Below are 56,643 nucleotides of genomic sequence, written 5' to 3' on the forward strand. Positions count from 1 at the left end.
GGGGGGGGGGCCCCCCCCGCCGGCCGCGCCGCCGCCCCCCCCCCCCCCCCCCCCCCGCCCCCCCCCGGGGCCCCCCCCCCCCCCCCCACTACCGGTAGGCGGCCTTACTTCTTCAGGCTGTCGCGGATCTCGCGCAGCAGCACCACGTCCTCGGCCGGTGCGGCCGGGGCGGCTTCCTTCTTGCGCGACAGGCGGTTGATCACCTTGATCACCAGGAAAATGGCGAACGCCACGATCACGAACTGGATCAGGGTGTTGATGAAATCACCGTAGCCAATCACCACGGCCGGAATCTCCTTGCCGTCCGGCCCGATGCGGGCCGGCGCCAGCGTCCACGCCAGCTGCGAGAAATCCACCTTGCCGATCAGCATGCCCAGCGGCGGCATGATGATCTTCTCGACCAGCGCCGTCACGATCTTGCCGAAGGCCGCGCCGATCACCACGCCGACGGCGAGGTCGATGACGTTGCCGCGCATCGCGAATTCCTTGAACTCGGTGAGCATTCCCATTGTTGTTTTTCTCCGGTGGGGGAAGTGGACAGCGCGCAGGGTAGCGCAGGTGATGTCAGCCGGCGATCACGCCGTGGCGCTCGGCCACGTTTTCCAGGCGCGCGCTGAAGCGGTCGCCCGGCTTCAGTGCGGCCACGCCCGACGGCGTACCCATGAACACCAGGTCGCCAGCACGCAGCTGCCACAGCTTGGACAGTTCGTGCAGGATCTCCGGCACGTTCCAGATCATCTGGTCGAGCAGCGCCTGCTGGCGTACTTCGCCGTTGACCTCCAGCGACAGGTTCAGCGCGGCCAGGTCGCCCACTTCCTCGGCGTGGACGATTTCGCTGATCGGCGCGGAAGCATCGAAGCCCTTGGCCGCATCCCACGGGTGGCCCTTGTCCTTGGCCGCGGCCTGCAGGTCGCGGCGCGTCAGGTCCAGTCCCACGGCATAGCCGTAGACCAGTGCCTCGGCATCGGCCAGGGCCAGCTCGCCAACGGGCGCATCGCGGCCGATCGCCACCACCAGCTCCACTTCGTGGTGCAGGTTGGCGGTTGCCGGTGGGTAGGGGATGGCATCGTCGTGGCCGACCACGATCGCATCGGCCGGCTTGCTGAAGAACATCGGGCGGCCGCGATCATCGGCCGCCGGCACCGCTGCGCCCATTTCGCGGGCATGGTCGGCGAAGTTGCGGCCGACGCAGTAGATGCGGTGCACAGGGAAACTGCCACCACCGGCTACCGGCACACGCGGCACGGCTACGGCAGGGATCACATCGGAGACATCGGACATGCGGGCATCCAGGAAGGGCGTGACCGCAGTCTAAAACGCATGGCGCCCGCCGTCAGCGGGCGCGGAGGGCGTGGATCAACGCGAGGCCGGCAGCACCGGCTTGCGCACCACGCGGTACTCGCCTTCGACCACGGTCGGGTCGACCGGACGGGCAACGCCCGGCTTGCGCGAAGCCAGCAGCTTCCACGCCAGGCCGACCAGAATCATCGCCGCACCAACAAACACGCCGATGAACACCATCGCGGCCAGGATCGCCAGGCCAAGCAGGCCCACGGCAATGCGCACCAGCGGGTGGCGCGGCTTGCGCGGCGCGAACAGGGTGCGGAACTGGTTGACGGCGGATGCACGATTGAACATGGCGGCTCGATAGGCTGGGATCAGCGAAAACAGAGTATCGGGACGCGCCACTGTCATTGAGTGAAAAACTCGTTAAATATAGCCTGTGCTTATTACGGATCAATGACTTGTGTTCATGTCGCAGCCAGTCACCTGAGTGGGCGTGCGACAATGCGGGTTTACTGTCCGAGCCTTCGCCATGACTGCCGCTGCTGCCCTGATCGCCCTTGATGCCATTACCGATGGCGCGTTTGCCGAGGTCGAAGCGGTGGTTGATGGCGATGCCGAGTCGCTGGTGCTGTACCGCGACGGCGCGCAGGTGCGCGCTTTCCTGAACATCTGCCCGCACGCCGGCCGTCGCCTGGACTGGGCCCCGGGCCAGTTCCTGAAGAGCCGCGAAGGCCACCTGGTGTGCGCCGCGCATGGCGCCTCGTTCGCCCTGGACAGCGGCGACTGCATCGCCGGCCCCTGCAAGGGCGACCGCCTGCGCGCGGTGCCGGTGGACGTGCGCGACGGGCAGGTCTACCTGGCCTGAGGCCGGAAGCAATCGAGCATGGCTCGACTCTACAAAAGCCGTGTCGACCAAGGTCGACACCTACCAAAGCATTGCAGGACCCACCCCGCCATCCCACGAAATGCACGCTTTTGCCGTTGCTTCGGCCTCTGCGGGTGCAGGGCGCAGCCCTGCCAACAACCCAACCCTCAGAACATCAGGTTGATCATCAGCACCACCACGCAGGTGTAGATCAGCGACAGCGGGCCGCCGACCCGCCACATCTCGCGCGGGGTGTAGTTGGCCGGGCCGGTGATCATCGATATCACCGGGTTGGAGGCCGTCATCAGATTGTTGGACGCCGACAGCGCGACGATCAGCGCGAACGCGGTCGGATTGCCGCCCGCCGCCAGTGCCAGGTTCACCGCGATCGGCACCATCACGATGGTCGCGCCCACATGGCTGATCACCAGCGAGAACGCCGTGGTCAGCAGTGCCAGCGCCACCTCCAGCACCCACACCGGGATGCCGGTGGGCAGCTTGTCGATGGTATGGCCGGCCACCCATGCCGCCGCGCCACTGGAATCCATCGCCCAGCCGAGCGGAATCAGCCCGGCCATCATGAATACCGTTTTCCAGTTGATCGAGGCGTAGGCCTCGTCCATGCGCAGCACGCCGGTCAGCAGCATGCCGGCCACGCCGGTCATCAGCGTCAGCGCCACCGGCAGCTTGCTGGTCAGCGCGATCAGGATGGTCAAGGCGAAGATCGCCATGGCGATCTTGAACTTGTGCGGGCGCTGCTCGCCGGTCGGGTAGTCGGTCACCACCACGAAGTCCCGGCTGCGGGCGGCCTGCGCCAGGTCGGTCCAGATGCTGTGGAAGACCAGCATGTCGCCGGCGCGCAGCTGCACGTCGCGCACGTCCTCGCGGATCACCTGCTTGTCGCGGTTGATGGCCAGCAGACTGATGCCGCGCTCCTTGCGCAGGCGCAGGTCAGCCGCGCTCTTGCCGATCACGTTCGAGGTCGGCGGCACCACCGCTTCGGAAATACCGGCACGGCTCGGGTTGAACAGGTCGCCCAGGTGCTTCAGCCGCGAAGACATGCGCAGGAACTGGTTCTGCGCGAAATCGTTGATCTGCTCGCGCGGGCCCATCGCGCCGAGGACGCTGCCGACCCAGATGCGCATCTCCGCCGGTGGCGCCAGGCGGGTGTCATTGCCGGTTTTCAGGGCCAGCAGCAGCGGGGCATCGTGCAGGTTCTCGGCCTCGCCCAGGGTCATGCCCACCAGCGGGCTTTCGGCACTGACCACCAGCTCGAACACATCGCCTTCGATGCCATAGGTCTTGGCGAAGTAGCTCTCGGTGCGCGCGGGCGTGACCCCGTCGTTGACCAGGTTCTCTTCCTCGATCAGCTTGCGGTCGCCGTAGTAGCGGAAGTACAGCAGCGAGGCGACCAACAGTGCCACACCGATCGGCAGCGGCGCGAACATGCGCAGCGGCTCGATGGTGGCGAGGCCCGAGGGCAGGTTGTTGTTGGCCGAGGCCAGCAGATCGTTCAGCAGGATCAGCGGCGAATTGCCGACCATGGTCAGCGCGCCGCCCATCACGATCGCCGCCGAGATCGGCAGCAGCAGGCGCTGCAGGGTCAGCCCGGTGCGCGCTGCCAGTCGCGAGGCGACGGGCAGGTACAACGCCATCACCGACGGGTTCTGCATGAAAGAGGAATTCAGGCCGGCAATGGCCGTGGTCATCATCAGCAGCCGCTGCTCGACGCCATGACCGCGCCGCAGCAGCCACGCGGCCAGCCGGTTCAGCGCCCCGGTGCGGTCCAGGCCCGCACCGAGGATGGTGGTGGCGATGATGCTCATCACCGCGTTACCGGAGAAGCCGCCGAAGATTTCCTCCGGCGCGATCAGCCCGGTGACACCGAGCACCACCAGCACCACCAGCGCGACCACGTCGGCGCGGATGCGCTCGAACAGGAACATCGCCATCGTGAAGCCGACCAGCCCGAGCACGAGCTTCATGTCGTTGGTCAGCGTCAGCGCGGTATCCATGTGGGGCGCGGTGTCCTCAGGCGATCGTCAGGTGCGGTCGTACAGCAGGTCCCAGACGCCGTGGCCGAGCTTCTGGCCGCGGGTCTCGAAGTGCGTCTGCGGGCGCCAGTCCGGGCGCGGCACGCTGCCACGCGGGCCGGCGCGGTTGACCAGGCCGGCGGTGGCATCAAGCACGTCCCACATCTGCTCGGCGTAGTCTTCCCAGTCGGTGGCGCAGTGCAGGCGGCCGCCCGGGCGCAGCTTTCGCACCAGCAGCTCGGCAAATGCAGGCTGCAGCAGGCGGCGCTTGTTGTGGCGCTTCTTGTGCCACGGGTCCGGGAAGTAGATGCGCACTTCATCCAGCGCGCCATCGGCGATCTCGTTCTGCAGCACTTCCACCGCATCGTGGTGGTACAGGCGCACATGGTCGGCGTTGTCGTCGGCCAGCGCGTTCAGCAGGCGACCCACGCCGGGCGCGTGCACTTCGATGCCGATGTAATCACGCGACGGATCATGCTGGGCGGCGAAGCGCAGCGCGGCACCGTTGCCGAAGCCGATTTCCAGCACCTTGTGCGCTGGGCGCCCGAAAGTGGCGTCCAGGTCACGCGGTTGGCCGTTGTAGTCGATGCCGAAGCGCGGCCAGCGTTCGTCGAACGCGCGCTGCTGGGCAGGGGTGAAACGGCCCTGGCGCAACACGAAGCTGCGCACCTCGCGGCGGCCCTCGCTCACGGTGAAGGGCTTGGGCGGAGCCTTGGAACCGGCGCTGTCGAAAGGATTGGTCATCAGCCGATCAGCCCATCCACCGGGGAGGAGGCGCTGGCGTAGCGCTTGCGCGGGATGCGCCCGGCCAGGAACGCCTCGCGGCCGGCCTCGACCGCCTTGCGCATGGCACTGGCCATCAGCACCGGGCTGCGTGCACCGGCAATGGCGGTGTTCATCAGTACGCCGTCGCAGCCCAGCTCCATCGCGATTGCCGCGTCCGACGCGGTGCCCACGCCGGCGTCGACGATGATCGGCACCTTGGCGTCTTCGATGATCTGCAGCAGGTTGTACTTGTTCTGGATGCCCAGGCCCGAACCGATCGGTGCGGCCAGCGGCATCACCGCAGCGCAGCCGATCTCTTCCAGGCGCTTGGCCAGGATCGGATCGTCGGAGGTATAGACCATCACCTCGAAGCCGTCCTTGACCAGCTGTTCGGCGGCCTTGAGGGTCTGCACCACGTCCGGGTACAGCGACTTCTGGTCGCCCAGCACTTCCAGCTTGGTCAGGTTGTGGCCGTCCAGCAGCTCACGTGCCAGCCGGCAGGTACGCACCGCGTCTTCGGCGGTGTAGCAGCCGGCGGTGTTGGGCAGGATGGTGTAGCGCTCCGGCGGCAGCACGTCCAGCAGGTTCGGCTCGCCCGGGTTCTGCCCGATGTTGGTGCGGCGGATGGCCACGGTGACGATCTGGGCGCCTGCAGCCTCGGTGGCCAGGCGGGTTTCTTCCAGATCCTTGAACTTGCCGGTGCCGGTGAGCAGCCGCGAGCCATAGGTCTTGCCGGCGATCACCAGCGAATCGGGGGAGACATGAACGTTCATGGCGCGATTATCGCTTATCCGCCTGAAGATGGGATCACGCAATGGCGTGCAGGCCGTGGATTGGTAGGGTAGTGGGGGGGGGGGGGGGGGCGCCGGGCGGGGGGCGGGGGGGGGGGGGGGGGGCGCGGCCGGGGCCGCGGGGGCCCCCCGCCCCCCCCCCCCCGCGCCCCCCCCCGGCCCCCCCCCGCCCCCCCCCCCCCCCCCCCACTACCCGGGATGGCCTCAGCCCCCGCCCAGCGCGTGCACGATCTCGACAATGTCGCCTTCGGCCAGGACGTGCTCGCCATGGCGGCTGCGGCTGACGATCTCGCCGTTGACCTCCACCGCCACCCGGCGCTGCAGCAGCTGCTCGGCCTCGAGCAGGTCGTGGAGGGTCGCCGAGGCGGGCAGGGTGCGGGGTTCGCCGTTGAGCTGGATGTTCATCCCTGCATTGTCGCTGATAGCCCGTCGGGATCGGAATGTTTGCAATTTGAACCGGGCGCCAGCTCCAGCACAGCGGGTTCCGGCGTGATCAGGCGACAATCCATGCGGCGGCGCAGCGTGAGCAAACGGCGGCGCGGTGAAACCATTGACCGTGCGCCGGCGTACGTGCGCCGGATTCCAACCTATTTACCCCACAGGAGTTCCTAGATGCAGCTCAGCAAACACCCGATCCGCTCCCTGATGGCGGCTGCGATCGCACTCGCCGCGCTGCCGGCCATGGCAGGCGAAAGTCCGTATTCCAAGGCGGTGTTCTTCGGCGACAGCCTCACCGACGCCGGCTATTTCCGCCCGCTGCTGCCTGAGGCCACCCAGGGGCTCTCCGGCCAGTTCACCACCAACCCGGGCTGGGTGTGGTCGCAGCAGGTCGCCAACTACTACGGCCTCAACAAGGACCCCAACGGCAACGGCCAGAACGGCGACAACTACGCTGTCGGCGGTGCCCGCGTGTCGGTCGAAGGCGGTGGTGCCCTTGGCGCAATCCCGTCGTTGAAGTCGCAGGCGGCCCGTTACCTGGCCGCAAACGGCGGCAAGGCTGATCGTAATGCCCTGTATACCGTCTGGGGCGGCGCCAACGACCTGTTCGCCGCGGCCGGTGCTGCCGGCGCGGGTGCGTCGCCGGCCCAGGTGCAGGGCATCATCGGCGCGGCGGTCACCGACCAGATCGCGCTGGTCGGCGCCCTGAAGCAGGCCGGTGCCCAGTACGTGCTGGTGCCGAACCTGCCGGACGTGGGCATCACCCCGCAGTTCCGCGGCCCCAACGCGGCAGCCGCCACCGCCATGTCGGTGGGCTACAACAAGGCACTGTACGGCGGCCTGAAGCAGGCGGGCATCGAGTTCATTCCGCTCGATACCTTCAGCATCCTGCGTGAAGTGACCGCCAACCCGGGCATGTACGGCTTCACCAACGTCACCGGCACCGCCTGCAAGATCAACCCGGCCAACACCACGGGCAGCATCATCGGCTGCAACCCGACGACCTACGTCAGCCCCGATGCGTACCAGACCTATCTGTTCGCCGATGGCGTGCATCCCACCGTGACCGGTCACCAGCTGCTGGGCCAGTACGCCGTCTCGGTGCTGGAGGCTCCGCGCCTGCAGCAGGTGCTGAGCCACTCGGCACAGACGGTCGGCCGTTCGCGTGCCGACCAGGTCAGCAACCACCTGGGCGCCCGTCCGGCCGATGGCCTGTCGTGGTGGGGTGGCGTGCGCGGTGACATGCAGCGCTATGACCACGCCGACCTGTATGACGGCGTGGCGCCGGCCGGCCTGTTCGGTGTCGACTGGGCACGTGACGGCGTGGTGGTCGGCGGCTTCGCCGGCTTCGGCCGCATGAGTGCCGACTTCGGCAACAGCCGTGGCGACTTCACCCAGAAGGACACCACCGCCGGCCTGTTCGCTGCCTGGTATGGCGACCGCGTCTGGGTCAACGGCCAGGTCAGCTACACCTGGTTGTCGTATGACGTGAACCGCAAGGTCCAGCTGGGCCCGGCCACCCGCGAACACGGTGGCTCGCCGGACGGCAGCAACCTGACCGCTGCACTGAATGCCGGTTACGAGTTCGGCACCGAGGGTGGCTTCCGTCACGGCCCGATCGCTGCGGTGATCTGGCAGAAGGTGAAGATCGACGGTTACAGCGAAAGCGCCACCGCCGGCACCATGGCTACCGCGCTGGGCTACGACCGCCAGGACGTCGATTCGACCGTCGGCCGCGTCGGCTGGCAGGCCCGCTTCGATGGCGGCACCGTCAAGCCGTACGTGCAGGTGACCTACGACCACGAATTCGAGGACACCAAGCAGGCCAGCGCGTGGCTGCAGACCCTGCCGGAACTGGGCAGCTACCGTGTGCCGGGCCTGGACTTCGACAAGAACTACGCCACTGCCGTACTGGGTGCGCGCATGGACCTGTTCGGCCTGCAGGGCAACGTTGGCCTGAGCACCACGGCCGCGCAGAAGCGTGCCCGTGACGCGACGATCTTCGCCACCGTGGGTGGCAGCTTCTGATGAATGCAACATCCCGGGCACCGCAAGGTGCCTGGGATGCCTGCACGGCAGCGCCGGGTCATGCCTGGCGGGTGCGGCGGCCACCATTGCGCAACACCGGCCGCTCCGCATAGACTTTCATCCGCAATGCGGGCGTAGCTCAATGGTAGAGCTGTAGCTTCCCAAGCTACTGACGTGGGTTCGATTCCCATCGCCCGCTCCATGTCTCCCAAGGCTTTTCGCCATTTCTGGCACTCCGCAATATCCAGACCGCTCCGCAATTCTGCTGAGCTAGTCGCTTCTTGAGTCCATCCAGGCCTGCAATCGGCTTGCGTCTTTCTCGTCAGCTGCTAACCACGTCCATAGGTCAGCGCTTGACGCTGTCCCTGAGCCTTCCCGGTATGTTTCTACTGCGGTTCCGCTGACTACCCATTCCCCTTCAAGGTGTAGCTCGGCGATTGCAGCAGATATTTTTGGACGTTCGTGGACATCAACCACAAGGGCCAAGCCAAGCAGTTTGACTGGATCGCTTGAGTACGCGCGCTTCATATGGGAATCCTCACTTGGTGAGTGGTTAGATTCACTTCGCGCGCATCATGGGTCAATAAAATCAAGGCGTTACGCTTTAGTTGCCACACACTTTTCCCAAGGCCCTATCGAGTGGGCGTCGCTTTCGAGCCTCTCTTTTTCCGCACGTAGATCTCGGTCGTTGTGACCGAGGAATGCCCCAGCTGGGCCTGCGCTTCGCGAATGTCCCGTGCACACCGGCGAGCTGGCATTCGCGTCCTGGGCAAAGCCCCTTCGCATTGTAGGCGTGACGACTGCTCCGTTCGGAGCGGCCGAGGGTGCCTATATGCAGGTCCCGGCTGGTAGGCGCTACGCGGTGATCTCGTCTCGTTCGTGTCAGCGGATTGAGCGTGGCGTGGGCTTTCGCCTGACCGGGCCGCAGGGGGATGCGACCGGTGGGGGGAGTTCCGGGCGCTTCTACTATGCCGGCGCTGCCGACAATGCGACACAGTTCAGTGCATCCGGCCACTTCGTGTTGATCGACGTGACTGGGCATTGAGCGGCCGCGCCACGGCGAATGAACGAAGGCGGCCTAGAAAGGCCGCTCATTTATTCAGATCGTCGCAGGCACTTCAGTCTTCGTTTGTAGGGCGACCAACAGGCTTAGGTCCACCGACGCTGACGCTACCAGTGCGGCCGCCGCTGCCGTAGCTGCCGCCGCCTACGTCGGCGCCGCCACCATTGCCTACGCCCTGACCCGCTCCATAGCCAGCACCTGAGCCGATGCCGCCACCATTTCCACCTGACGTCGGAGGAGTGGTACTGGTCTGGGTTTCATGTTTGACTCCTATGTATCCGTCTCCGCCCAGGGTAACTTGATATCCAACACAAGCACTTCCGTTGCACATTGTTATGATGTCTCCGGGGGCAATTGCGAGATTTTCCAAGACAACAAGTCTGTTGAAGCTCGCTATTGCGAGAGTAAGTTCATTTGAAGTCTGAGGGTCGATTCTAGGATAGCCAAGCATGCAGTTGTTGCAAGGATAGGTTCCGATGCTTCTCGTTCCTTGAACTTGTGCATGCACATAAACCGTTACTGCTAGCAAAAAGACCAGCAGGATTGCTGCTGTATGCCTTATCTTCATTTCCTGCTCCTCTGTGCCAGCGTAGCGGCCACTTGATTGGCCTTCCTTAGATCAGACGGAGACATGGACTGCGCCATGATGTCCAATATTTGGTCGTTTCCACCAATGGGGGTCAGCTGCCCTGCAGCTTTTCTGTAGGCGTAGGCAAGGACTGGGTCCTTCGGCGTAATGATTCCGCGCTCATACGCAGTTCCTAGAGTGAAGAGCCCATCCGGATTGCCGGTGTCAGCAACACTTTTGATGTACCGATATGAGTCTTCATTGAACTGCTTAACTTTTTTGGCCGATACTGTTTGTTCTTGCTGATCACCAACGATGACGTCCTGATAGTTGTAATAGGCTAGCCGCGCGTAGGTGTCGCCCCCTTCCGCCGCCTCCTTGAGCCACCGGGACGTTTCCTTTAGTGCGTCGCCTGGAATGCCCTCACACTGCTTGAGCTTCTCTTCAGTGGAAGCAAGAGAGCGCAATTGCTGATCTGCCAAGAATTGTTCTTGTGTCTTTCCGCTGGCTTTGAGGATGTCTGGAGAGACTTGGCTATCAGAGTAGTCAATGGGCCTCTCTGGTTGCATTGCAACGCGGCATTCGTTGAGTACCAAGAACAGCTGTCGTTTTGCTTCCAGATCTCCAGCTTCTGCTCTATTGCGAAGGGACGGATACAGGTCTTGCACGGGAACATCTGGTAAGCGCTGTGCAGATTGGAGGTCGGCATCGACTGCTGTCGATTTTGGAGTGAGACTTCGAATCTCTGCCGATGTCGCGGGTGCTTCATTCGCCGATGCATCGCTAACTTGCTGAACATCATTATTTTTATTGGAGCATGAGGTGACCATGCCGGCGATGAGTGCGAACTTTGACAGGCGTACGCACTGGTAGATAAAGCTGTACTTTGGGGAGGGATGTGGCATCGGGTTCTCCATACGCGCCAGTGGGTAGATGGGCAAGCATGCCGTCCCGACCATCGCAGCACTCAATCAGTTCCCGCAATAGGTAGACATCCAGCTCGCTTGTAGGGAATTATCCACAGTCGCCAAGTCTTGCTTCGCCGCGCGGCACAGAGTCGACTATGACTCGACTCTGCCCGAACGATTCAGGCAGGTCGCTGCCGCGTTCGCAGGATCTGCGACGGTCGGTCGTATCCTTCCGGCCATGCTTCCCTCGCACGGCTACCAAGGCTTCCGCGCAGCACCGCCACCCTCTGGCTAGGTTCAGATGGGAGACGGCTGGGTGCTGTGGTGGAGTGGACGACAGATTGCCCAGGTCACGCCGGCCAAGGACCGTGGGGGGCGTGTGCACCTCGACGCCTGGAAGATGTGGCAGAGCAAGGGCGAGCGCGCCGCCAGCATCGGCCAGGGCAAGCGCTACGCCGAACGATGGTGTGCGGCCAGGCTTTACCACGAGTTGCGCATGCGTGCGGCCGTGGTCCGGTTGCTGGCAAGCACGGCGAGCGAGCCGCTAGAACCGCTGCCCGGCTTGCCGCCAACCCGCGAGCAGCAGCAACAGGCCCGGCGCTTGGCCGAGGCTGGGGCGAAGGAGATCGAGCGAATCAAGGAAGCGTTGGAACCGCGCAAGCCGCCGGCAGAGACGAAGCCCCGCCCGAGGGACGCCCGCAAGGCGTGGGTGAGGGCAGGGCTGCAAGAGATAAGCAGGGGTGTTTGATGCCGCCAGTCTGCTCCGCAATCAAAGAAAACCCCGTGTTTCCATCGGGATAAAGTCCTCTATCAAGGAGTCGATTGCGGAGCGAAAAGTGAACATAAAGCATTGAATCTATGGCATTCCTACGGAGCTTCCCAAGCTACTGACGTGGGTTCGATTCCCATCGCCCGCTCCATGTCTCCAGGGTATTCACCCCAGGCAGACGCGGCGCAATCGTTGAACCACACCCCAGTCCAGCGTGTGGCAACGGCGCCGGAACCTCATTCTTCAATGCGTCGGGCTGTGGCTCTTCCGAACCACAGCCCGGGTGGCTTATGCGCCCGCTTGCGCAGCCGCGTCCTTGGCCGCGGCAGTGACGGAACTTCCGAAACCGGTATAGGTCGATCCGTTGCAGTGCAGGTATGCGCGGAAGACGACGCCATTCAACTCGGCGTTGTCAAAATAGCAGTGCGTACCGGTCTTGGAAGATTTCTTCACAAGCCGCATTGCCATTGCGTTTGAATCATCGACGCTGGAGCCAAGACCGGCAACGCTCCAGGACTGGCCCGGGCGGTTGCAGGTGTAGGGATACTTATAGCCATGCGCCGACCCATAGTAGTAGTCGACATTGCACCAGGCCTGCGTCGCCGCCAGGTTGATGGCCAGCTCAAGCACGTTCTGTCCCGCAGTGGTGGTCGTCATGCCATAGGCGGAAAGCGGTGTGGAACTGCACTGCGCCTTGATACCGACACCCGGTGCCGGGATGCTGACATAGGGATCGCGTGCGAAGACACTGCAGACGGGTCCTTCCTCGGCGACGGCAAGGAAGCCATTGGCGTTGGCCGTCGCAGCATCGATATTGCTGCCAACGCCAGCGACCGTTCCATTCGTGCCGCAGCGCCGGATCACCACCCCTCCGCCGTTCGGCAGCATGTCCATGCCGGGGTCGCAGATGCCAGGCCCGATCGAAGCCCCCGCGGCTCTGGTGTAGTCACCTTCCGCGTTTGCGGCCATCGGGGCCTGGGTGGAAAGCAGTGCCAGCATCAGCGGAAAAGAAATCGCAGCCATTCAAAACCTCGAATCCATGAGTGAGCAGTGACGCTAGCAGAGGCGCCATTCTGGAAAACTGGAATTCGACCAATCCGCCACTGCTGCAAGCCAGTGATCCGATTCAGAATGCCCACGCCTATGGAAATGTGCGGTAGTTCGCGCTGCGTCTCCGGCTGCGCGGCTGCCGCGGCGGGCTCCTGCAACCTCCGCTGTCCGCCGGGTCCGCCGGGCCGCAGGGTTCAGTTGGTGCTGGGCTTGGGGATGCTAAAAGATCGTTAACCCTTGCCTCCCATCGTCCGCTGCCCGGAGCGCGAATGATCCCCGCACTTTTGCCCCTCAGGCGTTGCTTTGATTTTTCAGGGCGATCCAACCGGAAAGAGTTCTGGTCGTACTCCCTGTCTGCTGCCCTTGTGGTGGCAGTGGGCTACACCTTGATGGACGGCGGATACTGGCTGACGGGCACCGTGCTGCTCGACGGGGAGGCCTTCGAGCCGTTCCGGACGCTGGGGTGGGTCATGACGGTCTGCGCGATCATCGTCCTCCTTCCGCCCATGCTGGCCCTGGCCGTTCGACGACTGCACGACATCGACGAGTCTGGCTGGTACGTCGTGATCGCCTTCATCCCGTTGGGCGTATTCGTCCTCTTCCCGGTCATGCTCCTGCCGGGCAACGAGGAAAAGAATCGATTCGGCGGTGTTTCCGGCCTGCCGGGCGCCTGACTCAACGCCGGGCGAAGTCCACCAGGTCGGAAGGGTAGTGCGGGCAGGTGCGCAGCGTGGCGTCGTCACCGCCATACAGCACCACCAGTGCAGCCACTTCAAATGCCCAGTAGCCCCACGCGTTCGGCCCGATCAGGCGCCGGGTCCGCTTCTGAGCCTTTGGCGGCAGCAGGAAGAAGTCGCGGTACTGCACCTGCAGGTAGCCGGCCAGCAGTGAAGGGTCGAAGGCTTCACCGCCGCGCAGCGGCGCGAACAGCTCGGCGAACGGTCGCGGATGAAAGACCTCATCACTGGCTTCCACCAGGCCCAGCGCCGGCGCGCTGAGGTAGTCCAGCACGCGGTCGGTGTCGAAACAGAGCACCTTCTCCACCAGCGCCGGCAGGCGTTCCTGCGCATCCAGCAGCACGCCCAGTGACAACAGCTGCAGTGCGTATTCGTAGTGCTGCGTTGTACGCGATTGCAACGACGCAGCCAGCGCGATGTCGTGGCCTTGCTGCTGCAGGCTGTCCCGGGCAAGGGCCAGCAAACGCGCATGCTCGAGCCAGAGATCTGCTACGTCGGCATGCATCTGCTGCAACTCCGCGGGGGCGAAACCGCGGTCGATGCCTTTCAGCAGCAGGTTGCTGCCGGTCTGTGCAAACGTCTCCCAGCCGTAGGCATGCTCCAGGGCCGCATGTCCCTGCAGCGTTTCCTCCGCGGATTCACCGCCATTGCGCGCATGGCGTGCAAGCAAGGCCATGCCTGCGTTCCAGTCCGCCTGCCAATCCGGCAGGCGAAGCGTGCGGCGCGGCAGGCCCGGGGCCTTGGCCAGTGCTCTCCATCGCGGCAGCATGTCCTGCAGCAGATTCCGGCGATTCACGGCAGTCATCGATTCCATCATCAGCGAGAGTCTAGCGGCAGCGAGAGTCTAGCGGCATTGCCGGTTCGAACCCCATTGCCTGGCACAGCGTTGAGGGTTTGAATGGTGCGCAGTCGCCGCCACCATGCCCGCATGACCGTTGATCGAATCGCCCTCCGCCGTTTCACCCAGTGGCTGCCGTTCCTGATATGGGTAGCGATCTGCGTGGTGTGGTGGTCGCCTTGGGGTGTGGTCATTGGCCTGGCCGCGTGCCTTGCCCTGGGCGGCGTGCTGCAGCACTTCGATCTGGTCGGCGATGCCGTAGGTGGCGCACTGCTGCGCTCGCGGGCGACGCTGCCCTTCGCCACCCGGCCGCCCACGCATGATGTGCTGTTGGATTGGGGCGAGCTGGGCATGGGCGGGCCGGCCTACGGCACCCTGATGCTGCGCGATGGCGCCATTGTCGAGGGCGTATCCACCGCAGGCAGCCACGATGCCAGCGGCGAGTGGCTGGCGCTGGCGGGCAGCGGGCTGCGTGTGGCCAGTGGCTACAGTGATCGCAGCGAAGCGGTGATCGTCTACGACGAAGCGGACAAGAGGGTGATGCACCTGCTGGCGATTGTTCCCAGCCTGTTCTGGCAGGAACTGCACGAGCGCCGGCAGCTTGGCGGGGATGCCGAAGCCGCGATGTGGTTGCGGGATGTTCCCAGTCGATCGACCACGCTGCGCCCCTGCCGGGGTTTATGGCTGGAACAGGAGCATCCGGCGCTGGCCGCCGGGTTGCCGCAGGTGTTGCGGCATGTCCTGCCTGACGCCCGGGTGCTGCAGGCCATCCCGCTGCTTCCCGACGACCTGCGCCTGACTGCGCATCCGACCTTGTTCGCGCGCATCTGCCCGTACGCGCTCTGTCTTGATGGCGAGCCCAGTGACCGTCACGCCTGCGATCTGGAGACGGTCATTGCCAGCCCGTCCGGTCGATGCGTGGTGGTGGCGGGCAGCGTGCTTGATGGGGATCTGCGTCCCATCGAGGGCGTATGGCTCGTCCACTGGCAGGGGCGTTGGCAGGCCATTGGCCGCCGTGCGGTGGGCGGCAGCGGCAAGACCCGGAGTGGGGCCTGGATCGATGTGATCGCGGTCGGCGATGACGGAACGCTTCGCTGTGAAGCCTATGAGGAACACTGGACGTTCGAGGCGATCACACGCATCCCCACGCCACATACGGCATTGGCGCTGCCTGTGGAATGGCGGGAAACCGCATTGGCCGTGCGTGTCCGCGATGGGTGCTTCTCGCTGCGCCTGCCTCGCGCGGATCAGCGGCCCTCAGTCACAGGTTAGACTGCGTCGGATCAAACAGGGAGGTTCCGGCATGCGTCGGCGATGCATGCCGGGAAAGCGCTGAAAAAGCTGAAGAAATGGGCTGCGGGCAGTACCGGGTGCGGATGACCGGACTTCCGTATGGCTCATGCGCCTGCCGCCTGCGCCTGTTGCGCATACTCCTCGGTAAACAGCCCTGACAACGCCCGGCGCTGTTCTGCATCGATGGCGCGCGAGGCGTTGGTTGTGTAGTCGAAATGCACCATCACGCAGCGCCCGCTGGCCACCAGGGCCTCGAACTGGAACGCCTGCTGCACGATCGACAGCGAGGAGCGACCGATGTTTTCGATGCGGGTCTCGATGCGCACTTCGTGTCCCGGCTGTATCTGCTGCAGGAAGTCGATCTCGTAGCGGCGCAGGATCAGCGTCAGGTCGCGCATGCTGGCCTCGCGACTGAAATGGCGGAAGATCTCCTGGCGACCTTCCTCGAACCAGACGGGCAGGGCGGTGTTGGTGACGTGGCCGAGTACATCCACTTCGGAGAAACGCGGAAGGATCGTCAACGGCATGAAGTCTCCGGGGTGTAGTGAGTGGAGTCTCCGGCGACGGTGCTGCCACCGCCGGAGACAGTACGGTGACTACCGGCGGTCAGTCTGAGTAGAAGCCGTTGCCGAGGGGGCCGGGCAGGCCGGGTTCCGGCCAGGGCATCAGTGACGTGCAGGCGTCATACAGCGTGCAGAAGTCCTGCCGCAGTTGCGCAGGCACCCAGCTGCCATAGGAAACGTCGGTCGAGTCGCCCTGGCAGGCGTAGGAAACATCGATCCAGCGGGTATTGGCGTGTGAGGCAACGCCCTGGTGCTGGGTCTTGCCCGTGCAGTAGCGCAGGCCCTGGCCGATCAGGGTGTTGTTGGCATCGAAGTAGAGCCGGGAGACTGCATGGGTTGGCGCAGCCTGTACGTGTGCGGCGCTCCCCATCAGGCCAAACAGCAACAACAGCGGAATTCCCATTCGCATCTGTGGTTCTCCTTGGATTGTGTAAGCCGGCCGTGTCCTGTCCTGTAGCCGGCAACAGCCATCTTCGCACAGCCCCGGCAGGCACGCAGGTGCAGCGGCCTGCAGGGCATCATCCGCCCGCCACACGCCCGCGCTATGCTGCGCGCCTGCCGTCCGATCCTGCCGCGATGAAGCTCGCCATCCTGTCCCGCAACAGCTCCCTGTACTCCACCCGCCGGCTGGTCGAGGCGGCCCGCGCGCGCGGCCACACCGTTCGCATCCTCGACCCGCTGCGCTGCTACATGCGCATCGCCGCCGATGGTTTTTCGATGCACTACAAGGGCCGGCCGATGACCGGCGTGGACATGGTGATCCCGCGCATCGGCGCCTCGATCACCCGCTATGGCACCGCCGTGCTGCGCCAGTTCGAGCTGATGGGCGCGCGCACTCCCAACCCGTCCGATGCGATCCTGCGTTCGCGCGACAAGCTGCGCGCGCACCAGTTGCTGGCAGCCAAGGGCATCGACATGCCGGTCACCGTGTTCGGCGACAACCCCGATGACACCGTCGACCTGCTGTCCATGCTGGGCCCGCCCCCGCACGTGGTGAAGCTCAACGAGGGCACCCAGGGACGGGGCGTGATCCTCACCGAGAAGGCCAGCGCCTCGCGCGGCATTGTCGAGGCCCTGCGGGGACTGTACGCCAACTTCCTGATGCAGGAGTTCATCGGCGAAGCCAAGGGCGCCGACCTGCGTTGCTTCGTAGTCGGTGACCAGGTGGTGGCGTCGATGCAGCGCCAGGCGCCGGAAGGTGACTTCCGCTCCAACCTGCATGCAGGCGGCACCGCGGTGGCGGCCAAGGCCAGCCGCGCCGAACAGCAGGTGGCGGTGCGTTCGGCCAGGGCGCTGGGCTTGTCGGTCTGCGGCGTGGACCTGATCCGCTCCGCGCGTGGCCCGTTGGTGCTTGAGGTCAACTCCACGCCAGGGCTGGAGGGCATCGAAGCCGCCTGCGAGGTGGATGTGGCCACGCGCATCATCGAGCACGTCGAGAAGATAAAAAAGCCATGATTAATCAATTACTTGAAATTCTCATGGGCAAATGAGGCCGGCTTTAACACGCCTTTAATCGGCGCCGGCGTAGCCTTTAGCGAACCGCAGCTCTGCCTCTCAGCAGGATCGGTATCGGGATACGACTTCAGACCCAGGCGGGGCACCGCCTGGGTCTTTTTTATGCAGCCGGAAGTCCCTTGTGGAGGCAGCGTGACGGCCGTAGAGTGGCGCCCATCGTTCCTGGATGGATCCGGAGGCTGGCGATGTACCGCATCACGATGATCGCGTTGTTGCTGGGGCTGTCTGGCGCTGTCTCCGCCAAGCCGGAGAAGACCGCCATACAGATGGACGGGCAGGCACCGGTGGCCGAGCAGGTCCGGCGGGTTGAGAAGGCCCTCGATGACGGCGAGTACAGCGAGATTTCAGCTGATGACCGCGCCCAGGTGCAGCAGGCACTGGCGCGCATCACCCAGCGCATGGGCGACCACCGCACGCTTCAGGAGCTCCCGCCGCAGGTCCAGGCGGAGGTCTTCAACGACCAGGAGCGGATCAACACCGTGCTTGTCCGCGCCCACGAGGACAGCCGCCAGATCTGCCAGCACACCCGCACCACCGGCAGCAACATGCCTAAAAGCCGCTGCCTGACCGTGGCCGAGCGCCGCCGGATCGAAGAAAAGGGCAAGGCCCTGCTCAACGACCAGCGCACCTTCAACAACTTAAACCCCGCCACCAACCACTAGGCCGTCCGATGCCCCTGCGCATGGCACTTGCTGGCGTGAAGGTGGTGCGAATACAGTCAACACTCAACTCAAACAAGGATTCGTTTGTCATGAAGTCCCTCCTGATGTCGGCGGTCCTGATCTCGGGCCTGACCCTGGCCACCGCCGCCTCTGCATCGAACCAGTCCGGTGAGGTCTTTATCCCCGGCAAGCCGCTGCAGCAGCAGATCGAGCGCATCGAAATCGAACTCAACGATGGCGAGACCTACAGCGAACTGAAGCAGGCCGACCGCAGCCGCGTACGCGAGGCGCTGGTGCGCATGCGTACGGCTGTCGAGCAGCATCCTGACCGCGATTCCATGCCTGAACAGGTACGAACCGATGTCTTCAACGACCAGCAGATCGTGAACACGGTTTTGACACAGGCACGTGAAGATAGTCGTCTAATATGCCAACGTGAAAAGGCCACGGGTTCGAACCGGTCCACGACGCAGTGCACTACCGTTGCCGAGCGCGCCCGGCGGAAGGACAAGGCACAGCGTGATATGGGCCAGGCCCAGCGCATCGGCAAATTCGTAAATTAGAGGTGACAGTGAGAATCCTGGTAATCGAAGACAACAGTGACATTGCGGCCAACCTGGGCGACTACCTGGAGGACCGGGGCCACACCGTGGACTTCGCGGCTGACGGGGTTACCGGTCTGCACCTGGCCGTGGTGCACGAGTTCGACGCGATCGTGCTGGATCTCAATCTGCCAGGCATGGACGGCATCGAGGTCTGCCGCAAGTTGCGCAATGAAGCGCGCAAGCAGACCCCGGTACTGATGCTCACCGCCCGCGATTCGCTGGACAACAAGCTGGCCGGCTTCGATTCCGGCGCGGACGACTACCTGATCAAGCCGTTCGCGCTGCAGGAAGTGGAAGTACGTCTGAACGCCCTGTCGCGACGCGGCAAGGGCGTGCAGACCCGCGTGCTGGAAACCGGCGATCTGGAATACAACCTGGATACGCTGGAAGTGCGACGCCAGGGCAAGCTGCTGCAGCTCAACCCGACCGCACTGAAGATCCTGCAGGCGCTGATGGAAGCGGCCCCGGCCGTGGTGACCCGCCAGGAGCTGGAAACCCGTGTGTGGGGTGAAGAACTGCCCGATTCGGATTCCCTGCGCGTGCACATCCATGGCCTGCGTGCGGTGGTCGACAAGCCGTTTGAAGTGCCGCTGATCCAGACCCGCCATGGCATCGGATACCGCATCGCCACCCCGGAAGCCTGATTCGGTGGCAACCAAGGGGGAGCGCCGGCGCACGCCTTATCGGCGGCGCCTGCGCAGCCGCATCATCGTTTCGTTCGTGTTGTTGGGCTTCTGCCTGACGACACTGTTCGCGTTCGCCACCAACTGGGCCCGCCTGCGCGTGGAAAACCAGCTGGTGGAAGAGCTGATGAACCGCAATATCGACGAGTATGCGCGCCGCTATTACGAGCACCCCGGGCATAACCCGGACGCACCGGTGCTGCAGATCAAGGCCTATGCCTATTCGAAGGACAAGTTCGACCGGGTGCGCGAAGAGCGCGCGCAGTGGGCGGGCTTCTCCGATGGTATCCACAGCGTCAGCGGCGATGAGCACGGCGAGCCGTATTCCTACAAGCTGGCCGTGCGCAAGACGCCCGACGCCTGGTTCTTCCTCGCCTATGACATGACCGACAGCGTGCGCGGCGGCAAGCAGCTCAACCGCGCGCTGGTGCTGTCGGTGCTGGTGTTCAGCGTGCTGTCGCTGGTGCTTGGCTGGTGGTCGGCCTCGAAGGTGATGAAGCCGGTGTCGGATCTGGCCGCGCGGCTGCGTGCCTATCGCGGCGGCACCAGTGATCCCGAGCCGTTGGCACCACGCTTCCCCGACGACGAAGTGGGGCAGCTGGCCCAGGCGCTGGACGACTATTCCTCGCGGCTGACCGAAGTGGTGCAGCGCGACCGTGAATTCAATGCAGACGTCAGCCATGAGCTGCGCACGCCGCTGGCGGTGATCCGTGGCGCCACCGAGCTGCTGCTGACCCGGCCCGGCCTGGACGAGAAGGTGCTGCAGCGCCTGCAGCGCATCCAGCGCGCCGAACAGCAGTGCAGCGATCTGATCGGCGCGCTGCTGTTGCTGTCGCGCAACGAGCGCGGGCAGGGCACCAGCAACGTCGCCCGCGTGGCCGAGCAGCTGCTGGACGCACACCGTGCGCAGCTGGGTGGCAAGCCGCTGGAGCTGCTGCTGGAAGGTGAGCGCAATCTGGTGATCGACGCGCCCGAGGCGGCGTTGTCGGTGGCACTGGGCAACCTGATCGGCAACGCCGTGAAGTACTCGCAGGACGGCGAGGTGCGCGTGTTCGTCGGCACCAACTCGGTGTCGGTAACCGACAGTGGCCCGGGCCTGAGCGAGGAAGACGCGGCCAAGCTGTTCCAGCGTGGCTACCGCGGCACGCATGCCGGCCACTCGCAGGGCGGCGGCATCGGCCTGTCGATCGTCAGCCGCCTGTGCGACCTGTACGGCTGGCAGGTAAGCGTGCGCCCCGGCGGCCAGCGTGGCGTGATCGCCACCCTGACGTTCTCGCCGAAGCCGTTGTAAGGGCCCCTGCTTTGGTGGGTGCCGACCTTGGTCGGCACGAACCCCGCCGACCTTGCATCGCGCCCTGTGTCGCTTGTGCCACCACCGTGATCGCTGCCGCGCCCCGCGCGTGTAGATCCACGCCATGCGTGGATACGCTTCGGTAGTGCCGGCCGCTGGCCGGCAACCAGGCCTCACCCCCCGGCCAACCCCAGATACCGCGCATGCAGCTGTTCCACCTGCACCTGCAGGTCCTCCGGCTGCCCATCATTGACCACCACGTCATCGGCCAGCGCCAACCGCTGTGCGCGGCTGGCCTGCGCAGCAATCATCTGGTCGGCCAGCGCCGCGTCGATGCCATCGCGCTGCATCAGCCGGGCGTGCTGCACAGCTTCGGGCGCATCCACCAGCAACACCCGGTCCAGCCACGGGTAGGCTTTCCGCCCACCCACCTCGGTCAGCAGCGGAATCGCGGCAATCGCATAGGGGCTCTCAGCCTGCTCGCACTGCTGTTGCATCAGCAGGCGGATGGCCGGGTGGGTGATGGCTTCCAGCGCCGTCCGCTCGACCGGGTCGGCAAACACGTGGGCGCGCAGGCGCCCCCGGTCCAGGCTGCCATCGGCCAGCAGCATGTCGGCGCCGAAGCGCTCGGCGATACGGGCCAGCGCCGGGCTGCCGGCAGCCACCACTGCGCGTGCGGCCAGATCGGCGTCGGCCACCGCGATCCCCAGCGCCTCGAAGCGCCGGGTCACCTCACTCTTGCCCGAGGCGATGCCGCCGGTCAGGCCAACCACATAGCGGCTCATGGGGACTCCCCTCAACGCAGCCCGCTCATCACCAGGTACTGCTCCACCAGCGGCGCACCCCACATGAAGTACAGCCAGCCGGCGATGGCCAGGTACGGCCCGAACGGGATGGGCGTGGCGCGGTCACGGCCCCGGCTGTACAGCCAGATCGAGCCGATGATGGCGCCCAGCACCGACGACAGCAGGATGATCGGCAGGATGCCCTTCAGTCCGCACCAGGCGCCCAGGGCCGCCAGCAGCTTGAAGTCGCCGTGGCCCATGCCTTCCTTGCCGGTCAGCTGCTTGAACAGCCACCAGACCGTCCACAGCGACAAATAACCCACCGCCGCGCCCACCAGGGCGGGCTTGGCTGGCATGTACAGGTTGTCGATGCTGCCTATCAGGCCCAGCCACATCAGCGGCAGGGTCAACTGGTCGGGCAGCAGCTGCGTTCGCAGGTCGATACCGGACAGGGCGATCAGGAAGCAGGTCAGCACGATGGCACCGAAGCCCTGCCAGCCGAAGCCGAACTGCCAGACGCAGGCCAGCACCAGTACCGAGGTCAGGGCCTCCACCAGCGGGTACTGCAGCGAGATCGGCGCCTTGCAATGGCGGCACTTGCCACCCTGGATGATCCAGCTGAACAGCGGGATGTTCTCGTACCAGCTCAGCTTGTGCTTGCAGTGCGGGCAGTGCGACGGCTCCACCACGATCCCCGGTGGGGGGGGCTCATAGAAGTCCGGTTCCTCCAGGACTTCGCGCGCATCGCGCTTCCACTGCCACTCCAGCCGCTTGGGCAGCCGCAGGATGACCACGTTCAGGAAACTGCCCAGCAGCAGTCCCAGGGCGGCCGCGGCGGGGTAGCCGAGGCCGGGGTGCTGGTCGAGAAATGCCATTGATACCTTTAGCCGACGACGGCGCCGAGTTTGAAGATGGGCAGGTACATCGCGATGACCAAGCCACCGACAATGGTACCAATGAACACCATGATCATCGGTTCCAGCAGGCTGCTCAAGGCATCCACGGCATTGTTCACTTCCTGCTCGTAGTATTCAGCCACCTTGAACAGCATGGCGTCCAGGGCGCCCGCTTCTTCGCCGATGCCGGTCATCTGGATGACCATGTGCGGGAACAGGTTCAGCTGCTTCATGGCCATATTGACCGGATAGCCGACCGAGACGTCGTCGCGCATGCGCAAGACGCCTTCTTCGTAGACCTTGTTACCGGTTGCGCCGGCCACGATGCCCAGCGCCTCCACTAGCGGTACGCCGGCCTTGAAGGTCACCGCCGTAGTGCGGGCGAAACGGGCGATCGAGCTGTTGTGCATGATCTGGCCGATCACCGGCACCTTCAGGATGGCTCGATCCAGACCATGCTGCATCTTTGGGGATCGCTTGTAGGCCATGATCGTTCCAACGACTGCAGCGACGATCACAATCACGATGGGCAGCCACCAGCTAACCATGAATCGAGACAGTCCCACGACCATCTTTGTGAAGGCCGGGAGGTCCGCACCGAAGCTGGTGAAGACTTCTTCGAATTGAGGGACGACCCATACGAGCAGGATGGTACTGACCAGGAAGGCCACTACCAGCACCATGGCTGGGTAGAACAGGGCCTTCTTGATCTTGCCCTTCAGCGCTTCGATGTTCTCCTTATAGGAGGCGATGGTGTCCAGCACCGTTTCCAGCACACCGGCGCTTTCACCTGCGCGAACCAGGTTGCGGTAGAGCTCGTCGAACTGGACAGGGTGACGGCTGATCGCCTCGTTCAGCGAAGAGCCGCCCTCGATGTCAGCCCGGATCCCATCCACCATTTTCTTCATGCGCGGGTTCTTGTGCCCGCTGGCAATGATCTCCAGTGCCGAAACGATCGGCACGCCGGATTTCATCATCGTGGCCATCTGCCGGCTGAAGAAAGCGATGTCCTTGGCATTGACCGCCTTGCCGGCTGCGCCGAACAGCGGCTTCGGCTTCGGCTTGACCTGGCCGGGATTGATCCCCTGCTTGCGCAGTTCGGCGCGCACCAGATTGGCGTTCTTCGCCAACTGCTCGCCTTTCATCTTGATTCCCCGCTTGTCGGTCCCCTCCCAGACAAACGGCTGCAGCTCCATGGTGCTACGCGCCACGGGCTCTTTCTTGATCGCACTGCGACTGACAGACATGTTGGCTCCCCAAGGCCCGCCATCCCCAGGCGGGCATCCTGACCGGCGATGGTAGCGGGTTCAGGGGCGTCCGGGGAGTCTGCTGGCGTGACGCCGCGCAGGGTTTTCGACCTGACGAGACGAAAGGTGACGTACCGCGTCACATTGCCGCGTCCATCGCAGATTGGGCTTAGGGGGGTTCCCATCCGCGAAATTGCTGCCATCATTGGCGCGGGGAAATCGGGGAGACGCTGCCATGGCAGTTTGGCACGTAACCTGCGTTGATCCACCCGCGGGGACGGGCAGCCTGCTCATCCGGTTATCCGACCGGCCGGCCGCCACCCCCGACATCAACCACCACTTATCTTGGGGATGTACCACCATGAAGAACCAGAAGGGCTTCACCCTGATCGAACTGATGATCGTCGTCGCGATCATCGCCATCCTGGCCGCCATCGCGCTGCCGGCGTACTCCGATTACACCAAGAAGTCGAAGGTCTCGGAAGTAGTGCTGGCCGCTTCGGCCCTGCGCACTGCCGTTGCTGAATACGCGTCATCGAACAACTCGCTGCCGGGCAGTGGTTGGAGTGGCTTCGAGGCCCAGTCGTCGAAGTACGTGAGCAGCGTCGGCTGGAACGGTTCGGTCATCACCGCAACCGCGCAGGGCATTGGTGCCGGCGTCGATACCTCGACCATCACCCTGACCGCCTCGCTGAACTCGACCAATGGCACCGTGGGCTGGACCTGCGGCGGTTCGATCCCGGCTAAGTACCGTCCGGGTAGCTGCCAGTAACTGTCGTCTGCTGGCTTTTGCCAGCACAGTACACAGTATTGTAGCGGTCCAGAAGCAGCCCCGCATAAGCGGGGTTTGCTTTTCATGGGGAATATTGGGGACGCGTTGTGGGGATGTCGACACTGCGCAGGCTTGCGCCATGGTGCTTTGCGCTGGCGCTTGTTATCTATCTGCGGCCATATACGGGAATACGCCATGATGCCACCTTGTATCTGGCGCAGGCATTGCGTCTGCTCGACCCGGATATCTTCAATCGTGACTTGTTCTTCGTTGCCGGCAGCCAGGCCGACTTCACCCTGTTCCCGCAGTTGCTGGCGTCCTTGCTACGTCACTTCCAACCTGGCGACCTTTTTCTCGTCCTGAGCTTGCTCGGACGCATCACATTCTACGGCGCCAGCTGGTATCTGATTCGCGCGCTGTTCCCCCCAGCTTGGCGCTGGCCGTCATTGTTGGCACTCATCGTGATGCCGACACGCTACGGCGCCTACAGCATTTTTGCGTATGCAGAGCCCTTCCTTACGTCGCGTCCCTATGCAGAGGCGATAGCGCTTCTCGGACTGGGGCTGCTGGTGCGGCGCAAGCACATGGCTGGCATCTTGGCGCTCGGCGCAGCCGGCATTCTTCATCCGCTGCAGGGGTTTGCCGCAGTGCTGCTGGCATGGTGCTGGCTGGTCCTGCACGACCGCCGCTGGCTTTGGTCGCTGTTGGCACTGGTTCCCGTCATTGCCCTTGCGGCATTTCGTGTCGGACCCTTTGCAGGCTTGGTGACAGCGATTGACTATGACTGGTGGGAACTCATCTACATGTCTAGTGGCCAGATCTATCTGGGGACATGGGAACCCAGGGACTGGTGCATTGTCCTAGCTGATTTCTACTTCCTCTACCTGCTAAGCCGACGTGCGCAAGCCGATAGCCTGCTCGCGCAGTTCTGTGCCGCTGCTTTGGCCGCGTTTGCTATCGGCATGACGTTCAGCGCTGTGCTTGCAGATTTGCTGCAGCTAGTATTGCCCGTTGGCCTGCAATCTTGGCGGGTGCTGTGGCTTGTGCATTGGCTCGCAATGGCAGGTATTCCCTATCTAGTCTGGGAGCAGTGGCAACGTACACCTCGTGAATGGGTGCCCGTGGCGCTTTTGGTGGCTATTGCGCTGACGGGCGCAAGCATCTCGCGTATTACGCTTCCCTGGGCTGTGCTCGGTCTAATCCCACTTCACATTCTGTGGCCGCGTGTGACACTCAAAGTGAGTGCGCCAACTAAGGCGATCGTATTGGTAGGCTTAGTTGCGGTCGTTGTCGCGGCCACATTCCGCTATCAGATGCGTGCTTGGCTGGTGTTCGAGGTATTTGGTGGTGATTTTGAGCGGGTTCGCCAAGACGTCGTGATCTTAGGCTACCCCTTGTTTGCCGGGGTGCTGAGTTTCGGTCTGGTCTGGCTTTATGGGCGTGGCCCTCGATGGGGAGCATTGCTCGGAGCGTTGAGTATTGTTGGACTGGTGGGCTCGCTCTTGCTCTGGGACTCCAGAAGTCCGTGGACGCGGGTAATGGAGGGATCCCACGGCGCCAACGTGTTTGGTGTCGCATTGCCGCGCGATGCAAGCGTGTACTGGTATGCAACCGAACCTTCACCTCTAGGGCCGTGGCTGGTGCTCAATCGCGCCAATTACTTCAGCATCTTCCAGCTGTCAGGGCAGATGTTCAATCGCGGCACCTCTATGCAGGGCATCCAGCGTCAGCTCCAAGTTGGGCCGGTCAACAGCCAAGGCGAGATCTGTGACATGGTCAACGCCGTCAACAAGGATCCTCATGCCTGTTGGATCGGAAAGCCTGGCCTGCAATACATGTGCTCGCCCTACAGGGACGTGCCAGCGCCGGACTATTTCGTCCTGCCGTTCCGGCAGCAGGAGCATGTACTGGGGCGCTGGACGCCGCGGCATCCAGACAGCGGGACGCCGTTGGGGACGTTCTATCTCTACCGATGCAGTGACTGGGCCGGGCAAGGAGTTCCAGAAAGTGAGAATCGCCTTCTCGCTCCGGAGGGTTTGAATGAAGCCTGAGCGTGCTGCTCGCGCGTTGCTGCTGCACATGCAAGCGCGCTTCGCAATTGTGGCGGAAGGCACACGCTACCTGATGGCATCGGCCGTTGCGTTGTGCGTGGACCTCGGCACTTTTGCATTGTTCTCGTGGTGGTGGGGCGGTTGGTACTACGCCGCTGCAGGCGGCTTTCTCGCAGGAAGTGTGGTCGCCTATTTGATCAGCGTTCGCTGGGTGTTCGCTCGGCGCGTGGTCAGCTCCGCTTCGGCGGAACTGGCCATTTTCGTGCTGATCGGTTGCTTCGGTCTGTTGGTCGTTCAAGGCGTCATGTGGGTAGGCATTGAGTGGCTTGGCATGCCGGGGAGCATTGCCAGGCTCGTTGCGGTCGGGTTCTCGTTCACGTCGAACTTCGCATTGCGCAAGTTGATTCTTTTCCGGTCGCGGGTGCGCGAACGGGCCATCGGGGAGGTGGCATGAGCAAGCATGTAGTAATCATCGGCGCGGGTCCGGCGGGTTTGACTGCTGCGTTGGAACTAGTGGGTCAGCCGGGGATACAGGTCACCGTGCTGGAGGCGGACGACTGCGTGGGGGGTATCTCGCGCACGGTCAACCACAATGGAAACCGCATCGATATTGGTGGGCACCGGTTCTTTTCGAAGTCGGACTGGGTGATGCAGTGGTGGGCGAACCTGATGCCCATCGAACACACAGGCGATGTGCCGTTGAATCTTCGCTACCAGGGGCAAGAGCGTGAGGGCTTGCCGACGGGGGCGCCCGTGGCAGAGAGCTCACAGTCGACTGCGATGCTGGTGCGCAATCGCCTGTCGCGCATCTATTTCAATCGGCGCTTTTTCTCTTACCCGTTGAAGTTGAATGCGGACAGTTTCCGAAACCTCGGGGTGGGCAAGTCCGTATTGTTCGGTTTCAGCTACCTGCGCTCGCAGGTCACCAAGATTGAGCCGGAATTGAGCCTGGAGGACTTCCTCGTGAACCGCTTCGGGCAGCGTCTTTATCGACAGTTCTTCAAGGAGTACACCGAGAAGGTATGGGGTGTGCCCTGTAACCAGATCAGTGCCGAATGGGGTGCGCAACGCATCAAGAGCCTGTCGATCACCAAGGCGGTGTTGCATGCTGCGCGAAGCGCGCTGGGCTTGAACGGAAAGGCTGAACAGACTTCGTTGATCGAGAATTTCTTGTATCCGAAGCATGGTCCCGGTGAGATGTGGGAAACGGCTGCCGCGCAGTTCGTCGCGCGTGGTGGCACGTTGTTGATGAAGCATCGCGCTGTTGGCCTGGAAGTGGGCGAAGGTCTGGTGCACAGCGTCACCGTACAGTCCGGGACTGGCGAAGCCTTCAAGTTGGAGTGCTCGCACGTTGTCTCGACCATGCCCGTGCGTGAGCTGGTGTCCGCCTCGCGGAAAAGCTGGCCCGAGGATGTGGCTGCGATCGCCGATGGGTTGCAGTACCGCGATTTCATCACCGTCGGGTTGCTTTACGATGCTGCCGATCTTCCGCGGGCACTGGGCGACAACTGGATCTACATTCAGGAGCCGGGTGTGAACGTTGGGCGGGTACAGGTCTTCAATAACTGGAGCCCCCACATGGTTCGTGACGCATCAAAGGTGTGGATGGGGCTCGAGTTCTTCTGTCGCGAGACTGACCCACTGTGGAACATGGATGATGCCGACCTGCAGGCACTGGCCCAGCGCGAGATGCTCCAGATCGGCTTGGTTACTACCGAGCGTGCACAGGATGCGGTCGTGATCCGAGTACCCAAAGCCTATCCAGGCTACTTTGGTGAGGCCTACGCTCAGTTCGACCGATTGCGGTCTGCATTGGATCAGGTACAGAACCTGTTCCTGGTGGGGCGCAATGGCATGCACCGCTACAACAATCAGGATCACTCGATGCTGACAGCCAAAGAGGCTGCTGATCAGATTCTGTCCGGCAATGTGGACAAGAGTCGGCTGTGGTCGATCAACGTGGACGATGAGTATCACGAAGAGGCCAAGGCCTGAGACCAAGGCCCTCCTCATGTCTCCTTCCCGGCGCGTGCCGGGATTGAGGAAGACGATAGTCCAGCGCGGTATTCGATCTGACGTGGAGTCATGCAGATGTGGAACGTCCTTGTCTGTGGAGGGGCGGGTTACATCGGTAGCCACATGTCACAGTGGCTGGCCGAACAGGGCCATGCGGTAACCGTGTTGGACAACCTGTCTACCGGTCACCGGCAGGCAGTGAAATGGGGGAGTTCATCCAGGCAGATCTACTGGACGAGTCTTCGCTGGTGCGTGCGTTCAGCGGGCGGCGCTTTGACGTCGTGATGCATTTCGCTGCGAGTTCGTTGGTTGCATCTTCAGTCGTCGATCCATTTCCCACCTATCGAAACAATGTGGCCGGTACGCTGAATCTACTGACGCAGCTGCGGCGCAGTGATATTGGCAAGTTGGTCTTTTCATCCTCGGCTGCTGTGTTCGGGCAGTCGTCGGCTTCCCTTGTCGACGAACAGCAGCCGATGCAGCCGATCAATCCCTATGGTGCCAGCAAGTTGATGGTTGAGCGGATGCTTGCTGACGCTTGGGAAGCGTATGGCTTGTCATCGGTGGTACTTCGTTACTTCAATGCTGCCGGTGCTCTTCCTGAACAAGGCATAGGTGAGGCGCATGCGTGCGAGACTCATCTGATTCCGAACGTGCTCAGGGCCGCCGCCGGACGGGCGCCACCGCTGAAGGTCTTTGGAGTGGACTACCCCACACCTGACGGGACCTGTGTACGGGACTATGTGCATGTGCAAGATCTCGCACGGGCTCATGGATTGGCGATGAACCTGATGGAGCGGAGCCCGGGAGCCCATGACTTCAATCTTGGCAGTGAACAAGGCTACTCAGTCATGGATATCGTTGAGGCCGCCGCGCAGGTGGTCGGGCGCGCAGTACCTTTCGAGGTCGTCGGCCGCCGGCCCGGGGATCCGGCCCGGCTGGTGGCGTCCAGTGCCAAGGCGCAACGGGAGCTGGGATGGGAGCGAAGCTGGCAGGACCTGGTAGCCATCGTCGAGAGCGCTTGGGGTTGGCATCGGGAGCAGCCGTTCTGAAGGCGGACTTTGGGTGTGTCTGGACAAGCGTTCACACGGGCTGCGCGGTTAGTATGTCAACCCTGTAGACAACACTATGGCCGCCACGTCGGCCGTCTTGGGCCAGTAAAGGAAGCGTATGAGCGCAGTCACCACCCCCAACCTCGTCGGCATCACCGGCCTGGCCCGCCGCCTGGTCCAGGACGGTGCTCTGGACGAGGCTTCCGCCCGCGATGCCATGGCCAAGGCCACGGCCGCCCGCCAGCCGCTGCCTACGTGGTTCGCGCAGAACAAGTTGGTCAGCGCCTCGCAGCTCGCCGCCGCCAACGCGGTCGAGTTCGGCATGCCGCTGTTCGACGTGTCCACGTTCGACACCAGCCAGAACGCGATGAGCTTGGTCAGCGAGGAGCTGCTGCGCAAGCACAACGTGCTGCCGCTGTTCAAACGCGGCGGCAAGCTCTTCGTGGGTACCAGCAATCCGACCCACGCGCTGGACGAGATCAAGTTCCACACCAATCTGGTAGTGGAACCGATCCTGGTTGATGAAGACCAGATCCGCCGCACGCTGGAGCAGTGGCACGCCAGCCACGACACCATCGGCGATGCGCTGGGTGGCGACGACGAGGGCATGGCCAACCTCGACGTTGGCCTGGGCGACGAAGACAACGCGGGGGGCGACTCTGGCATCGACGCCAAGGGCGACGACACTCCGGTGGTGAAGTTCGTGAACAAGGTGCTGGTCGATGCGATCCGCAAGGGCGCGTCGGACATCCACTTCGAGCCCTACGAAGATGATTACCGGGTGCGCCTGCGCATCGACGGCCTGCTGAAGATGGTGGCGCGTGCGCCGGTGAAGTTGAACCAGCGCATCGCTGCGCGCCTGAAGGTGATGGCGCAGCTGGATATCGCCGAAAAGCGCGTACCGCAGGACGGTCGCATCAAGCTCAACCTGTCCAAGACCAAGCAGATCGACTTCCGCGTGAGCACGCTGCCGACCCTATTCGGTGAAAAGGTGGTGCTGCGTATCCTCGATGGCAGCGCGGCCAAGCTGGGCATCGACAAGCTGGGTTACGAGCCGGACCAGCAGAAGCTGTTCCACGATGCCATCCACAAACCGTACGGCATGGTGCTGGTGACTGGCCCGACCGGTTCCGGCAAGACGGTGTCGCTGTATACCGCGCTGGGCATCCTCAACGATGAGACGCGCAACATTTCCACTGCCGAAGACCCGGTGGAAATCCGCTTGCCCGGCGTCAACCAGGTACAGCAGAACAACAAGCGCGGCATGACCTTCGCTGCGGCGCTGCGCTCGTTCCTGCGACAGGATCCGGACATCATCATGGTCGGCGAAATCCGCGACCTGGAGACGGCCGAGATTGCGATCAAGGCGGCGCAGACCGGCCACATGGTGCTGTCCACGCTGCATACCAACGATGCGCCGCAGACCATCGCGCGTCTGATGAACATGGGTATCGCGCCGTACAACATCACCAGCTCGGTGACGCTGGTGATCGCCCAGCGCCTGGCACGCCGGTTGTGCGGTAACTGCAAGCGACCGGCCAACCTGCCGGAGCACGCGCTGCTGGCCGAGGGCTTCACCCAGGCGCAGCTGGATGCGGGCATCCAGTTGTACGAGGCGGTGGGCTGCGATGAGTGCACCGAGGGCTACAAGGGCCGTACTGGTATCTACCAGGTGATGCCGATGACCGATGAGATCGCCACGATCGTGCTGGCCGGTGGCAACGCGCTGCAGATTGCCGAGGCGGCGCAGCAGATCGGGGTGAATGACCTGCGGCAGTCGGCGTTGAAGAAGGCGGCAGCCGGTGTGACCAGCCTGGCCGAGATCAATCGCGTTACCAAGGATTGAGGTAGATCCACGCCATGCGTGGATGACGCGATGCATGAGGTTGCCGGCCAGCGGCCGGCACTACCGCGTTGGTGGGTGGATCCACGCCATGCGTGGATGGCGCGGCGGTGCACGCCAACCAAGGTTGGCGCCTACCAGGGCCATTCGGCCCTTACTCCATCCCCAGCTTCTTCAGCTTGTAGCGCAGCGCGCGGAAGGTAATCCCCAGCTGCGCGGCCGTGCGGGTCTTGTTCCAGCGGTTCTCTTCCAGCGCGCGCTGGATGGCGCTGCGCTCCAGCTGCTCGATGTACGAGGGCAGGGCGGCGCTGCCGGGCTGCAGGTCGGCCACGGCTTCGGCGGGCGCGGCACTGCCGGGCGCACGCGGCGCGTGCTGCGGCAGGCGCAGGTCGTCGGCGCCGATGCAGTCTTCTTCGGCCAGTGCCAGCGCGCGCTCCAGAATGTTCTCCAGCTCGCGCACATTGCCCGGGAACGCATAGTGGGCCAGCGCTTCCAGTGCCGATGGCGCCAGCAGCGGGGTGGCACGGCCGTGGCTGCGGGCCAGGCGTGCCAGCACGGCGGCGGCCAGTTCGGGCAGATCCTGGCGGCGCTCGCGCAGCGGCGGCACCTTCAGCTCGATCACGTTGATGCGGTAATACAGGTCGTGGCGGAAGCGCCCGTCCTCGACCAGCTCGGCCAGGTCCTTGTGGGTGGCCGAGAGGATGCGTACGTCCACCGGCTCTTCGTTGGCCGCACCGACCGCACGCACCGACTTTTCCTGGATCGCGCGCAGCAGCTTCACCTGCATCTGCAGCGGCAGCTCGGCCACTTCGTCCAGGAACAGAGTGCCGCCGTGTGCAGCCTGGAACAGGCCCGGCTTGTCGGCATGGGCGCCGCTGAAGCTGCCTTTACGGTGGCCGAAGAACTCGCTCTCCATCAGCTCGCCGGGAATGGCGCCGCAGTTGATCGGCACGAACGGGCCGGCTGCACGCGCGCCCTGGGCGTGGATGGTGCGCGCGACCAGTTCCTTGCCCACGCCCGATTCACCGAGGATGTAGACCGGCGCCTGGCTGCGCGCGACCTTGCCGATGGTGGTGCGCAGTACATCCATCGCCGGCGAAGCGCCGAGCAGGCGTGCAGCCTGGTCGGTGGCGGGGCCGGGCACAGGGCGTTCGGTGTTGTTGAGTTCCAGCGCGTGCTTGACCAGGCCGCGCAGCACCGAGATGTCCACCGGTTTGCTGACGAAGTCGAAGGCGCCGGCCTTCAGCGCTTCCACGGCCAGGTCCATGCTGCCGAATGCGGTGATCATCGCCACCGGTGTGCGCGGGTAGTGCTGGGCGATCTCGCTGACCAGCTCGATGCCGTTGCCATCCGGAAGGCGCATGTCGGTGATGCACAGGTCGTACGGGTTGCTGGCCAGCAGCTCGCGCGCTTCGGCCAGGTTGGCGGCGGTACTGATGCGCAGCCCCATGCGGCCGAGGGTCAGTACCAGCAGTTCGCGGATGTCGCGTTCATCGTCGACGACGAGGGCGCTGCGGGTTTCGTTCATGGGCGGAAAGATAAACGAGGGGGCTGGAAGCGACAAATGTTTGACGCACAGAATTGGAATCAGGTGGGCAACAGCGTGTGCGGGCCGGGCAGCACCAGGCGGAAGCAGGAGCCGCCGGCGGGCACCGGGATGTAGTCGAGCCGTGCCTGGTTGGCGCGGCACAACTCGCGGGCGATATACAGGCCCAGCCCGGTTCCATGCTCGGAGGTGGTGAAGAACGGGCGGAACAGCTGTGAGGCCACGGTCTCGGGAATGCCGGGGCCACGGTCCATCACGTCGATCACCGCGCTGCGCTCGTGCTGCGCTACGCGCAGGCGCACGCGCGCCGGTTGCTGGCCGATGCGGCCGTACTTCAGTGCGTTGTGCACCAGCACGGTGAGCACCTGGTACAGGTGTTTGCTGTCGACCTGGGCCATCACCGCCGTGTCGCTGATGATCGGTTCGATGCTGTCGGTTTCCAGCGTCTGGCCCTGCTTGTACTCCAGCACGAAGCGGCGCACGAAGGCGACCAGGTCGACGTTCTCGGGTGTGGCGCGCTCGCGCCGTGCCAGCCCCAGCACGCTCTCGACGATGCCGTTGGTGCGCTGACATTGCTGGCGGATGATCTGCAGCAGGCGGCGGTCGCTTTCGTTGAAACCGGTGCCTTCCTCCAGCAGCTGCACGGCGTAGTTGATCGCCGCCAGCGGATTGCGGATCTCGTGGGCGAGGCTGGCCGAGAAGCGGCCCATCGCCGACAGGGTGAGCGATTCGGCGCGCCGCGAGACCACGCTGGAGTCGTCCAGGAATACCAGCGCCAGTTCGCTGCCGGCCAGCAGGCGGGCGAAGCGCGGTTGCACTTCCGGCTGGTCGGGGTTGAGCTGCAGCGGCAGTTCGTCCTGGGCCCAGCCGTTGCGCCAGCGCTGCAGACGGCGCGCCAGTTCCGGTGCGGCACTGGCCAGATCCAGGCGTCCTGTCTCACCGATGCCGTCGTTGTCGCCGAGCAGCATCGAGGCCGCTTCATTGGCCAAGGTGATGCGGTTGTCGGCGTCCACCACCAGCACGCCGGTGCGCATGCGGCGGATGATCAGTTCGTTGATCTGGAACAGGTTGGCCACTTCGTCGCCGCGCTGGTTGGCCAGCTGCTGGTTGCGGCGTGCGCGGCTGCCCACCTGGTAACTGATGAAGGCCAGTGCCAGGTAGCTGGTGGCGAACATGGCCAGCTCGGCCAGCGTGCGGGTGGGGTCTCCCCCTTCGAGCACCTTCCAGAGGTATTCGGTACCGGTGGCCAGGCTGGCAGCAACCGCCAGGCCCAGGCCCCAGCTCAACGGCAGCAGGGTGGCGGCGGCGGCGATGTTGAACAGCAGCGACATCGAGATGCCGGCGCTGGCACCGGGCAGGGCATGCGCCAGCAGGGTGGCGGCGATGATGTCCACCAGCACGCTGCTGACCACGATCGGGCGCAGCCAGCGTTCGTTGCGGCCGATCGCCAGGGCCAGCAGCGACAGCAGCAGATAGATGGCCGCGACGGTATCGGCCAGACGCGGGTGATGGGCCTCGCCGACCATGCCGGACAGGGGGCTGTAGAGCAGGCCAGCGATGACCGCGGCGATCAGCACCCGGTACAGCGCGAAGAAGTACAGCTCACGCCGCGGAATCGATTCGATGCGGTCGATCAATGAAGCACTGGGTGACACGCCGGAACTCCCCTTCTGGCTGCCTGGGTCTGGAATCGGCGGCGGCCCTGCCCGGGCATCCCCTGAAGCCGGGCGGATTCGTCGCTTCTATGTGGCCCGCGGTGGAAGCCGCCGGGCAAGCCCGAAACTACACACCTTGGTTGACCAGTATAGGGCCCCCGGCAGGACGCCGCCGGAGCCGCCCGGATCGCGCATTTGGCCTGCCGTGGATACCGGTGGTCAGCGCCGGCCCGGGCGCAACTGCCTGAATGGCGGTGGAAATCTGGCCGGGTGTGGCGTTTTGTACAGACTTCTTTGCGCCCCGGCGCTGGCTCGGCCACAATAGTGGGCCCGCCGCGGTCCATGCCGGCGCCCCGCCGGGGCCCTGAGGAATTGCGTGCGGTCGTTCCTATTCCCACGGTGACGCATGAATTTCCACGAATACCAGTCAAAACAACTGCTTGCCGAGTACGGCATCCCGGTCCCGGCCGGCAAGGTCGCTGCGACCCCGGACGAAGCGGTTGCCGCTGCCAACTCCCTGGGCCAGGGCCCCTGGATGGTCAAGGCGCAGATCCACGCTGGCGGCCGCGGCAAGGCTGGCGGCGTCAAGTTCTGCAAGACCACCGACGACGTGAAGGCCGCTGCGGCCAAGATGCTCGGCACCAAGATGGCCACCTACCAGACCGCTGGCGTTGAACTGCCGGTCAACCTGGTGCTGGTGACCACCGCCGGTGAGATCGTCAAGGAACTGTACCTGTCGGTGCTGGTTGACCGTGGCACCAAGACCATCACCTACATCGCCTCTTCGGAAGGCGGCGTGGAGATCGAGCAGGTCGCCGCTGAAACCCCGGAGCTGATCCACTCGCTGAACGTCGACTTCGTCGAAGGCGTGCAGGGTTACCACGGCCGTGATTTCGGCTTCAAGCTGGGCCTGACCGCCAAGCAGGCCGGCCAGTTCGCCAGCATCATGGTGAACCTGTACCGCCTGTTCAACGAAAAGGACCTGGCCCTGGTTGAAATCAACCCGCTGGCGATCCTGGACGACGGCAACCTGTACGCGCTGGACGGCAAGTTCGACAGCGACGACAACGCCGCCTTCCGCCAGAAGGCCCTGGTCGCCATGCGCGACAAGACCCAGGAAGATCCGACCGAAGTGATCGCTTCGGAGCTGGACATCAACTACGTCACCATGGACGGCAACATCGGCTGCATGGTCAACGGCGCAGGCCTGGCCATGGCCACCATGGACGTCATCAAGCTCAACGGCGGCGAGCCGGCGAACTTCCTGGACGTGGGCGGCGGTGCCAACAAGCAGCGCGTCATTGAAGCCTTCAAGCTGATCCTGTCCTCGGACAAGGTCGAAGGCATCTTCGTCAACATCTTCGGCGGCATCGTCCGCTGCGACATGATTGCCGAAGGCATCATCGCCGCCGTGAAGGAAGTGGGCGTCAAGGTTCCGGTCGTGGTGCGCCTGGAAGGCACCAACGTGGAAGAAGGCAAGCAGCTGCTGCGCGACAGCGGCATGGCCATCATCCCGGCTGACAACATCAACGATGGCGCCAAGAAGATCGTTGAAGCTGTCAAGAACGCTGCCTGATTCGACACCAAGGAATTCCCATGTCTGTTTTGATTAACAAGAACACCAAGGTGATCGTGCAGGGCTTCACCGGCCAGCAGGGCACCTTCCACGCCACTCAGATGATCGAGTACGGCACCCAGGTTGTCGGCGGCGTGACCCCGGGCAAGGGTGGCACCACCCATATCGACCTGCCGGTCTTCAACACCGTTGCCGACGCCGTGCAGAGCACCGGCGCCAACGCGTCGGTCATCTACGTGCCGCCGCCGTATGCGGCCGATGCGATCCTGGAAGCCGCTGCTGCCGGCATCAAGGTCATCGTCTGCATCACCGAAGGCATCCCGGTGCTGGACATGCTGCGCGTGAAGAACGTGCTGACCCGTTCGCATCCGGACACCGTGCTGATCGGGCCGAACTGCCCGGGCGTCATCACCCCGGGTGAGTGCAAGATCGGCATCATGCCGGGCCACATCCACCAGCCGGGCAAGATCGGCATCGTGTCGCGTTCGGGCACCCTGACCTATGAAGCGGTCAAGCAGACCACCGAAGTCGGCCTGGGCCAGTCCACCTGCATCGGCATCGGCGGTGACCCGATCAACGGCCTGAACTTCGTCGACTGCCTGAAGCTGTTCAACGAAGACCCGCAGACCGAAGGCATCATCATGGTCGGCGAAATCGGCGGCGACGCTGAAGAAGCCGGCGCCGAGTACATCAAGAACCACGTGAAGAAGCCGGTCGTCGGTTTCATCGCCGGTGCGTCGGCTCCGGCCGGCAAGCGCATGGGCCACGCCGGTGCGATCGCCTCGGGCGGCAAGGGCACTGCCGAAGGCAAGTTCGCCGCCATGGAAGCTGCCGGTGTCGTCACCGTCCGCTCGCCGGGCGACCTGGGCGCTGCCATCGCCAAGCTGGTGAAATAAGATTGTTGCCGGCCCTCGGCCGGCACGATCGGTAGAGTCGACTGTTAGTCGACTGCTCTACCTGCTTCAATAGAACAGCCGCCTCCGGGCGGCTGTTCTGCGTCTGGCAGTGTCGCGGTCGGCTCCATCCAGGCATGGCGTGGATCTACTGAGCCGGGGCTGTCCACGCAGTGAACGCGCCCGGCGTGCGCGTGGCCCGGCGTTACAATGGCGACATTGCAACCACAGGCTGGATTCCCATGGCTTCGATCCGCATCGCGATGGCGCAGTTCGACTTCCCGGTCGGCGATGTCGCCGGCAACACCGAGCGCATCATCGAGATGATTGGCCAGGCGCGCGAAGAGTACGGCGCCGAGCTGGTGATGTTCCCCGAGCTGGCGGTGAGTGGTTATCCGCCGGAAGACCTGCTGCTGCGCCCGGGCTTCCTGTACGAGTGCGAGCAGGCGATGGCCCGCATCGCTGCTGCCTGCCGTGGCATCACCGCCGTGGTCGGTTGGCCGCAGGCGGCCGGTGCGGTGGTCTACAACGCCGCCAGCGTGCTGCGTGACGGCCTGGTCGAGCAGACCTACCGCAAGCGCGAGCTGCCCAACTACGCGGTGTTCGACGAGCGCCGCTACTTCGATGTCGATCCGGATGGTGGCAGCTGCGTGTTCGAGGTCAACGGCATTCCGGTAGGCCTGCTGATCTGCGAGGACCTGTGGTTTGCCGAGCCGCTGGCCGACACCATGCGCGCTGGTGCGCAGCTGGTGGTGGTGCCGAATGCTTCGCCCTACGAGCGTGGCAAGCACGCGCAGCGCGACGCCGTGTTGGCCGCGCGCACCCGCGAAAGCGGCGCGGCGATTGCCTACCTCAACGTGGTCGGTGGCCAGGACGCGCTGGTGTTCGATGGCGCCTCGGTGGTGGCCGATGGCGACGGTACCGTGCACCCGGCCGCCGCCGCCTTCGTCGACCAGTGGCTGGTGGTGGAGTACGACGGTGAAACCCGCCGCTTCATGCCGCACGTGTGGATGGACGACGGCGACGAGAGCATGGACGCGCTGGCCTGGCGCGCAGTGACCCGTGGCATCCAGGACTACTGCCGCAAGAACGGCTTCAAGAAGGTGTGGCTGGGCCTGTCCGGCGGCATCGATTCGGCGCTGGTGCTGGCCATGGCCGTGGACGCGATGGGCGCGGAAAACGTCACCGCCGTGCGGTTGCCGTCGCGCTATACCGCGGGCCTGTCCAACGACCTGGCCGCCGAACAGTGCCAGGCACTGGGGGTGAAGCTGGAAGCGGTCTCGATCGAGCCGGCATTCAAGGGCCTGATGGAATCGCTGGCGCCGATGTTCGAGGGCACCACGCCGGATGTGACCGAAGAGAACCTGCAGTCACGCAGCCGTGGCGTGATCCTGATGGCGTTGGCCAACAAGTTCGGTGGCCTGCTGCTGACCACCGGCAACAAAAGCGAATACGCGGTCGGTTACGCGACCATCTACGGCGACATGTGCGGTGGCTATGCGCCGCTGAAGGACCTGTACAAGACCGAGGTGTTCGGCCTGTCCAAGTGGCGCAACACCGTGGGCGGCGCGCCGGTGATCCCGCCGGCCGTGATCAGCCGCCCGCCGTCGGCCGAGCTGCGCGAGAACCAGCTGGACCAGGATTCGCTGCCGGCCTATGACGTGCTGGACGGCATCCTGTACCGCTATATCGACCAGGAGCAGTCGCGCACGGAGATCGTGGCCGCCGGTTACGACCCGGCCGTAGTCGACCGCGTGCTGCGCCTGGTGCGCATCAGCGAGTGGAAGCGGCACCAGGCCGCGCCGGGGCCGAAGGTCTCGCGCCGGGCGTTCGGCCGCGAGCGTCGTTACCCGATCAGCAACGGCTACAAGGGCTGAGGAAGCGGGCCATCCACGCATGGCGTGGCTCTACTGCGTTCGGTAGTGCCGGCCGCTGGCCGGCAACCCCGCATACCGCGTATCCACGCATGGCGTGGCTCTACCGCGTTCGGTAGTGCCGGCCGCTGGCCGGCAACCCGTATACCGCGTATCCACGCACGGCGTGGACCTACTGGGCGTCCTCAAGCAGCTGTTCGAGGCTGGCAGTTTCCGCAGCGTCGTTGAAGCGTCCGTCCCCCAGCCGTGCCCGCACAAACGCCAGGCCATCCGCCGCCGCCGCATCCAGCGTGCCGCGGTGGTCGACCGGATAGCGACGGAATGCTACCGGCTCGCCTCGCAGGGCCAGGCCTGCGGCATACAGCAGGGTGGTCAGATAGGGCACATCGCGGTCCTCCCTGCCGTGGCCCAGCATCAGCGGTTGGCTGAAGCCGCGGCGCGGTACGCCGAGATAGTCGTACAGCGCCGCCCAGATGCCCGGCACGCTGGTCAGCGGTGCAGTGAACATGCTGCCGGTATCCGCGCCGTCCAGGGTGGCAGCCAGTTCGCCCAGGCACTGCTCGCGTGCCACTGCCACGCGGGCGCGACCGGTGTCGCTGAGGACGCGGTCGATCTGCGGCGCAACCTGCAACAGACCGTCGAGCAGATACGCGTGATAGGCGTTGAGCGCGCCAGGGTTGGCGGTGCGGTTGTCCGGCTTCATCACCAGCGCGGTCAGCTCGACGGCGGTGGGCGTGCCGGTGGTGAAGCTGCCGCGGTAGTGCAGGGAAGGGCCACCATAGGTGGGCGCCAGATGCCCGGCTGTGAGGGCTGCAGCGCCACCCTGTGAATGACCAACCGATACCCAGCGCGGCGACAGTGTTGCGTTGCCCAGGTACTGGCGGCTGGCCTTGACCAGGTCGATGGCGTTGCGCGCGGCGGTGCGGACGTGCAGATAGGCATGCTCGCCGGGGCTGCCGAGCCCCTGGTAGTCCGCGGCGACCACCGCATAGCCCTGGGCCAGGAACTGATCGAGGAAGCGCCCGTCGCGTTCGGGTTGGTAGGGGCCGGAGACCGAGGGCGCGCAGCGATCGGCGATGCCCTGGGTGCCATGTGCCCAGGACACCACCGGCCAGCCGCCCGCTGGAGCCGCGCCGGCGGGCAGGTACAGCAGGCCGGTGCCTTCGGCCAGCTGGCCGCGAAGATCCGGGGTGCGGTAGTGGAGCTTGTAGGCCTGCGCGGCCTTGGACGGCACCCATGACGCGCGATAGGGGGCAGCGGACAGCAGATCGCCCGGTGCAACCGGTGCGGCAGTCAGGGGGCCCGAGGACAGCGCCAGCAGGGCGGTGGCAAGGAGGCAGGCGAGGGGGCGGAAACGGCGGGGCGGTAGGGTCATGGGGCGCTCCTTCACGGCCGGGATGGCCGTTGCGCCGAAGTGTGGAGGACGTCGCCGGAGCGGGATGCGACCGGCGTCGCATCCGCCGGGAATTCGTAGAATTCCTAGGCGGGGCCCCGGGATGCCGCCGCGCGCTGAGCGTCCTGCAGGAAGCGGTCGAGCATGGCTCGACTCTACAAAAGGGAAGGGCCCCTTTCGGGGCCCTCTCTTATTTCTTTTCCAGTCGCGAGTTGCGCTGGCCGGTGCTGGCGGATTTCTCGCCGGCAAACGGGTTCAGCTTGCGGATCATCCACGGGTACTTCGGCCACTTGCCTTCCAGCCACGGGTGGTCCGGCTGGTTCAGCTGCAGGACGCGGCGGGCATCGTCGGCCAGGGTCTTGTTGCCCAGGTGGGTGTAGGAATCGGCCAGCACAGCCACGGCGTCGTACTGGAACGCGCTCTGCGGGTAGGTTTCCAGCAGGTAGTTGGCGCGGCCGGCGGCCGAGACCCAGGCGCCGCGGCGCATGTAGTACAGGGCGTTGTCCAGCTCATGCTGGGCGAACACGTCACGCAGCTCCAGCATGCGCTGGCGCGCATCGGCGGCGTAGCGGCTGTTCGGGTAGCGGTCCACCACGATGTTGAAGTCCGAATACGCCTGGTGCGGCGTGGACAGGTCGCGGCGGCTTGCATCCAGCGACCATACGCGGCGCAGGAAAACCGTACTGCGATTGGAGTTGGCCAGGCCGCGCAGGTAGTACAGGTACGCGATGTTGCGATGGGTCGGGTAGGTACGGATGAAGCGGTCGATGCTGGACACCGCGTCATCGTGCTTGCCGGCCTTGTACTGGGCGTAGGCGGTCTCGATCATCGCCTGCTCGGTATACGGACCGTACGGATACTGGGCCACCAGGCGGCGGAAGCTGGCTTCGGCGCCGCTCCAGTTGCCACCCTGCATCAGCTTGTGGCTCTTCTCGTACAACTGTTCGACCGGCGTCCCTTCATCGGGGCGATCACCCTTCTTGGCACCACGGTGGCAGCCGGTGGCGGCGATGACCAGCACCAGCAGCAGGGCGGTGAGGCGGACGGGCGCGGAGAGCATGGCGGAGCGTCGGATCATGGGGTCGAGGCGGGACGCGGCTGGAATACGAAGGGTCGATGATAGCCTAGTGTCCTGTCCAGCGACTGAAACCGGCCGCCGGGACCCCAAAATTTCAAAGAATGCCCCCTGCCATGTCTGAACAACCCTCTGAATCGGCCCGCCAGGCCATCGTCCCCGACACCGCTGCCGGCCGCCGTTTCGACGCCGTCGTGGCCGAACTGTTCCCCGAATACTCGCGTTCGCGCCTGACCGAGTGGATCAAGGCCGGTGAGGTGCTGCTGGACGGCGCCCAGGTGCGCCCGCGCGATCCGCTGCGCGGCGGCGAGCTCGTGACCCTCAATGTGGTGCTCGAGACCCAGACTGACGCCCAGCCGGAGGACATCCCGCTGGACGTGCTGTTCGAGGACGAGCACCTGCTGGTGATCAACAAACCGGTCGGCTTGGTGGTGCACCCTGGCGCGGGCAACCACAGCGGCACCCTGGTCAACGCTCTGCTGTTCCGCGACCCGTCGGTGGCGGTGCTGCCGCGTGCGGGCATCGTGCACCGCCTGGACAAGGACACCAGCGGTGTGATGGTGGTGGCCAAGACCCTGGAAGCGCAGACCGCGCTGGTCGAGCAGCTGGCCGCGCGCGACGTGCACCGCCAGTACCTGGCCATCGTGATGGGTGCGCTGGTGGCAGGCGGTACCGCCGATGCCCCGATCGACCGCCACCCGCGCGACCGCCTCAAGATGGCCGTGCGCGAGGACGGCAAGGAAGCGATCACCCATTACCGACTGCGCGAGCGCTTCCGTGCGCACACCGCGCTGGAGTGCCGCCTGGAAACCGGGCGTACCCATCAGATCCGCGTGCACATGGCGCATGTGCGCCATCCGATCATCGGTGACCCGCTGTACGGCGGTGCGCTGAAGCTGCCCAAGGGCGCCAGCGATGAGCTGGTAGCCGCGCTGCGCGGCTTCAAGCGCCAGGCCCTGCACGCCGAGACCCTGGAGTTCACGCACCCGATCACCGGTGAGCCGGTGCGCAACACCGCGCCGGTGCCGGACGACATGCTGCACCTGATGAAGGTGCTGCGCGAAGACAGCGAAGCCTTCGCCGCACGCGAGCGGGACCGCTGGTGATGGCCGCCGCGTTGCCTTTGCTGCAGGCGGACTGGCCGGCGCCTCCGGGCGTCCATGCGCTGACCACGCGTCGGCACGGTGCGGGCATTTCGCCGGCGCCGTTCGCGCAGTTCAACCTGGGCAACCGGCACGCGGCCGATGGTGATACCCCGGCCAACGTGGAGCACAACCGCCAGCTGCTGCAGCAGGGGCTGGCGCTGCCCTCGGCACCGCACTGGCTGCGCCAGGTGCACAGCAGCACGGTGCTGCGCTTCACAACGCCGCCGGTGCCTGGCGCAAGCGAACCGGTGGCCGACGCTGCGGTGACCTCGGTGCCCGGCGTGGTGCTGGCGATCCTGACCGCCGACTGCCTGCCGGTGGTGTTCGCCGCTGCCGACGGTAGCGAGGTGGGCGCCGCTCACGCTGGATGGCGCGGGCTGGCCGACGGCATGCTGGAGGCCACCGTGGCCGCCATGCAGACCCCGTCCGCGCAGCTTCGCGCGTGGCTGGGCCCGGCGGCCGGGCCGGCCGACTACGAGATCGGCGAAGAGGTCTTCCACGCCTTCGTCGGCCATGATCCGGCGGCCGAGGCGGCGTTTGTGGCGACACGCCAGGGGCACTGGAAGGTGGACCTGTTCGCCCTGGCACGTCAGCGCCTGCAGGCGGCGGGCATGGACCCGGCGCAGGTGTATGGCGGCACGGTGTCGACGATGGCCGATCCCGACCTGTATTCGCACCGGCGCGACCGTCGCACCGGGCGCATGGCGACCCTGGCCTGGATCGCGCCCTGACCACGCCGTTGTTCACGCGCGTGCTGGGGCCGGCCTTCGCCACCCTGGCCACGCCGGTGCAGGCGCTGCATGCCGCGCCGTTGCCGTGCCGCTACGTGGGGCAGGCGCGCATCGTGAGAGGGCGGCACTGGCTGGTGCCGCTGCTGGCCGCGTTGGCGCAGTTGCCGAAGGACGGCGACGCGCTGCCCACCGAAGTGGCGTTCAGTGCACACGGGCAGGGCGAGCAGTGGGCGAGGCGGTTTGGCCGCTGGCCGATGGTGTCGCGGCTGTGGGCGCACGAGGGGTACCTGCGCGAGCAGTTGGGCGCGGTGCGATTCGAATTTGATCTGCAGGCCCGCGACGGTGGCATCGACTGGTCGGTGCGGCGGGTCTGGGCGTTCGGGCTGCTGCCGCTGCCGAGGCGCTGGTTTGGTGGTGTGCGTTGCCGCGAAGCCTGGCAGGGTGAGCGTTACACTTTCCTGGTCGATGTGACCTTGCCCTGGGCCGGAGCCCTGATCCGCTATGAAGGCTGGCTCGAACCGCAGTGATTCCGCCGCCGAGGCCGGCAGCGCGGTGATCGTGTTCGATGGCGTGTGCGCGCTGTGCAACCGCTGGGTGCGCTTCCTGCTGCGTTTCGACCGCAAGGGCCGCTACCGCTTTGCGGCGATGCAGGGCGCGCAGGGCAGCGCGATGTTGCGCGCGCACGGGCTGGACCCGCAGGACCCGATGTCGTTCCTGCTGCTGGACGAGCAGGGCGCCTGGACCGATACCGATGCGATCCTGCGGGTGCTGGCGGGTCTGGGCGGCGCCTGGCGCCTGACCGGTGCATTGCGCGTGCTGCCGCGCAGTTGGCGTGATGCCGCGTACCGCGCGCTGGCCCGCAACCGCTACCGCTGGTTCGGGCGGCATGATGCCTGTTACCTGCCCGCACCGGAGCAGGCCGCGCGGTTCCTGGATTGACCGCCGGCCTGCTGTAGAGTCGAGCCATGCTCGACTGGGGTTTTTTTCCCTGCCGATAGCAGTCGAGCATGGCTCGACTCCACAAGAGCCAGTCGAGCAAGCTCGACGCTACAGGCGCGGCCTCGTCAACCTTCCAGCGCGTCCAGATAGCTGCGGCGCCAGTGGTTGATGTCGTAGGTGCGCAGGTGCTCCATCATCGCGTGCCAGCGTTCCTTGCGCCTGCGCAGCGACATCGTTGCCGCGGTGGCGATGGCGTCGGCCACGCCGTCCAGATCATGCGGGTTCACCAGCAGCGCCTGCTTGAGTTCGTCGGCGGCGCCGGCCAGCAGCGACAGCACCAGCACGCCGGGGTCTTCCGGGTCCTGCGACGCCACGTACTCCTTGGCTACCAGGTTCATGCCATCGCGCAGCGGCGTGACCAGGCCTACTGCCGCCGCCCGGTAGAAGCCGGTCAGCGTGGCATGGGTGAAGTTCTGGTTGACGTAGCGCAGCGGCGTCCAGTCCGGTTCGGCGTGGCCACCGTTGATGTGCCCGGCGATCTGTTCCAGCTGGCTGCGCAGCTGCCGGTACTCGGTGACATCGCCGCGCGAGACCGGGGCGATCTGCAGGTAGGTCAGCGAGCCGCGCTGATCCGGATGGCGCTCCAGATAGCGCTCGAAGCCGAGGAAGCGTTCGGGCAGGCCCTTGGAATAGTCCAGGCGATCCACGCCGATCGCCAGCTGGCGGTCACGCAGGCTGTTGCGCAGGTTCTTCACAGCGGCCTTGGTGGCGGCGGTGCCGGCCTGTCGCGCGATCAGCTCGGTGTCGATACCGATCGGGAACGCCGCCGCACGGAAGCGGCGCCCGCCCGGTGCTTCCAGCTCGCCGTTGTCGAGCACGCGGCCGCCGCCGAACAGGCGCAGGTAGGTCTGGAAGCGATCGGCGTCGCGCTGGGTCTGGAAGCCGACCAGATCGTAGGCGTACAGCGCGGAGAACAACCGAAGGTGGTCGGGCATGGCCTGCAGCAGGTCGGCCGACGGCATCGGGATGTGCAGGAAGAAGCCGATGCGGCAGCCGATGCCACGCTCGCGCAGCAGCGCACCAAGCGGGATCAGGTGGTAGTCGTGGATCCAGACGATGTCGTCCTCGCGCAGCAGCGGCGCGAGCTTGTCGGCGAACAGCGCGTTGACCTTATGGTAGGTCTCGCGGGTGCCCCGGTCGTAGTCGACCAGATCCAGACGGAAGTGCAGCAACGGCCAGAGGGTGCGATTGGCGAAACCGTTGTAGTAGCCATCGACCTCGCGCTTGCTCAGGTCGAGGGTGACGAATTCGATATCGCCATCCTTCTGCGTGTGCAGCGTGCCGCTGCCGTCGCGTACGCTCTTGCCGCTCCAGCCGAACCACATGCCGCCACGTTCCTTCAGCGCGGCCAGCAGGCCCACCGCCAGGCCGCCGGCGCGGTTCTCGCCCGGTACGGCCACGCGGTTTGAAACCACCACCAGACGACTCACGACGCCTCCTGCCAGGACCGCGACAGGCGCATTGCGGCGGTGATCAGGCCGACGTGCGAATAGGTCTGCGGGAAATTGCCCCAGGCCTCGCCGCTGTCGAAGGCCAGATCCTCCGACAGCAGGCCCAGGTGGTTGCGCTGTTTCAGCAGCAGCTCGAACATCCCGCGTGCTTCGTCCATGCGCCCAATCGCCGCCAGCGCATCGATGTACCAGAAGGTGCAGATGGTGAAGCTGGTTTCCGGTTCGCCGAAGTCATCCGGCGCGACATAGCGGTACAGCGAGTTGCCATGCTTGAGGTCGCGCCCGATGGCGTCGACGGTGGCGATAAAGCGCGCATCCATCGCGTCGATGAAGCCGATGTCGGCCAGCAGCAGCAGCGAGGCATCCAGCCGGTGGCCACCGAAGGTATCGGTGAAATGGCCCAGTTCTTCGTTCCAGGATTCGGCCATGATGCGCGCGTGGATGGTGTCGGCGCGCTGGCGCCAGTAGTGGGCGCGGTCGTCGCGCTTCAGGCGCACCGCGATCTTGCACAGGCGGTCGCACGCCGCCCAGCACATCGCGCTGGTGTAGGTGTGCACTTCGGTGCGGCCGCGGAATTCCCAAAGACCGGCATCGGGTACGTCGTGCAGGGCGAACGCCTGCTCGCCCAGCGGTTCGAGGCGGGCGAAGGTGTGCGCATCGCCCGGGTCCTGCAGGCGCCGGTCGAAGAACAGCTGCGTGGACGCCAGCACCACGCTGCCGTAGACATCGTGCTGGCGCTGCACCCAGGCCAGGTTGCCGCGCCGCACCGGGCCCATGCCGCGGTAGCCGGACAGGCTGGGTACTTCGTCCTCGTCCAGCTTGGCCTCGAAGCCGATGCCATACAGTGGCTGCAGCGTGCCGTCGGTGGTTGCCAGGTTGAAGATGTAGCCGAGGAACTGCTCCATCGTGCGCGTCGCGCCGAGGCGGTTCAGCGCACGCACCACGAACGCCGCATCGCGCAGCCAGCAGTAGCGGTAATCCCAGTTGCGCACGCTGCCGGGCGCTTCGGGAATGGAGGTGGTCATCGCCGCGATGATCGCGCCGCTGTCCTCGTACTGGCACAGCTTCAACGTGATCGCACTGCGGATCACCGCGTCCTGCCATTCCAGCGGAATGGACAGGTAACGCACCCATTCACGCCAGTAGTCGCGGGTGCGCTGGAATGACTCCTGCACGTAGCCGCTGATCGAGCGGTTGAGCGATTCATCCACGCCCAGGATCAGGTGGATGGGGTGGTTGAGCACGAACGGCAGGCCATCGCGGATGAAGCGCACCGGCACATCGGTGGTCAGCCGCAGCACGTGCTCGGGCAGGATCCAGCGCACATGGTTGCTGCCCCAGGTGGACTCGGGCACGCGCGCGCCCCAGTCGGCCAGCGGCCGTGCGTGCACGGTGATGCGTGGGCTGCCGGCCAGCGGGCGCACTTGGCGGATCAGGCTGACCGGGCGGTAGAAGCGGTCGTTCTGCCGCCAGCGTGGCGCGAAATCGAGGATTTCAAGTTCGCCACCGTGCGCGTCGCGCAGCACGGTACGCAGGATTGCGGTGTTGGTCAGGTATTCCTGCTCGCTGCTCGCGAAGTCCTCCAGTTCGATGGCGAAGTCGCCACCGGTCTGCTGGTTGGGGCCGAGCAGGGCACAGAAGGTGGGGTCGCCGTCGAAGGTGGGCAGGCAGCTCCAGACAACGCGGGCACGTTTGTCGACCAGGGCGCCGAAGCTGCCGTTGCCGACCACGCCCAGATCAAGATCGGGTTGGGTCATCACGCGGTACATCTCGGTTGCGGCCGTGGGGTGGCCGGGTCAATAGGCATTCTCACGCAGCCAGGCGTGCACGCTGCGTATGTCGGGCAGCGCGAACACCGCCTTGCTGGGTTCACGTTCGCCCACCAGCACGCTCCAGCCATGCTGGCCATTGGCGGCGTCGAAGCCGAACTCATCGGTCAGGTCATCGCCGAGAAACACCGGCAGGCGGCCGCGGAACGGCAGGTACTGCATCATCCGGCGCACGGCACGGCCCTTGTCGGTGCCGACCGGAACGAATTCGACCACATGGTCGCCGGGCTGCAGGCGGTAGCTGGCACGGCCACGCACATGGCGGTCGGCGAAGGCGCGGACATCACTTGCCGCGTGCGGCGCACCGCGCCAATGCAGCGCCAGGCCGACGCCCTTGTCTTCCACCAGCACGCCGGGATGGCCATGGGCGAAGCGCATCGCCTGCTGGTGCAGCGCGTGCAGCCACTCGGCGGTGTCGTCGTCGTGTTCGTCGCGCAGGACGCGACCGTCTTCGCCGCGCAGTTCGTGGCCATGCAGGCCGGCGGCGGGCAGCTTCAACGGCGCGAACAGTTGATCCAGCTGTTCAAGCGGGCGACCACTGACCAGTGCCACGGCACCTTCCAGGCGGTCGCTGATGCGGCCGATGGCTTCACGCACATCCGGCAGCAACTGCACGGCATCCGGGCGTGCAGCGAATTCGATCAGGGTGCCGTCGACATCGAGGAACAACGCACAGGCGTCATCCAGCAATGGCGGTGGCGGACGCAGGGGGAGCGGTTCAGCCATGACGCCCAGCTTGCCAGCGCGGGCGTGTACGCGGGGTCTAGGGCAGGCTACGGATTTGGTAGTGCCGGCCGCTGGCCGGCAACGTCATGATCCCTGGATGCACCCTGAGGTTGCGGGCCAGCGGCCGGCACTACCGGACTGGCGAAATCAGAACGTGTAGCGGACCCGGCCGTAGTAGTACGCGCCATTGCTGCCGATCGGCGACAGCACGTCATATGGCAGGTTGCCGAAGTAATGGATATCGCTGTTGGATCGATCCGGGTAGTTGTCGGTCAGGTTCTGCCCGCCGATGGCCACGCTCCATTGCGGGGTGATGCGGTACTCCACTTCCGCATCCAGCTGCCACTCGGCCTGGTAGGTCTGGCGCGGGATGTAGCCGTCACCGAAGTTGAACACGCGGGTGGCGCTGCCGTAGCGATTCACGCGGGTGCTCAGCGACCAGTGGTCGTTACTCCATGCGGCCGAGAAACTGCCACGCGTACGCGGCGTAGCATCGGTAAGAGTGTTGGTTTCTTCGATGCCGAACAGCACGTAGTCCGGATTCAGTGCACGTAGTTGTGCCGGCGTGGCCAGCACGTTCTTCAGCGTGGTCTTCGTGTACGCGTAGGTGCCGGTCAGCAGCAGCTGGCCATCGCCCAGCGACTGGCGCCAGTTGCTCACCAGCTCGGCGCCGCGGGTGCGGGTATCGGCCGCGTTGACGAAGAAGCTGGCGCTCTGCAGGCCAGTGACGCCGTAATTGGCGGCCGCGTAGTCGGTCAGCGCATCGCCGGTGATGCTTTCCGACAGCGCGATGCGGTCGTCGATGTCGATCTGGAAGAAGTCCAGCGACAGGTCGAAGTGCTCACCGATGCGGCTGGTGAAGCCCAGCGAGGTGTTGATCGACTTTTCCGGCTTCAGGTTCTGCGCACCCAGGCCGCGCGCGATCGGGTTGTTGACCGACAACAGGCGGCCCTGTACCAGCTGGCCGCCGGCGTTGTAGCCGGTGGAGGTGGATTCGTAGCCGATCTGCGCCAGCGACGGCGCACGGAAGTTGTTGGAGATCGCGCCGCGCAGCGCGAACGCCGGGGTGAATTCATAGCGCAGGCCGAGCTTGCCGGTCAGTTCGCCGCCGAAGTCGTCGTTGTGCTCGTAGCGCGCGGCCAGATCGGAGGAGAACTTACCGCCGAACTGGCTGGACAGGCTGGCATAGGCGCTGGCCACGTCGCGCGACAGGGTAGCCGCGTCCTGCGGGGTCAGACCGCCACCGGCCTGCGACCCGGTCGGGCGGTCGGTGTACGGGCCTGCGGCGTAGCTGGCCGGGTCACCCGGGCGGGTCTGGTAGCGCTCGTGGCGCGCTTCCACGCCCAGGCCCAGCGTGTGGCTGATGCTGTCGCTCTGGGTGAATACGCGACTCAGATCGAGGTTGCCCACAGTCTGTGCGTATTCGTAGTCAGCGGTCTTGAAGCGGGTCGGGCTGGCCGGGCCCAGCGACGCGTTGAGCGAATCACGCAGGCGGTAGGTGAAGTCGTTCTGGCCGTAATCCAGGCTGCCGTCGTAGCTCCATTCACCCCACTGGCCGCGCACGCCGGCCACAGCCTGCACGTCGCGGTTCTCGCCTTCGGAGATCGGCCGGTAACCGTTCGGATAGACCTCTTTCCAGTTGGCATCGCCATCGGGGTAGCGGAAGTAGTTCGCGCCTTCGGTATCCCGCTGGTTGAAGGTGCCGAACGCGTAGAACGTCGACGTCTGGCCCACCGGGATCTCGGTGTTCAGCCACAGGTTGATGTCCTTGCTCTTGCCATCGCCCAGCACATAGTTGCGCTTGCCCTGCAGCGCCAGGTTGTCCGGCGTCTGGTCCCACGGCGGAATCTGATCGAAGCCGGCGCGGTTGGTGCCGTTGCGGTGCTTGTACTCCAGGCCCACGCGCAGGAAGCCGCCGTCTTCGCCCAGCGAGGTGCCGACCTTGGCGCTGATGTTGCCGGTCTGGCCGTCGGTGAGAGTGCGGCCGATCGGCTTGAGGTCGGTGTGGTTGGCGCCGTAGCTGGCCTCGATCTCGCCACCGTCACCGCCGTTGTCGAGGATCACGTTGATCACGCCGGCCACGGCGTCCGAGCCGTACAGCGCACCGGCGCCGTCGCGCAGCACTTCGATGCGCTTGATCGCGCTGACCGGGATCGAATTGAAGTCGACCGGCGTGGTGCCCTTGCCGATCTTGCTGTCGGTGTTGACCAGCGCGGTGTGGTGGCGGCGCTTGCCATTGACCAGCACCAGCACCTGGTCCGGCGACAGGCCACGCAGCTGCGCCGCGCGCACGTGGTCGGCGCCGCCGGAGTTGGACTGGCGCGGGAAGTTGAACGACGGCAGCAGGGCCTGCAGCGCACTGCCCAGCTCACCGTTGACCACACCTGCCTTGCGGATGTCCTCGGCGGTGAGCACGTCCACCGGCGAGGTGGATTCGAGCACGGTGCGGTCGGCGGCACGGGTGCCGGTGACGATCACGGTGTCGAGGTTGGTGGCGTCCTGGGCCAGAGCCGGGACAGCGGTGGAGGAAAGCGCGAGGGCGATGGCGAGGCCGAGCGGCGACGCGGGCAGGCGGACGGACATGGGAGCTCCAGCAACAACGACGACGGGGAAGGGGGGGAGATGGTTTCACTTACATCCATCCGGATGAAGCGATATATTATCTTCGCGTGATGGCCGGTGCCGATGCAAGCCCCTGCTGGTTCGGCATGAGCTGATGCCCGGTTGGCATCAGCACGCCGGGCCGATGGCGCTGTACGCTGCCGGCTCGCCTTGTCCCCCTTCCCCGGAGCTGTACCAATGAAACACCTTGGCCTCGTCTTTGCCGTGCTGCTGGCCACCAGTGGCTGCGCCAGCCTGTCCTCGCAGGCGCCCAGCGCCTATGCCACGGCCACCACCGCCGAACTGAAGGGTGATGCCGCACGGCCGTCCGCTGGTCACGGCTGGGTGCGCAGCGAGCTGTACTTCGGCGTAGGTGAGGAGCAGGGTGCCGGCAACCGCCCGCAGGCCGACACCATCAGCGAGGCGCAGTGGCGCACCTTCCTGGACAAGGAAGTGACCCCGCGCTTCCCGGATGGCCTGACCGTGTTCGATGCGTATGGCCAGTGGCTGTTCCGCGGCGATGCCTCGCCCAATCGCCTGCGCACCAAGGTGCTGGTGGTGCTGCACGAGGACACCCCGCAGCGCCGTGCCGATATCGAAGCCATCCGCCTGGCGTGGAAGCAGCAGACCAGGCATCAATCGGTGCTGTGGTCGCGGCAGCCGGTCGAGGTATCGTTCTGAGTTGAAGGTGCCGCCGCGGTGCCGCAGGGAGCAATGATGAACTACAGGGAATGCCTGCTGGGCCTGGCATTGGCAGGCGTGCTGGCACCATCGGCGCAGGCGGGTGGGGACGACGGCGAAACGCTGCGCTTCCAGGTGGCCGCGCATGTGCAGGCGCATGCCGATCCCCAGCAGGACGGCAGCATCGCGGTGCAGCTGTCACCGTCAGGCACGCGCCAGACGCTTGAGGGCGTGGCCGATGCCGACGGCAATTCGCGCTGGTCGCTGGAAGACGTCGATTTCGATGGCTACCCGGAACTGGTCGCGCGTGCATCGGCGGGCATGGTCAACGAGGCGGTGGCGGTGTACCGCTTCGACCCGGCCAGTGCGGGCTTCCGCGCGCTGCAGGCCGACACCCATGGCAAGGACAGCTGCGGTGACCTGATGGGGTTGAGCGTGGATGCTGCCACTCGAACCCTGACCAGCAGCTGCCGCAGTGGCCCGATGTGGTACGCCGACCAGTACCGGTTCTCGGGCGCAACGCTCTACCTCTACCGCAGCGAGAGCGTGCTGATGCTGGGCGACACGGTGAACGCCGCGTTGCAATGGGAACAGACCGACGAGCAGGGACCACCGGCGGTCTGGCGCACCTATGATCCCGCCGGCCGCGTACTGGAGAGCGCCATCGGCGATGGCCTGGGCGCACCGCCGGATGGACCGCTGCGTGGTCAGCAGGCCACCGTGATTCCCGCGCGGTTGTTCCTGTTCGATCGGCCAGGTGCTTCCAGCACGAAGCGCTACCTGGTGCAGGGCGACCGCGTGGAAATGGTGGATGAACAGGATGGCTGGATGAAGCTGCGCTACCGCAACCCGAAGCAGGGCGCGGTGGAAGGCTGGATCAACGTCAACGATTGACGAGGGATCCGCCCCGGGTTTGCAGAACGAGGCGATGCGCGCCATGCCCACGGGGGCGTCACTTCATCAGGTCTAGCCTCGGACGTTCCCCCGTTCGAGGATGTATCCGATGAGCAAGCGCGTGGCCGAAATCGTGGTGGACGCCCTGCAGCAGGCTGGTGTCCGCCGTTGCTACGGCATCGTGGGCGATACGCTCAACCATGTGACTGATGCGATGCATGGCAGCGAGATCGCCTGGGTGCACGTACGGCATGAGGAAGTGGCCGCATTCGCCGCTGGTGCCGATTCGCTGGTAAGTGGCGAACTGACCGCCTGCGCCGGTTCCTGTGGGCCTGGTGGCCTGCACTTCATCAACGGCATCTTCGAAAGCAACCGCAATCGCGCGCCGATGGTGCTGATCGCCAGCCAGATCGTCACCAGCGAGCTGGGCATGGAGTTCCCGCAGGAAGTGGATTTCAAGGCGGTCTATGGCAGCTGCACGGTGTTCTGCGAACAGGTGCACAGTGCAGAACAGGCGCGACGCGTGGTGGCGCTGGCCTGCCAGGCTGCGATCAGCCGTCGCGGCGTCGCCGTAGTGATCCTGCCGGCTGACATCAGCGAGGCCGAGGTGAAGCACGATGTGCCGTTCTCGGTGCACTACACCCAGCCGGTGCTGCGTCCGTCCGACACCGAGCTTCAGCACATCGCCGAGCTGCTGGGGCAGGGCAAGCGCATCGGCATCTATGCCGGTGCCGGTTGCCAGGGCGCGCACGCGCAGTTGTTGGAACTGGCGCGCAGGTTGCAGGCGCCGGTGGCGCACACCTCGCGCGCCAAGGATTTCGTCGAGCCGGACAACCCGTACAACATGGGCATGACAGGCATCTTCGGCATCGAATCCGGCTTCCACACGCTGATGGAGTGCGACACGCTGCTGCTGCTCGGCGCCGACTTCGCCTGGGGCCAGTTCTACCCGGACAAGGCCACGATCATCCAGGTCGACCGCGATGGCAGCCACCTCGGCCGCCGCCATCCGGTGAACGTTGGCGTGGTCGGTGATATCGCGCCGACGCTGGACGCCTTGCTGCCGATGCTGCCGCCGCGCGAGGACAGCAGCTTCCTGGACGAATGCATCGAGCGCCGTGACAAGGCACTGAAGAAGCGCGAGAAGGAAGAGCAGCCCGGTGAGGGCGAGCTGATCCATCCGCAGCACCTAACCGCGCTGCTGTCGAAATATGCCACCGATGATGCACTGTTTACCGCCGACGGTGGCTCGCCGATGGTGTGGGTGTTGCGCCACATCCGCGTCAACGGCCGCCGCCGCACGCTGACCAGCCTGCTGCACGGCACGATGGCCAATGCGATGCCACAGGCACTGGGCCTGCAGAAGGCCTTCCCGGGCCGGCAGGTGATCTCGCTGTCCGGCGATGGTGGCCTGGCGATGCTGTTGGGCGATCTGTTGACGGCCGTGCAGGAAAACCTGCCGATCAAGGTGGTGGTGTTCAACAACGGCTCGCTGAATTTCGTCGAGCTGGAGCAGAAGGTGGAAGGCCTGCTGGACAACTACACCGACCTGAAGAACCCGGACTTCGGCCGTCTGGCCGAAGTGATCGGCTTCCATGGCCGCACGGTGACCCGCAGCGAGGATCTGGAGGAGGCGGTGCAGGATTTCCTGTCCCAGCGCGGCCCGGCGCTGCTGGACGTGCACACCAGCCGCGCCGAGCTGGTGATGCCGCCGCAGATCGAGGCCAAGCAGGTGGCCGGTACGGCGCTGTATGCCGCCAAGGCGGTGCTGAACGGCCGCTTCGACGACGTGAAGCATCTGCTGGTGGACAACTTCCTGAAGAAGTAGGGGTTTGTCGATGCAGGGCTGCGCCCTGCACCCGCTACGAGCCAGAGCCAGAGCCAGAGCAGAAGCTGGTTTGCTGAGGGATGGCGGGGTGGGGGGGGGGGGGGGGGGGGGGGGGCGGGGGGGGGGGGGGGGGGGGGGGGGGGGGGGCGGGGGGGGGCGCCCCCCCCCCCCCCCCCCCCCCCCCCCCCCCCCCCCCCCCCCCCCCCCCCCCCCCCCCGCCTTCGACAGTTTTCCGCTGCTGTTGGTAGGTGTCGACCTTGGTCGACACGGTAGATCCACGCCATGCGTGGATAACGTAAGAAAGATCGAAATGATCTTCTGTAGAGCCGAGCCATGCTCGGCTCAGAGGCTTCGCGTACAGCAGCCGAGCGTGGTCTCGGCTCTACAACGAGAGCCTGCCTTTGCTTTTGATCTCTTGATTCTCTTCCGTGGCTGGCACCCGCAGGAAACTGTCAGGGGCCGGGCGGGGGGCTGTGCAGGACCGTTGGCGCCATGGATGGCGCCATCGAGCCCCCAAGGGTGAGGGCGCTTTGCTTGCGAAGCACTGCTTCGCAAGCGCCCGAACGCACAGCCGCCAGCGGCTGGGCCGGTCTGGGGGTTTTCGGCGTGTCCTGCGCAGCCGACCCCGCACGGCCCACTCCGATAAACCCGCTTTCGGCGACCAACCCAGTCACGAGGGGCCCCGCCGTTGGCTGGAACCCATCATTCCACGACGGAATTGGCGCGCCGGCCCCGCTGGGCCTACCATCGGCGGTCCCCACCCCCACCGCCCCTTCCATGTCTGCTCCCGCTTCCGCCGCTCCGCGTCGCTGGTTCGTTGCCGGCGACTTCAACGGCTTTTTCGGCCTGGTCGTCGACAACCTCTCCATCCTCGGCTTCATCGCCATGGCCCTGGTCGGGATCTTCCAGTTCCCCGCCGACGTAGTGTTCGGCCGCATGTTCCCCGGCACCGCCTTCGGCGTGCTCGTCGGCAACCTGCTGTACACGCTGATGGCACGCCGGCTGGCTGCGCGTACCGGCCGCGATGATGTCACCGCCATGCCGCTGGGCCTGGATGCACCGACCAGCATCGGCATGGCGCTGCTGGTGCTCGGCCCGGCCTTCCTCGCGTTCAAGCAGCAGGGCATGGACCCGCACGCTGCGGGCATCGCCACTTGGCAGCTGGGCATGGCCGCGCTGGTCATCATGGGCGTGCTCAAGTTCGTGCTGTCGTTCTTCGGTGAAGCGGTCACCCGCGCGCTGCCGCGAGCCGCGCTGCTGGGTTCCATCGCCGGCATTGCGCTGGTGCTGATGGGCCTGCTACCGCTGCTGGAAACGCTGCGCTCGCCGCTGGTCGGCTTCACTACGCTCGGTTTGCTGCTGTACGTGCTGATCGCCAAGGGCAAGCTGCCGGTGCGTGGCCCCGGCGTGCTGCTGGCCTTCGTGTTCGGCACCGTGCTGTATTACGGGCTGGGCCTGGCCGGGCTGGGCGCGCCGGGCTTCCATGTGCCGGAGTGGGTGCCGCCGCAGGTGGTGCTGCCGCTGCCGACGCTGGGCTTCGTCGACGGCCTGCCCACCGCGATGACCTACCTGCCGCTGCTGCTGCCGTTCGGCCTGCTGATGGTGGTCGGTGGCATCAACGTGTCCGAAAGCGCACGCGCCGCTGGTGATGACTACCGCACCCGCGACATCCTGCTGGTGGAAGCGGTGGCCACGCTGGTCGCCGGTGTCTGCGGTGGCGTGGCGCAGACCACGCCGTACATCGGCCAGCCGGCCTACAAGCACATGGGCGCGCGCAGCGGCTACACGCTGCTGACCGGCCTGTTCGTCGGCATCGGCGGCATGCTCGGCATCATCTCCGGGTTGGTGCAGTGGCTGCCGCTGGCGGTGCTGGCGCCGATCATCGTGTACGTGGCCATCGACATCACCACCCAGGCGTTCCAGGCCACGCCGCGTCACCATACCGGCGCGATGGTGTTCGGTTTCCTGCCGTCGGTGGCCTACCTGCTGGCGATCAAGGCGCCGGGTTGGATCGCGCCGGACCAGCTGCCGCAGCTGCTGACCAAGCTCGACGGCCACGGCCTGCCGGAACTGGCGGTGATCTTCACTCTGGGCAATGGCTTCATCATCACCTCGATGCTGTGGATCTCGGCGGTGGCGGCAATGGTCGATGGCCGCCTGCGCCGTGCCTGCGGCTTCCTGCTAGTGGCCGCGGTGCTGACCCTGTTCGGCCTGATCCACTCGGTGGACCCGCGCGGTGGCATCTACCTGCCTTGGGAGCTGGAAGGGCTGGCACGCATCATCAGCTGGCAGTTCGCCGGCGCCTACGTGGCACTGGCAGTGCTGCTGGGCC

At 65.2% G+C, this 56,643-nt stretch carries 50 protein-coding genes, 1 tRNA gene and 2 pseudogenes (1 of these 53 running past the window's edge); 28 read left to right on the plus strand and 25 right to left on the minus strand.

All coding sequences use genetic code 11. From position 1 onward, the window contains the following. Positions 1–104: 104 nt before the first annotated feature. From mscL to V3B46_RS11730, 3 genes are all read right to left on the minus strand, one after another. A complete protein-coding gene (gene mscL / locus V3B46_RS11720; RefSeq protein ID WP_329891954.1) occupies positions 105–509 on the minus strand; it encodes a large-conductance mechanosensitive channel protein MscL in 405 nt (134 codons plus the stop codon). Between the two features lie 55 nt (positions 510–564). Continuing rightward, a complete protein-coding gene (locus V3B46_RS11725) occupies positions 565–1,281 on the minus strand; it encodes a fumarylacetoacetate hydrolase family protein (RefSeq protein ID WP_154353260.1) in 717 nt (238 codons plus the stop codon). Positions 1,282–1,356: 75 nt separating this feature from the next. Continuing rightward, positions 1,357–1,638, minus strand: a complete 282-nt coding sequence (locus tag V3B46_RS11730; RefSeq protein WP_154353259.1) for a hypothetical protein — start codon at positions 1,636–1,638, stop codon at positions 1,357–1,359. A gap of 178 nt (positions 1,639–1,816) precedes the next feature. Here V3B46_RS11730 and V3B46_RS11735 point away from each other — a divergent pair, with 178 nt between their 5' ends. After that, a complete protein-coding gene (locus tag V3B46_RS11735; protein ID WP_329891955.1) occupies positions 1,817–2,152 on the plus strand; it encodes a Rieske (2Fe-2S) protein in 336 nt (111 codons plus the stop codon). A gap of 167 nt (positions 2,153–2,319) precedes the next feature. Here V3B46_RS11735 and V3B46_RS11740 read toward each other — a convergent pair whose 3' ends face one another. From V3B46_RS11740 to thiS, 4 genes are all read right to left on the minus strand, one after another. Next, positions 2,320–4,167: an SLC13 family permease gene (locus V3B46_RS11740; RefSeq protein ID WP_329891956.1), complete on the minus strand. Its 1,848-nt coding sequence runs from the start codon at positions 4,165–4,167 to the stop codon at positions 2,320–2,322. A 27-nt stretch (positions 4,168–4,194) separates the two neighbouring features. Continuing rightward, positions 4,195–4,929 carry a tRNA (guanosine(46)-N7)-methyltransferase TrmB gene (gene trmB / locus V3B46_RS11745; RefSeq protein ID WP_010481468.1) on the minus strand — a complete coding sequence of 245 codons (735 nt, stop codon included), beginning with the start codon at positions 4,927–4,929 and terminating at the stop codon, positions 4,195–4,197. After that, complete coding sequence (locus tag V3B46_RS11750) at positions 4,929–5,723, minus strand: thiazole synthase (RefSeq protein WP_010481470.1); 795 nt, start codon at positions 5,721–5,723, stop codon at positions 4,929–4,931. Before V3B46_RS11750 ends, trmB begins: the two co-directional genes overlap by 1 nt. Positions 5,724–5,945: 222 nt before the next feature. Next, the gene (gene thiS / locus V3B46_RS11755) at positions 5,946–6,146 is read right to left on the minus strand and encodes a sulfur carrier protein ThiS (protein WP_010481472.1); all 201 of its coding nucleotides are present in this window, start codon (positions 6,144–6,146) and stop codon (positions 5,946–5,948) included. Positions 6,147–6,353: 207 nt separating this feature from the next. Between thiS and V3B46_RS11760 the strand changes: the two genes are divergently transcribed. Next, a complete protein-coding gene (locus tag V3B46_RS11760) occupies positions 6,354–8,207 on the plus strand; it encodes an autotransporter outer membrane beta-barrel domain-containing protein (protein ID WP_329891957.1) in 1,854 nt (617 codons plus the stop codon). A gap of 128 nt (positions 8,208–8,335) precedes the next feature. Further along, positions 8,336–8,409, plus strand: a tRNA-Gly gene (locus tag V3B46_RS11765). Positions 8,410–8,839: 430 nt separating this feature from the next. On the opposite strand, the pseudogene V3B46_RS11770 reads toward V3B46_RS11765, so the two are convergent. The 3 genes and pseudogenes from V3B46_RS11770 to V3B46_RS11780 all read right to left on the minus strand — a co-directional run. Next, positions 8,840–8,947, minus strand: a pseudogene (locus tag V3B46_RS11770) (integrase); the annotation flags it as partial. A 378-nt stretch (positions 8,948–9,325) separates the two neighbouring features. Next, positions 9,326–9,838 (minus strand): hypothetical protein, encoded by a 513-nt coding sequence (locus tag V3B46_RS11775; protein WP_329891958.1) that lies wholly within the window; start codon positions 9,836–9,838, stop codon positions 9,326–9,328. Continuing rightward, the gene (locus V3B46_RS11780; RefSeq protein WP_154264265.1) at positions 9,835–10,743 is read right to left on the minus strand and encodes an SEL1-like repeat protein; all 909 of its coding nucleotides are present in this window, start codon (positions 10,741–10,743) and stop codon (positions 9,835–9,837) included. Before V3B46_RS11780 ends, V3B46_RS11775 begins: the two co-directional genes overlap by 4 nt. 304 nt (positions 10,744–11,047) lie before the next feature. Here V3B46_RS11780 and V3B46_RS11785 point away from each other — a divergent pair, with 304 nt between their 5' ends. Further along, the gene (locus tag V3B46_RS11785; protein WP_229655246.1) at positions 11,048–11,494 is read left to right on the plus strand and encodes a hypothetical protein; all 447 of its coding nucleotides are present in this window, start codon (positions 11,048–11,050) and stop codon (positions 11,492–11,494) included. A 309-nt stretch (positions 11,495–11,803) separates the two neighbouring features. Here V3B46_RS11785 and V3B46_RS11790 read toward each other — a convergent pair whose 3' ends face one another. Continuing rightward, positions 11,804–12,538, minus strand: coding sequence for a hypothetical protein (locus V3B46_RS11790; protein WP_329891959.1), 735 nt, complete (start codon positions 12,536–12,538; stop codon positions 11,804–11,806). A gap of 296 nt (positions 12,539–12,834) precedes the next feature. On the opposite strand from V3B46_RS11790, the gene V3B46_RS11795 reads away from it, so the two are divergent. Further along, the gene (locus V3B46_RS11795) at positions 12,835–13,239 is read left to right on the plus strand and encodes a DUF805 domain-containing protein (RefSeq protein WP_329891960.1); all 405 of its coding nucleotides are present in this window, start codon (positions 12,835–12,837) and stop codon (positions 13,237–13,239) included. A gap of 1 nt (position 13,240) precedes the next feature. Here V3B46_RS11795 and V3B46_RS11800 read toward each other — a convergent pair whose 3' ends face one another. Then, positions 13,241–14,107: a PoNe immunity protein domain-containing protein gene (locus V3B46_RS11800; protein ID WP_329891961.1), complete on the minus strand. Its 867-nt coding sequence runs from the start codon at positions 14,105–14,107 to the stop codon at positions 13,241–13,243. Positions 14,108–14,230: 123 nt separating this feature from the next. Here V3B46_RS11800 and V3B46_RS11805 point away from each other — a divergent pair, with 123 nt between their 5' ends. Further along, entirely contained in the window at positions 14,231–15,412 is a 1,182-nt protein-coding gene (locus V3B46_RS11805; RefSeq protein ID WP_229301090.1) for a hypothetical protein, read from the plus strand. 125 nt (positions 15,413–15,537) lie between these two features. Here V3B46_RS11805 and V3B46_RS11810 read toward each other — a convergent pair whose 3' ends face one another. Together V3B46_RS11810 and V3B46_RS11815 are read right to left on the minus strand one after the other, a co-directional pair. Further along, positions 15,538–15,960, minus strand: a complete 423-nt coding sequence (locus tag V3B46_RS11810; protein WP_154353254.1) for an acyl-CoA thioesterase — start codon at positions 15,958–15,960, stop codon at positions 15,538–15,540. A 79-nt stretch (positions 15,961–16,039) separates the two neighbouring features. Further along, positions 16,040–16,405 (minus strand): hypothetical protein, encoded by a 366-nt coding sequence (locus V3B46_RS11815; RefSeq protein ID WP_329891962.1) that lies wholly within the window; start codon positions 16,403–16,405, stop codon positions 16,040–16,042. Positions 16,406–16,572: 167 nt separating this feature from the next. Here V3B46_RS11815 and rimK point away from each other — a divergent pair, with 167 nt between their 5' ends. The 5 genes from rimK (at position 16,573) to V3B46_RS11840 (ending at position 20,752) form a co-directional block, all read left to right on the plus strand. Continuing rightward, positions 16,573–17,451 carry a 30S ribosomal protein S6--L-glutamate ligase gene (gene rimK / locus V3B46_RS11820; RefSeq protein WP_329891963.1) on the plus strand — a complete coding sequence of 293 codons (879 nt, stop codon included), beginning with the start codon at positions 16,573–16,575 and terminating at the stop codon, positions 17,449–17,451. Between the two features lie 245 nt (positions 17,452–17,696). Then, positions 17,697–18,173, plus strand: a complete 477-nt coding sequence (locus tag V3B46_RS11825) for a hypothetical protein (RefSeq protein WP_053443431.1) — start codon at positions 17,697–17,699, stop codon at positions 18,171–18,173. A gap of 89 nt (positions 18,174–18,262) precedes the next feature. Beyond that, entirely contained in the window at positions 18,263–18,736 is a 474-nt protein-coding gene (locus V3B46_RS11830) for a hypothetical protein (protein WP_049425106.1), read from the plus strand. Positions 18,737–18,744: 8 nt separating this feature from the next. Further along, complete coding sequence (locus V3B46_RS11835) at positions 18,745–19,422, plus strand: response regulator transcription factor (protein WP_005410804.1); 678 nt, start codon at positions 18,745–18,747, stop codon at positions 19,420–19,422. After that, positions 19,385–20,752, plus strand: a complete 1,368-nt coding sequence (locus V3B46_RS11840; RefSeq protein WP_032128829.1) for a sensor histidine kinase — start codon at positions 19,385–19,387, stop codon at positions 20,750–20,752. The genes V3B46_RS11835 and V3B46_RS11840 overlap by 38 nt, the downstream gene beginning before the upstream one ends. 173 nt (positions 20,753–20,925) lie before the next feature. On the opposite strand, the gene coaE is transcribed toward V3B46_RS11840, so the two are convergent. The 3 genes from coaE to V3B46_RS11855 are packed head-to-tail and all read right to left on the minus strand — an operon-like array spanning position 20,926 to position 23,680. Further along, the gene (gene coaE / locus V3B46_RS11845; protein ID WP_329891964.1) at positions 20,926–21,537 is read right to left on the minus strand and encodes a dephospho-CoA kinase; all 612 of its coding nucleotides are present in this window, start codon (positions 21,535–21,537) and stop codon (positions 20,926–20,928) included. Positions 21,538–21,548: 11 nt separating this feature from the next. Then, the gene (locus V3B46_RS11850) at positions 21,549–22,412 is read right to left on the minus strand and encodes a prepilin peptidase (RefSeq protein WP_032128827.1); all 864 of its coding nucleotides are present in this window, start codon (positions 22,410–22,412) and stop codon (positions 21,549–21,551) included. A gap of 8 nt (positions 22,413–22,420) precedes the next feature. Then, positions 22,421–23,680, minus strand: a complete 1,260-nt coding sequence (locus V3B46_RS11855) for a type II secretion system F family protein (protein WP_197630211.1) — start codon at positions 23,678–23,680, stop codon at positions 22,421–22,423. Between the two features lie 361 nt (positions 23,681–24,041). Here V3B46_RS11855 and V3B46_RS11860 point away from each other — a divergent pair, with 361 nt between their 5' ends. The 6 genes and pseudogenes from V3B46_RS11860 (at position 24,042) to pilB (ending at position 31,417) form a co-directional block, all read left to right on the plus strand. Next, complete coding sequence (locus V3B46_RS11860; protein WP_088479593.1) at positions 24,042–24,452, plus strand: pilin; 411 nt, start codon at positions 24,042–24,044, stop codon at positions 24,450–24,452. 113 nt (positions 24,453–24,565) lie between these two features. Further along, a complete protein-coding gene (locus V3B46_RS11865; RefSeq protein ID WP_154264258.1) occupies positions 24,566–26,503 on the plus strand; it encodes a hypothetical protein in 1,938 nt (645 codons plus the stop codon). Beyond that, positions 26,493–26,957 (plus strand): GtrA family protein, encoded by a 465-nt coding sequence (locus tag V3B46_RS11870; protein WP_154264257.1) that lies wholly within the window; start codon positions 26,493–26,495, stop codon positions 26,955–26,957. The genes V3B46_RS11865 and V3B46_RS11870 overlap by 11 nt, the downstream gene beginning before the upstream one ends. After that, positions 26,954–28,498 (plus strand): NAD(P)/FAD-dependent oxidoreductase, encoded by a 1,545-nt coding sequence (locus V3B46_RS11875; RefSeq protein ID WP_329891965.1) that lies wholly within the window; start codon positions 26,954–26,956, stop codon positions 28,496–28,498. Before V3B46_RS11870 ends, V3B46_RS11875 begins: the two co-directional genes overlap by 4 nt. Positions 28,499–28,642: 144 nt before the next feature. After that, positions 28,643–29,571, plus strand: a pseudogene (gene galE / locus V3B46_RS11880) (UDP-glucose 4-epimerase GalE). 118 nt (positions 29,572–29,689) lie between these two features. Continuing rightward, the gene (pilB, locus tag V3B46_RS11885; RefSeq protein ID WP_164171483.1) at positions 29,690–31,417 is read left to right on the plus strand and encodes a type IV-A pilus assembly ATPase PilB; all 1,728 of its coding nucleotides are present in this window, start codon (positions 29,690–29,692) and stop codon (positions 31,415–31,417) included. Positions 31,418–31,568: 151 nt separating this feature from the next. Here pilB and V3B46_RS11890 read toward each other — a convergent pair whose 3' ends face one another. Beyond that, on the minus strand, positions 31,569–32,942 hold the full coding sequence (locus V3B46_RS11890; RefSeq protein ID WP_329891966.1) for a sigma-54-dependent transcriptional regulator: 1,374 nt from the start codon (positions 32,940–32,942) through the stop codon (positions 31,569–31,571). A gap of 59 nt (positions 32,943–33,001) precedes the next feature. Beyond that, positions 33,002–34,615 carry a sensor histidine kinase gene (locus tag V3B46_RS11895; protein WP_329891967.1) on the minus strand — a complete coding sequence of 538 codons (1,614 nt, stop codon included), beginning with the start codon at positions 34,613–34,615 and terminating at the stop codon, positions 33,002–33,004. Between the two features lie 406 nt (positions 34,616–35,021). Here V3B46_RS11895 and sucC point away from each other — a divergent pair, with 406 nt between their 5' ends. The 3 genes from sucC (at position 35,022) to V3B46_RS11910 (ending at position 38,961) form a co-directional block, all read left to right on the plus strand. After that, on the plus strand, positions 35,022–36,191 hold the full coding sequence (sucC, locus tag V3B46_RS11900; protein ID WP_004154430.1) for an ADP-forming succinate--CoA ligase subunit beta: 1,170 nt from the start codon (positions 35,022–35,024) through the stop codon (positions 36,189–36,191). Positions 36,192–36,211: 20 nt separating this feature from the next. Then, the gene (gene sucD / locus V3B46_RS11905) at positions 36,212–37,087 is read left to right on the plus strand and encodes a succinate--CoA ligase subunit alpha (protein WP_005410793.1); all 876 of its coding nucleotides are present in this window, start codon (positions 36,212–36,214) and stop codon (positions 37,085–37,087) included. A 239-nt stretch (positions 37,088–37,326) separates the two neighbouring features. After that, positions 37,327–38,961 carry an NAD+ synthase gene (locus V3B46_RS11910; protein WP_329891968.1) on the plus strand — a complete coding sequence of 545 codons (1,635 nt, stop codon included), beginning with the start codon at positions 37,327–37,329 and terminating at the stop codon, positions 38,959–38,961. Positions 38,962–39,130: 169 nt separating this feature from the next. Here V3B46_RS11910 and V3B46_RS11915 read toward each other — a convergent pair whose 3' ends face one another. Continuing rightward, the gene (locus V3B46_RS11915; RefSeq protein ID WP_329891969.1) at positions 39,131–40,333 is read right to left on the minus strand and encodes a lipase family protein; all 1,203 of its coding nucleotides are present in this window, start codon (positions 40,331–40,333) and stop codon (positions 39,131–39,133) included. A gap of 208 nt (positions 40,334–40,541) precedes the next feature. Further along, complete coding sequence (locus tag V3B46_RS11920) at positions 40,542–41,429, minus strand: outer membrane protein assembly factor BamD (RefSeq protein WP_154353246.1); 888 nt, start codon at positions 41,427–41,429, stop codon at positions 40,542–40,544. Positions 41,430–41,542: 113 nt separating this feature from the next. Between V3B46_RS11920 and rluD the strand changes: the two genes are divergently transcribed. Genes rluD through V3B46_RS11940 form a run of 4 tightly spaced genes read left to right on the plus strand, consistent with a single transcriptional unit; the run spans position 41,543 to position 44,241 of the window. Next, positions 41,543–42,532: a 23S rRNA pseudouridine(1911/1915/1917) synthase RluD gene (gene rluD, locus V3B46_RS11925; protein WP_080291790.1), complete on the plus strand. Its 990-nt coding sequence runs from the start codon at positions 41,543–41,545 to the stop codon at positions 42,530–42,532. Beyond that, on the plus strand, positions 42,532–43,302 hold the full coding sequence (gene pgeF, locus V3B46_RS11930) for a peptidoglycan editing factor PgeF (protein WP_329891970.1): 771 nt from the start codon (positions 42,532–42,534) through the stop codon (positions 43,300–43,302). Before rluD ends, pgeF begins: the two co-directional genes overlap by 1 nt. Before the next feature lie 20 nt (positions 43,303–43,322). Next, positions 43,323–43,829 carry a DUF4166 domain-containing protein gene (locus V3B46_RS11935; RefSeq protein WP_032128841.1) on the plus strand — a complete coding sequence of 169 codons (507 nt, stop codon included), beginning with the start codon at positions 43,323–43,325 and terminating at the stop codon, positions 43,827–43,829. Then, positions 43,804–44,241, plus strand: coding sequence for a thiol-disulfide oxidoreductase DCC family protein (locus V3B46_RS11940; RefSeq protein ID WP_032128816.1), 438 nt, complete (start codon positions 43,804–43,806; stop codon positions 44,239–44,241). Before V3B46_RS11935 ends, V3B46_RS11940 begins: the two co-directional genes overlap by 26 nt. 125 nt (positions 44,242–44,366) lie before the next feature. Here V3B46_RS11940 and otsA read toward each other — a convergent pair whose 3' ends face one another. From otsA to V3B46_RS11960, 4 genes are all read right to left on the minus strand, one after another. After that, a complete protein-coding gene (gene otsA, locus V3B46_RS11945) occupies positions 44,367–45,731 on the minus strand; it encodes an alpha,alpha-trehalose-phosphate synthase (UDP-forming) (RefSeq protein ID WP_032128815.1) in 1,365 nt (454 codons plus the stop codon). Next, positions 45,728–47,509: a glycoside hydrolase family 15 protein gene (locus V3B46_RS11950; protein ID WP_329891971.1), complete on the minus strand. Its 1,782-nt coding sequence runs from the start codon at positions 47,507–47,509 to the stop codon at positions 45,728–45,730. The genes otsA and V3B46_RS11950 overlap by 4 nt, the downstream gene beginning before the upstream one ends. Before the next feature lie 39 nt (positions 47,510–47,548). After that, the gene (gene otsB, locus V3B46_RS11955; protein ID WP_032128814.1) at positions 47,549–48,307 is read right to left on the minus strand and encodes a trehalose-phosphatase; all 759 of its coding nucleotides are present in this window, start codon (positions 48,305–48,307) and stop codon (positions 47,549–47,551) included. 147 nt (positions 48,308–48,454) lie between these two features. Next, entirely contained in the window at positions 48,455–50,890 is a 2,436-nt protein-coding gene (locus V3B46_RS11960; RefSeq protein WP_329891972.1) for a TonB-dependent receptor plug domain-containing protein, read from the minus strand. 216 nt (positions 50,891–51,106) lie between these two features. Here V3B46_RS11960 and V3B46_RS11965 point away from each other — a divergent pair, with 216 nt between their 5' ends. The 4 genes from V3B46_RS11965 to V3B46_RS11980 form a co-directional block, all read left to right on the plus strand. After that, positions 51,107–51,589: a DUF3574 domain-containing protein gene (locus V3B46_RS11965; protein WP_197562144.1), complete on the plus strand. Its 483-nt coding sequence runs from the start codon at positions 51,107–51,109 to the stop codon at positions 51,587–51,589. Positions 51,590–51,625: 36 nt separating this feature from the next. Then, the gene (locus tag V3B46_RS11970) at positions 51,626–52,483 is read left to right on the plus strand and encodes an XAC2610-related protein (protein ID WP_329891973.1); all 858 of its coding nucleotides are present in this window, start codon (positions 51,626–51,628) and stop codon (positions 52,481–52,483) included. Between the two features lie 109 nt (positions 52,484–52,592). After that, complete coding sequence (locus V3B46_RS11975) at positions 52,593–54,311, plus strand: thiamine pyrophosphate-dependent enzyme (protein WP_329891974.1); 1,719 nt, start codon at positions 52,593–52,595, stop codon at positions 54,309–54,311. A gap of 777 nt (positions 54,312–55,088) precedes the next feature. Next, positions 55,089–56,643, plus strand: the 5' portion of a protein-coding gene (locus tag V3B46_RS11980) for a SulP family inorganic anion transporter (protein WP_164171550.1). The gene runs 50 nt beyond the window's last position; 1,555 of the gene's 1,605 nt are visible here — the first part of the coding sequence; its start codon is at positions 55,089–55,091; the stop codon falls past the right edge of the window.

The organism is Stenotrophomonas sp. SMYL11 (assembly GCF_036320005.1).
Classification (GTDB): domain Bacteria; phylum Pseudomonadota; class Gammaproteobacteria; order Xanthomonadales; family Xanthomonadaceae; genus Stenotrophomonas; species Stenotrophomonas maltophilia_A.

Coding starts and splice junctions, on each gene's coding strand:
- V3B46_RS11865 (WP_154264258.1), top strand. CDS start 24,566: ATGTCGACACTGCGCAGGCTTGCGCCATGGTGCTTTGCGCTGGCGCTT.
- pilB (WP_164171483.1), top strand. CDS start 29,690: ATGAGCGCAGTCACCACCCCCAACCTCGTCGGCATCACCGGCCTGGCC.
- V3B46_RS11790 (WP_329891959.1), bottom strand. CDS start 12,538: ATGGCTGCGATTTCTTTTCCGCTGATGCTGGCACTGCTTTCCACCCAG.
- sucD (WP_005410793.1), top strand. CDS start 36,212: ATGTCTGTTTTGATTAACAAGAACACCAAGGTGATCGTGCAGGGCTTC.
- V3B46_RS11860 (WP_088479593.1), top strand. CDS start 24,042: ATGAAGAACCAGAAGGGCTTCACCCTGATCGAACTGATGATCGTCGTC.
- V3B46_RS11850 (WP_032128827.1), bottom strand. CDS start 22,412: ATGGCATTTCTCGACCAGCACCCCGGCCTCGGCTACCCCGCCGCGGCC.
- V3B46_RS11890 (WP_329891966.1), bottom strand. CDS start 32,942: ATGAACGAAACCCGCAGCGCCCTCGTCGTCGACGATGAACGCGACATC.
- V3B46_RS11740 (WP_329891956.1), bottom strand. CDS start 4,167: ATGGATACCGCGCTGACGCTGACCAACGACATGAAGCTCGTGCTCGGG.
- V3B46_RS11830 (WP_049425106.1), top strand. CDS start 18,263: ATGAAGTCCCTCCTGATGTCGGCGGTCCTGATCTCGGGCCTGACCCTG.
- V3B46_RS11735 (WP_329891955.1), top strand. CDS start 1,817: ATGACTGCCGCTGCTGCCCTGATCGCCCTTGATGCCATTACCGATGGC.
- V3B46_RS11730 (WP_154353259.1), bottom strand. CDS start 1,638: ATGTTCAATCGTGCATCCGCCGTCAACCAGTTCCGCACCCTGTTCGCG.
- V3B46_RS11760 (WP_329891957.1), top strand. CDS start 6,354: ATGCAGCTCAGCAAACACCCGATCCGCTCCCTGATGGCGGCTGCGATC.
- pgeF (WP_329891970.1), top strand. CDS start 42,532: ATGGCCGCCGCGTTGCCTTTGCTGCAGGCGGACTGGCCGGCGCCTCCG.
- V3B46_RS11960 (WP_329891972.1), bottom strand. CDS start 50,890: ATGTCCGTCCGCCTGCCCGCGTCGCCGCTCGGCCTCGCCATCGCCCTC.
- V3B46_RS11915 (WP_329891969.1), bottom strand. CDS start 40,333: ATGACCCTACCGCCCCGCCGTTTCCGCCCCCTCGCCTGCCTCCTTGCC.
- V3B46_RS11950 (WP_329891971.1), bottom strand. CDS start 47,509: ATGACCCAACCCGATCTTGATCTGGGCGTGGTCGGCAACGGCAGCTTC.
- trmB (WP_010481468.1), bottom strand. CDS start 4,929: ATGACCAATCCTTTCGACAGCGCCGGTTCCAAGGCTCCGCCCAAGCCC.
- V3B46_RS11855 (WP_197630211.1), bottom strand. CDS start 23,680: ATGTCTGTCAGTCGCAGTGCGATCAAGAAAGAGCCCGTGGCGCGTAGC.
- rluD (WP_080291790.1), top strand. CDS start 41,543: ATGTCTGAACAACCCTCTGAATCGGCCCGCCAGGCCATCGTCCCCGAC.
- V3B46_RS11780 (WP_154264265.1), bottom strand. CDS start 10,743: ATGCCACATCCCTCCCCAAAGTACAGCTTTATCTACCAGTGCGTACGC.
- V3B46_RS11785 (WP_229655246.1), top strand. CDS start 11,048: ATGGGAGACGGCTGGGTGCTGTGGTGGAGTGGACGACAGATTGCCCAG.
- V3B46_RS11875 (WP_329891965.1), top strand. CDS start 26,954: ATGAGCAAGCATGTAGTAATCATCGGCGCGGGTCCGGCGGGTTTGACT.
- V3B46_RS11965 (WP_197562144.1), top strand. CDS start 51,107: ATGAAACACCTTGGCCTCGTCTTTGCCGTGCTGCTGGCCACCAGTGGC.
- V3B46_RS11940 (WP_032128816.1), top strand. CDS start 43,804: ATGAAGGCTGGCTCGAACCGCAGTGATTCCGCCGCCGAGGCCGGCAGC.
- V3B46_RS11750 (WP_010481470.1), bottom strand. CDS start 5,723: ATGAACGTTCATGTCTCCCCCGATTCGCTGGTGATCGCCGGCAAGACC.
- otsB (WP_032128814.1), bottom strand. CDS start 48,307: ATGGCTGAACCGCTCCCCCTGCGTCCGCCACCGCCATTGCTGGATGAC.
- V3B46_RS11810 (WP_154353254.1), bottom strand. CDS start 15,960: ATGCCGTTGACGATCCTTCCGCGTTTCTCCGAAGTGGATGTACTCGGC.
- coaE (WP_329891964.1), bottom strand. CDS start 21,537: ATGAGCCGCTATGTGGTTGGCCTGACCGGCGGCATCGCCTCGGGCAAG.
- V3B46_RS11800 (WP_329891961.1), bottom strand. CDS start 14,107: ATGACTGCCGTGAATCGCCGGAATCTGCTGCAGGACATGCTGCCGCGA.
- V3B46_RS11795 (WP_329891960.1), top strand. CDS start 12,835: ATGATCCCCGCACTTTTGCCCCTCAGGCGTTGCTTTGATTTTTCAGGG.
- V3B46_RS11840 (WP_032128829.1), top strand. CDS start 19,385: ATGGCATCGGATACCGCATCGCCACCCCGGAAGCCTGATTCGGTGGCA.
- V3B46_RS11775 (WP_329891958.1), bottom strand. CDS start 9,838: ATGAAGATAAGGCATACAGCAGCAATCCTGCTGGTCTTTTTGCTAGCA.
- V3B46_RS11725 (WP_154353260.1), bottom strand. CDS start 1,281: ATGTCCGATGTCTCCGATGTGATCCCTGCCGTAGCCGTGCCGCGTGTG.
- V3B46_RS11910 (WP_329891968.1), top strand. CDS start 37,327: ATGGCTTCGATCCGCATCGCGATGGCGCAGTTCGACTTCCCGGTCGGC.
- V3B46_RS11825 (WP_053443431.1), top strand. CDS start 17,697: ATGTACCGCATCACGATGATCGCGTTGTTGCTGGGGCTGTCTGGCGCT.
- thiS (WP_010481472.1), bottom strand. CDS start 6,146: ATGAACATCCAGCTCAACGGCGAACCCCGCACCCTGCCCGCCTCGGCG.
- V3B46_RS11975 (WP_329891974.1), top strand. CDS start 52,593: ATGAGCAAGCGCGTGGCCGAAATCGTGGTGGACGCCCTGCAGCAGGCT.
- V3B46_RS11815 (WP_329891962.1), bottom strand. CDS start 16,405: ATGCGAATGGGAATTCCGCTGTTGTTGCTGTTTGGCCTGATGGGGAGC.
- sucC (WP_004154430.1), top strand. CDS start 35,022: ATGAATTTCCACGAATACCAGTCAAAACAACTGCTTGCCGAGTACGGC.
- mscL (WP_329891954.1), bottom strand. CDS start 509: ATGGGAATGCTCACCGAGTTCAAGGAATTCGCGATGCGCGGCAACGTC.
- V3B46_RS11805 (WP_229301090.1), top strand. CDS start 14,231: ATGACCGTTGATCGAATCGCCCTCCGCCGTTTCACCCAGTGGCTGCCG.
- rimK (WP_329891963.1), top strand. CDS start 16,573: ATGAAGCTCGCCATCCTGTCCCGCAACAGCTCCCTGTACTCCACCCGC.
- V3B46_RS11970 (WP_329891973.1), top strand. CDS start 51,626: ATGAACTACAGGGAATGCCTGCTGGGCCTGGCATTGGCAGGCGTGCTG.
- V3B46_RS11920 (WP_154353246.1), bottom strand. CDS start 41,429: ATGATCCGACGCTCCGCCATGCTCTCCGCGCCCGTCCGCCTCACCGCC.
- V3B46_RS11870 (WP_154264257.1), top strand. CDS start 26,493: ATGAAGCCTGAGCGTGCTGCTCGCGCGTTGCTGCTGCACATGCAAGCG.